At 62.4% G+C, this 57,671-nt stretch carries 49 protein-coding genes and 1 tRNA gene (1 of these 50 running past the window's edge); 30 read left to right on the forward strand and 20 right to left on the reverse strand.

All coding sequences use genetic code 11. The features are described from left to right. The coding region (locus IQ25_RS17930) for a transposase (RefSeq protein ID WP_144907653.1) at window positions 1-229 on the reverse strand (229 nt) is incomplete at its 3' end. 131 nt (window positions 230-360) lie between these two features. Continuing rightward, window positions 361-2,379: a lytic transglycosylase domain-containing protein gene (locus IQ25_RS17935; protein WP_144907654.1), complete on the reverse strand. Its 2,019-nt coding sequence runs from the start codon at window positions 2,377-2,379 to the stop codon at window positions 361-363. Between the two features lie 100 nt (window positions 2,380-2,479). Between IQ25_RS17935 and dapA the strand changes: the two genes are divergently transcribed. From dapA to IQ25_RS17955, 4 genes are all read left to right on the forward strand, one after another. Continuing rightward, the gene (gene dapA / locus IQ25_RS17940; protein WP_144907655.1) at window positions 2,480-3,361 is read left to right on the forward strand and encodes a 4-hydroxy-tetrahydrodipicolinate synthase; all 882 of its coding nucleotides are present in this window, start codon (window positions 2,480-2,482) and stop codon (window positions 3,359-3,361) included. A gap of 73 nt (window positions 3,362-3,434) precedes the next feature. After that, window positions 3,435-3,917 (forward strand): SsrA-binding protein SmpB, encoded by a 483-nt coding sequence (smpB, locus tag IQ25_RS17945; RefSeq protein ID WP_144907656.1) that lies wholly within the window; start codon window positions 3,435-3,437, stop codon window positions 3,915-3,917. A 107-nt stretch (window positions 3,918-4,024) separates the two neighbouring features. After that, on the forward strand, window positions 4,025-4,585 hold the full coding sequence (locus IQ25_RS17950) for a DUF2062 domain-containing protein (RefSeq protein ID WP_144907657.1): 561 nt from the start codon (window positions 4,025-4,027) through the stop codon (window positions 4,583-4,585). Then, on the forward strand, window positions 4,585-7,017 hold the full coding sequence (locus tag IQ25_RS17955; protein ID WP_144907658.1) for a hybrid sensor histidine kinase/response regulator: 2,433 nt from the start codon (window positions 4,585-4,587) through the stop codon (window positions 7,015-7,017). Before IQ25_RS17950 ends, IQ25_RS17955 begins: the two co-directional genes overlap by 1 nt. Before the next feature lie 235 nt (window positions 7,018-7,252). On the opposite strand, the gene IQ25_RS17960 is transcribed toward IQ25_RS17955, so the two are convergent. From IQ25_RS17960 to IQ25_RS17970, 3 genes are all read right to left on the reverse strand, one after another. Next, entirely contained in the window at window positions 7,253-8,287 is a 1,035-nt protein-coding gene (locus IQ25_RS17960; protein WP_144907659.1) for an oxidoreductase, read from the reverse strand. 153 nt (window positions 8,288-8,440) lie between these two features. Beyond that, window positions 8,441-8,761: a DUF1905 domain-containing protein gene (locus IQ25_RS17965; RefSeq protein ID WP_144907660.1), complete on the reverse strand. Its 321-nt coding sequence runs from the start codon at window positions 8,759-8,761 to the stop codon at window positions 8,441-8,443. Then, a complete protein-coding gene (locus tag IQ25_RS17970; protein ID WP_144907661.1) occupies window positions 8,758-9,747 on the reverse strand; it encodes a peptidylprolyl isomerase in 990 nt (329 codons plus the stop codon). The genes IQ25_RS17965 and IQ25_RS17970 overlap by 4 nt, the downstream gene beginning before the upstream one ends. 75 nt (window positions 9,748-9,822) lie before the next feature. On the opposite strand from IQ25_RS17970, the gene IQ25_RS17975 reads away from it, so the two are divergent. The 3 genes from IQ25_RS17975 to IQ25_RS17985 all read left to right on the forward strand — a co-directional run bounded on the left by IQ25_RS17975 (window position 9,823) and on the right by IQ25_RS17985 (window position 11,775). Then, window positions 9,823-9,913: transfer RNA gene (locus IQ25_RS17975), tRNA-Ser, on the forward strand. Window positions 9,914-10,072: 159 nt separating this feature from the next. Further along, entirely contained in the window at window positions 10,073-11,017 is a 945-nt protein-coding gene (locus IQ25_RS17980) for an ABC transporter ATP-binding protein (protein WP_144907662.1), read from the forward strand. Further along, on the forward strand, window positions 11,014-11,775 hold the full coding sequence (locus IQ25_RS17985) for an ABC transporter permease (RefSeq protein ID WP_144907663.1): 762 nt from the start codon (window positions 11,014-11,016) through the stop codon (window positions 11,773-11,775). Before IQ25_RS17980 ends, IQ25_RS17985 begins: the two co-directional genes overlap by 4 nt. Before the next feature lie 22 nt (window positions 11,776-11,797). Here IQ25_RS17985 and rtcA read toward each other — a convergent pair whose 3' ends face one another. Continuing rightward, window positions 11,798-12,811, reverse strand: a complete 1,014-nt coding sequence (gene rtcA, locus IQ25_RS17990) for an RNA 3'-terminal phosphate cyclase (RefSeq protein ID WP_144907664.1) — start codon at window positions 12,809-12,811, stop codon at window positions 11,798-11,800. Window positions 12,812-12,853: 42 nt separating this feature from the next. Continuing rightward, window positions 12,854-14,080, reverse strand: coding sequence for an RtcB family protein (locus IQ25_RS17995; protein ID WP_144907665.1), 1,227 nt, complete (start codon window positions 14,078-14,080; stop codon window positions 12,854-12,856). A 309-nt stretch (window positions 14,081-14,389) separates the two neighbouring features. Between IQ25_RS17995 and rtcR the strand changes: the two genes are divergently transcribed. After that, window positions 14,390-15,973, forward strand: a complete 1,584-nt coding sequence (gene rtcR, locus IQ25_RS18000) for an RNA repair transcriptional activator RtcR (RefSeq protein WP_144907666.1) — start codon at window positions 14,390-14,392, stop codon at window positions 15,971-15,973. 160 nt (window positions 15,974-16,133) lie between these two features. Here the strand turns inward: rtcR and IQ25_RS18005 are convergent, their stop codons facing one another. The 10 genes from IQ25_RS18005 to IQ25_RS18050 form a co-directional block, all read right to left on the reverse strand. Beyond that, entirely contained in the window at window positions 16,134-17,846 is a 1,713-nt protein-coding gene (locus IQ25_RS18005; protein ID WP_144907667.1) for a hypothetical protein, read from the reverse strand. A 3-nt stretch (window positions 17,847-17,849) separates the two neighbouring features. Next, window positions 17,850-18,935 (reverse strand): protein-glutamate methylesterase/protein-glutamine glutaminase, encoded by a 1,086-nt coding sequence (locus IQ25_RS18010; RefSeq protein WP_407070606.1) that lies wholly within the window; start codon window positions 18,933-18,935, stop codon window positions 17,850-17,852. Continuing rightward, complete coding sequence (locus IQ25_RS18015; protein ID WP_144907669.1) at window positions 18,935-19,798, reverse strand: CheR family methyltransferase; 864 nt, start codon at window positions 19,796-19,798, stop codon at window positions 18,935-18,937. Before IQ25_RS18015 ends, IQ25_RS18010 begins: the two co-directional genes overlap by 1 nt. Window positions 19,799-19,840: 42 nt before the next feature. Then, window positions 19,841-21,763: a methyl-accepting chemotaxis protein gene (locus IQ25_RS18020; RefSeq protein ID WP_246415530.1), complete on the reverse strand. Its 1,923-nt coding sequence runs from the start codon at window positions 21,761-21,763 to the stop codon at window positions 19,841-19,843. 76 nt (window positions 21,764-21,839) lie between these two features. Next, the gene (locus tag IQ25_RS18025) at window positions 21,840-22,328 is read right to left on the reverse strand and encodes a chemotaxis protein CheW (protein ID WP_144907670.1); all 489 of its coding nucleotides are present in this window, start codon (window positions 22,326-22,328) and stop codon (window positions 21,840-21,842) included. Beyond that, window positions 22,325-24,655 (reverse strand): methyl-accepting chemotaxis protein, encoded by a 2,331-nt coding sequence (locus IQ25_RS18030; protein WP_407070607.1) that lies wholly within the window; start codon window positions 24,653-24,655, stop codon window positions 22,325-22,327. The genes IQ25_RS18025 and IQ25_RS18030 overlap by 4 nt, the downstream gene beginning before the upstream one ends. Continuing rightward, complete coding sequence (locus IQ25_RS18035; RefSeq protein WP_258537070.1) at window positions 24,652-25,161, reverse strand: chemotaxis protein CheW; 510 nt, start codon at window positions 25,159-25,161, stop codon at window positions 24,652-24,654. Before IQ25_RS18035 ends, IQ25_RS18030 begins: the two co-directional genes overlap by 4 nt. Further along, window positions 25,148-27,181 (reverse strand): chemotaxis protein CheA, encoded by a 2,034-nt coding sequence (locus tag IQ25_RS18040; RefSeq protein WP_144907673.1) that lies wholly within the window; start codon window positions 27,179-27,181, stop codon window positions 25,148-25,150. The genes IQ25_RS18035 and IQ25_RS18040 overlap by 14 nt, the downstream gene beginning before the upstream one ends. Then, a complete protein-coding gene (locus tag IQ25_RS18045) occupies window positions 27,178-27,543 on the reverse strand; it encodes a response regulator (protein ID WP_144907674.1) in 366 nt (121 codons plus the stop codon). The genes IQ25_RS18040 and IQ25_RS18045 overlap by 4 nt, the downstream gene beginning before the upstream one ends. Continuing rightward, window positions 27,540-27,845, reverse strand: a complete 306-nt coding sequence (locus tag IQ25_RS18050) for an STAS domain-containing protein (protein WP_246415532.1) — start codon at window positions 27,843-27,845, stop codon at window positions 27,540-27,542. The genes IQ25_RS18045 and IQ25_RS18050 overlap by 4 nt, the downstream gene beginning before the upstream one ends. A gap of 203 nt (window positions 27,846-28,048) precedes the next feature. Between IQ25_RS18050 and IQ25_RS18055 the strand changes: the two genes are divergently transcribed. The 11 genes from IQ25_RS18055 (at window position 28,049) to IQ25_RS18105 (ending at window position 42,334) form a co-directional block, all read left to right on the forward strand. Next, entirely contained in the window at window positions 28,049-28,627 is a 579-nt protein-coding gene (locus IQ25_RS18055) for an ANTAR domain-containing response regulator (RefSeq protein ID WP_144907676.1), read from the forward strand. 14 nt (window positions 28,628-28,641) lie between these two features. Continuing rightward, window positions 28,642-29,847, forward strand: coding sequence for an ABC transporter substrate-binding protein (locus IQ25_RS18060; protein ID WP_144907740.1), 1,206 nt, complete (start codon window positions 28,642-28,644; stop codon window positions 29,845-29,847). 215 nt (window positions 29,848-30,062) lie between these two features. Beyond that, window positions 30,063-31,442, forward strand: a complete 1,380-nt coding sequence (locus tag IQ25_RS18065) for a CmpA/NrtA family ABC transporter substrate-binding protein (RefSeq protein ID WP_220094559.1) — start codon at window positions 30,063-30,065, stop codon at window positions 31,440-31,442. Between the two features lie 16 nt (window positions 31,443-31,458). After that, window positions 31,459-32,481 carry an ABC transporter permease gene (locus tag IQ25_RS18070; RefSeq protein WP_144907677.1) on the forward strand — a complete coding sequence of 341 codons (1,023 nt, stop codon included), beginning with the start codon at window positions 31,459-31,461 and terminating at the stop codon, window positions 32,479-32,481. Between the two features lie 14 nt (window positions 32,482-32,495). After that, window positions 32,496-34,175, forward strand: a complete 1,680-nt coding sequence (locus IQ25_RS18075) for an ABC transporter ATP-binding protein (protein ID WP_144907678.1) — start codon at window positions 32,496-32,498, stop codon at window positions 34,173-34,175. Window positions 34,176-34,236: 61 nt separating this feature from the next. Further along, window positions 34,237-35,496 (forward strand): alginate export family protein, encoded by a 1,260-nt coding sequence (locus tag IQ25_RS18080; protein ID WP_144907679.1) that lies wholly within the window; start codon window positions 34,237-34,239, stop codon window positions 35,494-35,496. Between the two features lie 233 nt (window positions 35,497-35,729). Then, a complete protein-coding gene (gene nirB / locus IQ25_RS18085) occupies window positions 35,730-38,204 on the forward strand; it encodes a nitrite reductase large subunit NirB (protein ID WP_144907742.1) in 2,475 nt (824 codons plus the stop codon). Continuing rightward, the gene (nirD, locus tag IQ25_RS18090; protein ID WP_144907743.1) at window positions 38,204-38,545 is read left to right on the forward strand and encodes a nitrite reductase small subunit NirD; all 342 of its coding nucleotides are present in this window, start codon (window positions 38,204-38,206) and stop codon (window positions 38,543-38,545) included. Before nirB ends, nirD begins: the two co-directional genes overlap by 1 nt. Beyond that, window positions 38,542-41,052 carry a nitrate reductase gene (locus tag IQ25_RS18095; RefSeq protein ID WP_144907680.1) on the forward strand — a complete coding sequence of 837 codons (2,511 nt, stop codon included), beginning with the start codon at window positions 38,542-38,544 and terminating at the stop codon, window positions 41,050-41,052. The genes nirD and IQ25_RS18095 overlap by 4 nt, the downstream gene beginning before the upstream one ends. After that, complete coding sequence (cobA, locus tag IQ25_RS18100; RefSeq protein WP_144907681.1) at window positions 41,049-41,828, forward strand: uroporphyrinogen-III C-methyltransferase; 780 nt, start codon at window positions 41,049-41,051, stop codon at window positions 41,826-41,828. The genes IQ25_RS18095 and cobA overlap by 4 nt, the downstream gene beginning before the upstream one ends. Before the next feature lie 185 nt (window positions 41,829-42,013). Continuing rightward, window positions 42,014-42,334 (forward strand): hypothetical protein, encoded by a 321-nt coding sequence (locus IQ25_RS18105; RefSeq protein ID WP_144907682.1) that lies wholly within the window; start codon window positions 42,014-42,016, stop codon window positions 42,332-42,334. Window positions 42,335-42,378: 44 nt separating this feature from the next. Here IQ25_RS18105 and IQ25_RS18110 read toward each other — a convergent pair whose 3' ends face one another. Then, window positions 42,379-43,209: a 23S rRNA (adenine(2030)-N(6))-methyltransferase RlmJ gene (locus IQ25_RS18110; protein WP_144907683.1), complete on the reverse strand. Its 831-nt coding sequence runs from the start codon at window positions 43,207-43,209 to the stop codon at window positions 42,379-42,381. Window positions 43,210-43,643: 434 nt separating this feature from the next. On the opposite strand from IQ25_RS18110, the gene IQ25_RS18115 reads away from it, so the two are divergent. Genes IQ25_RS18115 through IQ25_RS18130 form a run of 4 tightly spaced genes read left to right on the forward strand, consistent with a single transcriptional unit; the run spans window position 43,644 to window position 49,642 of the window. Continuing rightward, window positions 43,644-47,066 carry a response regulator gene (locus IQ25_RS18115; protein WP_144907684.1) on the forward strand — a complete coding sequence of 1,141 codons (3,423 nt, stop codon included), beginning with the start codon at window positions 43,644-43,646 and terminating at the stop codon, window positions 47,064-47,066. Between the two features lie 7 nt (window positions 47,067-47,073). Continuing rightward, on the forward strand, window positions 47,074-47,901 hold the full coding sequence (locus tag IQ25_RS18120) for a CheR family methyltransferase (protein WP_144907685.1): 828 nt from the start codon (window positions 47,074-47,076) through the stop codon (window positions 47,899-47,901). Next, entirely contained in the window at window positions 47,898-48,473 is a 576-nt protein-coding gene (locus IQ25_RS18125; RefSeq protein ID WP_144907686.1) for a chemotaxis protein CheB, read from the forward strand. Before IQ25_RS18120 ends, IQ25_RS18125 begins: the two co-directional genes overlap by 4 nt. After that, window positions 48,470-49,642, forward strand: a complete 1,173-nt coding sequence (locus IQ25_RS18130; RefSeq protein ID WP_144907687.1) for a hybrid sensor histidine kinase/response regulator — start codon at window positions 48,470-48,472, stop codon at window positions 49,640-49,642. The genes IQ25_RS18125 and IQ25_RS18130 overlap by 4 nt, the downstream gene beginning before the upstream one ends. Window positions 49,643-49,702: 60 nt before the next feature. On the opposite strand, the gene IQ25_RS18135 is transcribed toward IQ25_RS18130, so the two are convergent. Beyond that, on the reverse strand, window positions 49,703-50,317 hold the full coding sequence (locus IQ25_RS18135; RefSeq protein WP_144907688.1) for a TetR/AcrR family transcriptional regulator: 615 nt from the start codon (window positions 50,315-50,317) through the stop codon (window positions 49,703-49,705). A gap of 134 nt (window positions 50,318-50,451) precedes the next feature. Between IQ25_RS18135 and IQ25_RS18140 the strand changes: the two genes are divergently transcribed. Further along, complete coding sequence (locus IQ25_RS18140) at window positions 50,452-51,369, forward strand: sugar phosphate isomerase/epimerase family protein (RefSeq protein WP_144907689.1); 918 nt, start codon at window positions 50,452-50,454, stop codon at window positions 51,367-51,369. After that, the gene (locus IQ25_RS18145) at window positions 51,362-51,766 is read left to right on the forward strand and encodes a C-glycoside deglycosidase beta subunit domain-containing protein (protein ID WP_144907690.1); all 405 of its coding nucleotides are present in this window, start codon (window positions 51,362-51,364) and stop codon (window positions 51,764-51,766) included. The genes IQ25_RS18140 and IQ25_RS18145 overlap by 8 nt, the downstream gene beginning before the upstream one ends. A gap of 82 nt (window positions 51,767-51,848) precedes the next feature. Here IQ25_RS18145 and IQ25_RS18150 read toward each other — a convergent pair whose 3' ends face one another. Then, a complete protein-coding gene (locus IQ25_RS18150; RefSeq protein ID WP_144907691.1) occupies window positions 51,849-52,775 on the reverse strand; it encodes a hypothetical protein in 927 nt (308 codons plus the stop codon). 258 nt (window positions 52,776-53,033) lie between these two features. On the opposite strand from IQ25_RS18150, the gene IQ25_RS18155 reads away from it, so the two are divergent. The 5 genes from IQ25_RS18155 to IQ25_RS18175 all read left to right on the forward strand — a co-directional run. Further along, window positions 53,034-53,540 carry a spore coat protein U domain-containing protein gene (locus IQ25_RS18155; RefSeq protein WP_158637788.1) on the forward strand — a complete coding sequence of 169 codons (507 nt, stop codon included), beginning with the start codon at window positions 53,034-53,036 and terminating at the stop codon, window positions 53,538-53,540. Between the two features lie 82 nt (window positions 53,541-53,622). Beyond that, complete coding sequence (locus tag IQ25_RS18160; RefSeq protein WP_144907693.1) at window positions 53,623-54,120, forward strand: hypothetical protein; 498 nt, start codon at window positions 53,623-53,625, stop codon at window positions 54,118-54,120. Next, window positions 54,117-54,698, forward strand: a complete 582-nt coding sequence (locus tag IQ25_RS18165) for a hypothetical protein (protein WP_158637789.1) — start codon at window positions 54,117-54,119, stop codon at window positions 54,696-54,698. Before IQ25_RS18160 ends, IQ25_RS18165 begins: the two co-directional genes overlap by 4 nt. Continuing rightward, on the forward strand, window positions 54,695-55,444 hold the full coding sequence (locus IQ25_RS18170) for a fimbrial biogenesis chaperone (protein ID WP_144907695.1): 750 nt from the start codon (window positions 54,695-54,697) through the stop codon (window positions 55,442-55,444). Before IQ25_RS18165 ends, IQ25_RS18170 begins: the two co-directional genes overlap by 4 nt. A 297-nt stretch (window positions 55,445-55,741) precedes the next feature. After that, on the forward strand, window positions 55,742-57,671 hold the 5' portion of the coding sequence (locus tag IQ25_RS18175) for a fimbria/pilus outer membrane usher protein (RefSeq protein WP_144907696.1). 293 nt of this gene lie beyond the right edge of the window; 1,930 of the gene's 2,223 nt are visible here — the first part of the coding sequence; its start codon is at window positions 55,742-55,744; its stop codon lies off the right edge, out of view.

The raw sequence follows: 57,671 nt of genomic DNA on the forward strand, positions 1-57,671 counted from the left end.
CTGTCGAGACTGGCGGAAAGCACGGTGGTAGCATCCGCCATGGCAGACCGCCGCGCAACAGATACAGGATCGCCTCGACAATTCGCCTGAGCGGCCATTTGCGCGGACGGCCCACATGCGACGGCGGTGGCAAAAACGGCTCAAGCAGCGCCCATTCGGCGTCGGTCAAATCACTTGGCAAAGCCAAGTCCGCGCGGGCATACTGCGCCCGAGTGGTGTCGGTCCACATCCTTGATCTCCGGTAGTCTTCGCAAAACCACCTGAATCAACGACTTGGGCTCGCGTCAAGCTAACCCACTGATACCACTCAACTTAGTTTCGGATCAGGCTCTCACGGTGAAATCACAAACCACTATAGAATCACCCCGGCTCCCGCTTGCCAATAAAGTAGCTCATCGGGTTGCTCCCCCGATAGCTGGCGTACTGCGGGTTCATCGCCTCATAGACCACCGCGTTTTCCAGCACGCGCTGGACGTAGTTGCGGGTTTCGGAAAGCGGGATCTTCTCGATCCATTCCACCCAGTCGATCCCCCCATTGCGCGGGTCGCCGTTGGCGCGCAGGAACTTGTTCACGTTGCCGGGGCCAGCGTTATAGGCAGCCACGGCCAGCGGCCACGATCCGCGATAATAATCCAGCATCCGCGCGAAATAGCCCGAGCCGAGCTGGATATTGTACCCCGCATCCTGCGTCAGCGCCGAGGCGTTGTACGACAGCCCCAGCTTGCCCGCCTGCTCGTTGGCCGTCCCCGGCATCAGCTGCATCAGGCCCCGCGCGCCGGCATGGCTGACTGCGTTCTGCGCGAACTGGCTTTCCTGACGGCTGATCGCGTGAATGCCGGTCCACTTGGCCTCATAGCCCGGCGGCACCGGGATCAGCGGGAAGGCGATGTGCTGAAAATCGAGGTAGCCGCGCGCCGCCGCTGCCTGCCCCACGATCACACCCAGATCGCGCCGACCCAGCTCACGCGCAAGGTTCGCCACCATCATGTGCTGCGCCTCGGTCTGCTGCTGCTCGGCCACTTCCTTGAAGAACCGGATTGTCGTCTTCCAGTCGCCATTGCGGGCGACCTCCCGCACGGCCAGTGTCAGCGGCTGGCTGTAGAACCGGCTGCGCTCGTCAGGCGAGGGCTGGACCGAAGAGTCGGTGGCAAATTGCGGCACCGGGCGGCCAAGCCGCTCCAGAGCGAGCAGTCCGTAGAACTGGTCGCCATACTGCGCCGCCATCTCGAAATAGCGCCTAGCTTCGGCCTGCTGACCGGCGCGCGCCGCCGCCTTGCCAGCCCAGTAGAAGCCCTTCGATCGCGTCCCCGGCGTCCGTGCGGCCGCACCATAACGCCAGAACAGCGGCGCTGCGCCGGCATAATCGCCGGTGTTGAAATAGCCTTGCGTGCCACCGAGCCACATCAGCGAGGTGTAATCGTCACGCAAGTCATAGGCGCGGGCGCTGATATCCTCGCCGGGAGCGAAGGCATCGTCGATCCCGGCGGCAATCCGCATGGCCGTGCGCGCGTCACCCGATGTTGCCGCACCCCGCGCATTGACCAGCAGTTCCTCGACCCACTTGGCCTGATCGAGCGGCTTCCGCGCCAACAAGGGGCGGTTGGCCAGCAGATCGCGCGCGGCAGCACCCTGTCCGCCTTTGCGCAACTGCCGCACGCGCTGGAAGATGAAGCCCGGATCGGCGTTGAACTGCTGCGCAGGCACGCCCGCCAGCAGCACATAGGGATCGCCACCCTGCATCGCTGCCAGCCGCGCGCCGTCTATCGCCTTGCGAGCTGGGCTGATCCAAACGATCTGCCGCGCCGCCTGATCCACCGCGCCTGCCCACAGCAGCGCGTCCATCCGTGCATCGTGATCGTCAAGCGTAAAGCTCGTGCCCCAAGCAGAGAACAGCGCGGTTTCCGCCGCATCCGTCATCGCCCCGCCGCGCCACGCGGTCCGTGCCGCTTCACGCGCTTCGGGGCGGCCAAGCTGCGTCAACGCCAGCGCATATTGCGCGCGGCCAAGATTGGTCAGCGGCGGCTTCTGGCTGAAATAGGCAACAAGCCGCGAAGGATCGGCAAAGTCCCGCTCCAGCGAAAGCTCGGCATAGCGGCGCAGCTTCTCCTCGTCCGGGAAGCCCGGATAGGACAGCACGAAGCTCGAATAATCGGAAAAGCCGAAGCGGTTGGAACTCGACAGAAGCTTCCACCGATCCACCGCCGCCATCATCGGCCCGCCTTGACCGGCGACCAGATTGGCCCGCGCCCGGTCCCAGTCGGAACCGTCCGCACCATCTGTGCCGCTTGCGTGCACCGCGCTCGACGCGGCAACTGTCTGCAGCAGTACCCCCGCAAGACCCCATCGCAACATCAAGGCTTTCACGTCCATGCCGGACATACTATGGAGCGGCTCCTTATCAGGCGCTGAACAGACCCCCGCAGGGTTCGGCTCGTCGTAAGCCGAACACGACTATGGGATAAATTGAGGGATATTGTCCATGTTTTCCGGCTCCATTCCGGCTCTTGTGACTCCTTTTCGCGATGGAGCGTTTGACGAGAAAGCTTTTCGCCGCCTGGTCGACTGGCAGATCGAGAACGGCTCGTCCGCGCTCGTCCCCTGCGGCACCACCGGCGAGGCATCGACCCTGTCCAACGCCGAGCACCACCGCGTGATCGAAGTCTGCGTCGAGCAGGCCGCCGGCCGCGTGCCGGTCATCGCAGGCTGCGGCAGCAACGACACGATGAACGCGCTGCTGCACATGAACTTCTCCAAGAAGTGCGGTGCTTCGGCCGCGCTCTGCGTCGCGCCGTACTACAACCGGCCGAGCCAGGCGGGCATCATCGCCCACTTCAGCTACCTAGCCGAGCACAACGACCTGCCGATCGTGCTCTACAACGTGCCCGGCCGCACCGTCACCGACATCCTGCCCGAGACAGTGTGCGAACTCGCCAAGCGCTATCCTGACAGGATCGTCGCGATCAAGGACGCCAGCGGTGACCTCAGCCGCGTGACCGACCACCGCATGGGCATCGGCAAGCACTTCTGCCAGCTTTCGGGCGACGATGAACTGGCGCTCCCCGCCAACGCAGCGGGCGCGGTCGGCTGCATTTCGGTGACGGCAAACGTCGCGCCGAAGCTCTGCGCCGAGTTCCAGGCAGCCTGCGCCGCCAACGATCTCGAAAAGGCGCGCGAGCTGAACGACAAGCTTTACCCGCTGCACTACGCGATGTTCTCGGATGCCTCGCCCGCGCCGCTGAAGTACGCGCTGAGCCGTGTGTTCGAGGGCATCAACGACGAGCTGCGCCTGCCGCTCGTGCCCGCCAGCCCCGAAGCCCGCGCCAAGGTCGATGCCGCGCTGGAGCATGCCGGGCTGATCTGAAAACAGGTCTGCCCCGACAAAGTGAGAAGTCCCACTTTCGCTTTGCCGGGGCAGCGCCTACATGAGCGGGACCATGGCACGTCCCGTACATCCTGAATTCGACAAGACCAAAGTCGTCGCCGAGAATCGCAAGGCGCGGTTCGAGTACTTCATCGAGGAGAAGTACGAGGCGGGCATCTGCTTGACCGGCACCGAGGTGAAATCGCTGCGCTTCGGTGAAGGCTCGATTGCCGAGAGTTACGCCGAGGTGAAGAACGGCGAGGTCTGGCTGGTCAATTCCAACGTGCCGGAATTCAGCCACGGCAACCGCTTCAACCACGTACCCAAGCGCCCGCGCAAGCTGCTGTTGAAAGAACGCCAGATCGCAAAGTTTACCGGCGCCGTTGAGCGCAAGGGCATGACGCTCGTGCCGCTGTCGATCTATTTCAACAGCCGTGGCCGCGCCAAGGTCGAACTCGCGCTGGCCAAGGGCAAGAACGTGGCCGACAAGCGTGCCACCATCAAGGACCGCGACTGGAAACGGGACAAGGCCCGGATCATGAAAGATCACGGGTAAGTCACCTCAGCGGTGATGCACTTCACCGACCGGCAAGGAAATCCGGTCTAGTTGCGATCTGATGTCCCGTGGCGGGGCGGACGGGAAACGGGTAGAACTAGCAGGCGATGTTCGACAGGATCGTCAACTGGGCGCGGGCAAACATGCCGACGCGTGAGCAGATGGAGCAGAACCGCTTCGCCCGTCCGCTCGCCGCGCGCCATGAACTTTGGCGTTTTACCCGCCGCTCGGTGCCGCGCGGCGTGGCGGCCGGCCTGTTCATCGGAATCTTCGCGCTGATCCCGGGCGTACAGATCGTCGGCGCGGCCTTGATGTGCGTGCCGTGCCGGGGCAACATCCCGCTCGCCGTGCTGATGACCTTCATCTCGATCCCGCCGACCACGCTGTTCGTGTTTCTCCCCGGCGCGATCGCGGTCGGTAACAGCTTCGGTTTTCACGCCGATTTCTCCACTGTCCACGCCTTGATGACCAAGGGTGCGGGGCTGGGCGAATGGCTGGCCTGGCTGGGCTCCGACGCCGCACCCTCGCTGATCATCGGGCTGTTCCTGATCTCCGTGATTGCAGCAGCCCTCGGTTATGTCATCTCCGCGCTCGGCTGGCGCTGGTGGACGGCACATAAGCGCAAGGTGCGCAAGGCGCGCGCCGCAGCACGCGATTTCCCTGACTGATGGTCGGTTCCGGCAGCGAGGCGGCGACCGCGACTGACGCGCCCGCGCCGCTGCGTGACTGGCTGATGCTTGGCGGGGCCGTGCTGGCGAGCGCAGGCGTGCTGTGGACGGTTTCGGGCCAGCCTTTGCTGGTCGCAGGTTTCGTCGGCGGCGTTGGCGTGATCGGAGCGGCGCTGCGGCTCGCCTTCCGGTCGCCGCAAGTCGCGGCGGAAGCCGAGTTCGCTGTTCCGGACTGGTCGGTCACCAATGCCGCGATCGAACGCAGCGATGTGGGCATCGCGATCACCGACCGCGCCGGACGGCTGGTCTGCGCCAATGCGTTGATGGGTGAGTGGTTCGGCCCTGCCGCCGCTCCGCCGCGCCTGCCGCTGGAGCGTGCCTCCACCGAACTGCTCGAAGCCGCCACCCGGGCCGCATGGCGCGATGGCACGGCATCGGCGGAAGGACTGGCATCCACGCAGGGCACGTGGCGCGCCGAACTGTCGCGGGCAGGGCGGGGCGAGGACTTTCTCGTCTGGCGGTTCCTGCCCGTCGTCACCCACGATCTCGTGGCCGACATGGCCGGACATATCGGTGGAAAGCTCGGGCGGGCCTTGTCGCGCGAGGGGCTGCAGTCGGCAGTCGTCGCGCCCGACGGTGCGATCGTTGCGGCCAACACCGCCTTCGCCCAGCGCGCTACCGGCTCGCCCACGCAGGACCTGACCGGCGCGGACTTCGTGTCCTACCTTGTCAGCGACGAGAGCGACCGCATCTTCTATGCCCGCGAGGGTCGCAAGGGCACGCCGGTCAAGCTGGTCCACCTGCCCGTGGCCGACCCCGACGGCATCGCCAACATCGACCCGGCGCGCACCGCCTCGCTGTTTCTGCTGATTGATAGCCAGGGCGGCGTTGGCGAGGTGAGCGCAGGGCTGCCCCAGATCGAGGCGCTGCTCGCGCGCCTGCCGCTCGGCCTTGCCATGACCGACCGCGACGGCCGCTTCCTCTTTGCCAACGCCGCGTTCTTGCGCGCCGCCGGGCACGAGGACAGGATTCCGCCGCCTTATCCATCCGACCTCGTGATCAAGGAGGACAAGGGCGCGCTGCTCGATGCGGTGCGCCGCTATGCGCAAGGGCAGGCGACGGCGGGCGACGTGGCCGTGCGGCTTCGCGCAGCGCCGGACGAGCCGGTCTCGCTCAGCCTCGCCGGCGTGCGCGGACTGGGCGAGGGGGCGGTGCTGCTCAGCCTCAAGGACTCGTCCGAGGAGACTCGGCTCAAGCGCGAGATTGCGCAGGCCACCAAGATGCAGGCGGTCGGCCAGCTCGCTGGCGGCGTCGCGCACGATTTCAACAATGTGCTGACCGCGATCATCGGCTATTGCGACCTCATGCTGATGCGCCACACGCCGGGCGACAGCGACTATGACGACATCCAGCAGGTCAAGGCGAACTCGAACCGTGCAGCTTCTCTGACGCGGCAGTTGCTTGCCTTCTCGCGCCAGCAGACCCTGCGCCCGCAAGTGCTGCAGCTGCCAGACGTTGTCGCCGAAGTATCCGCGCTGCTGAAGCGGCTGATCGGCGAGAAGATCACGCTTGAGGTCACGCACGACCGCGATCTCGGCTTCGTCCGGGCCGACCCGACCCAGCTCGAACAGGTCCTCCTTAACCTTGCCGTCAACGCGCGCGATGCGATCAACGACAAGCTGGCGGCGGTTGGGGCCAAGGGCGGCGGCGTGGTCAAGCTGATGACCCGGCGGATAACCGCAGCCGACGTGCGCGCAATGAAGAGCGAGATCCTGCCGGTGGGTGATTACACCGCGCTGGTGGTGGAGGACAACGGCCACGGCATCAAGCCCACGCAGATCGGCAAGATCTTCGAGCCGTTCTTCACCACGAAGGAAAAGGGCAAGGGCACCGGCCTCGGCCTGTCGACGGTCTATGGCATCGTCAAGCAATCGGGCGGGTTCATCTTTGCCGAGAGCGAGGTCGGCAAGTTCACCCGCTTCAGCATCTACCTGCCGGTCCACGTCCCCGACGCCGCCGAGCCCGCGCCGACAGTGCGGGCCACGGCTGAGCCCAAGCGCGAATGGTCGGGCGGTGGGCGCATCCTGTTGGTCGAGGACGAGGACACCGTCCGTGCGGTGGCCGAACGCGCGCTGGTGCGGCAGGGTTATGAGGTGACGACAGCGGCTGATGGAGAGGAGGGGCTTGAAGCGATCGGCAAGGGCAGCTTCGATCTCGTCGTGTCCGACGTGGTCATGCCGACGATGGATGGCCCGGCCATGGCTCGCGAAATCCGAAACCTGCGCCCCGAACTGCCATTCCTGTTCATGTCGGGCTATGCCGAGGAGCAGTTGCGGCGCGAGATCGACATTCCCAACATGCACTTCCTGGCTAAGCCGTTCTCGGTTCAGCAGATCTGCGACGCGGTAGAAATGGTGCTGCGCGGGCGGTAATTCGTTCACATATGTGAACAAGGGTTTACGGGGTTTACACTGTCCTGAGAGAAAACTTCGGGGTGGTTTTCGGGCGCTCTAACCGCAGGTTTCACATTCGGGTGAATGGCTGACCCAAGCCTGCGCGCCGGATGCACGAAGGGCGAAGGCTTGGTGCCCGGTAAAGCACGAGCGATTGACGGTTCAAGGAGCGTTGCGGAGCCTGCCTTGCAACCTGGGGTGTAGGACAGGTGATTTACAACCGGAATGGTGGAACCGGTTGAGCCGTCCCGGTGCGCGCGGATTCGGTGGCGGCTTCGACCACGGCCATCACCGCCAGCGCCTGCTCCGCAGTGACGGCGAGTGGCGCTCCATCAAGTGCCATCGCGATACCGGCGTAAAAGGCGGGATAGTCGCCCGGATGGACGGTGAGTGGATGGGTTTGCCCCTCGGCCTCGTAGCGGGTGAGGGGAGTATCCTCTTGGCCCCAATCCGGCGCGCCGGGGCGCAGGCCTTCGAGCAATTGCGCCTCCTGCGGATCGAGGCCGTGCTTGATCAGGCTGCCTTCACTCCCGTGGACGATGAAGCGGGGGGAGCCGCCAGCCACGAGCATTCCTGCGTGAAGGACACAGCGCATGTCGGGAAATTCGAGCACGACATGCGCCCAGTCGTCAGTCCGCGCCCCATCGCGCAAGGCGCCAAGGCTGGCGATCACGCGGGTTGGCTGGCCGAACAGGCAGAGCACCTGGTCGACCAGGTGCGGCCCGAGATCGGCCCAGACGCCGCTGCCGGGGCCGGGGTTCTCGCGCCAGCGATCGCGCACCACGGGTCGGAAGCGGTCGAAGTGGCTTTCGAAGTGGGCGACCTTGCCGATCACGCCTTGTTCGATCGCGTTGGCGATGGTGAGGAAATCGCCGTCCCAGCGGCGATTGTGGAAGACGCTGAGCAGGGTGCCCTTTTCTGCGGCGTGCGCGGCGATGAGGCGGGCATCTTGAAGGGTGAGGGCAAGGGGCTTGTCCACGACCACCGCCTTGTCTGCCGCGACTGCGGCGTGGGCGAGGGGAGCGTGGCTGTCGTTCGGCGTGGCGATGACGACGAGATCAATCGCCGGGTCGGCAAGCACGGTGGCGATATCGGCTTCGACGCGCATTTTGGGCAGGTCGGCATGGACTTTGGCCGGATCGCTGGAGACGACGGCGGTAAGGCGCAGGCCGGGTTCGGCCAGGATCAACGGGGCGTGGAAGGTCTTTCCGGCATAGCCATAGCCGATGAGGGCGACGTTGTGGGGCACGAGAGAATCCTTGAGCGTGGCTGTTCTGTCGTATGGCACCGCAATCGTTGATCACCCACCCCCAACCCCTCCCTCAAGGGAGGGGAGCGAGACTTGCGAGTAGCCGCAGCGGGGAGGGTTCCGGCGCCATCGAATTTGCGACCAACTTAACCTTCAGAATTTCAGTTGGAGTGCAAAGGCTTCACCTTCGATCAACCCCTCTGCCTTGCGCACGGAGGCCTTGATCGGAACCATCCAGCCGCGCTCCTTGCTGGGGAATGCCGAGGTGCGCCATTCGGTTTCGCCAACCTGCACCGTCACCTTGACCGATCCCCAGCCCGCGCGGCGGCCGGTTTCGAGGCGGTGCATCAGCGCCGTTGCGCTGAGCGCTTCGCCCACTTCGCCATCCACCGTGACGAAGAACCAGTCGCCCCCGTTGGCCCCGCCGGACCAGCGCCAGAGCGTTGTCGTCGTCGCATAAGCATCGTCGCTCATTCGCGTCGGCGCACCGGGACCTTGAGATTGCAGATGTCGATTCCGCCGGCAGGCTGGACGTAGAACGGCTCGCGATGGTTGGCGCTCGCATCGGCATAGCGGCGGAAGGAGGGGCTTTCGGTCGAGAGATATTCGTACGCAGGTAGGTCTGGCACTTCGGCAGCGGAGTGGACCGAAAGGATCGGCGTACGCGCGGCCGGATCGCTATAGACACCCATCGGCGCGGCCCCGCGTGGCAGGGACGAGAGGTACGAGATCCCTTCGATCACGCGCCCGATCACCGCAAGATTGCGGTCAAGCTGTCGGGGGGCATGGCCGATCACGGCATAGAGTTCGGCCCCGGTTCCGGTGTCAGGCGGTTCGTCGCGAGCCACGCCAATGCTGGCATAGCAGTGCACCGGCCATGCACTTGGTCCCTTGCGCGAGGCAGCGAGAGGCCAGCCACGATAGAAGAAGGTTTCGTCGGCGTAAGGATCGGTATCCTTGATCGCGGCACCTTTGTCGGTCAGCGCGTGCCACGCGCCATGTGTGCCTTCGATCGTGGCAAGCCAGGTGTCGAGCTCCTCATGGGTGGCGCTGCGTTCAGGCCCTTCGGGGCGCAGCACGTAGCGCTCCTGCGGCACGCGGGCGAGGCCCGCGGGCAGGGGCTTTGCCTTCAGCCTGTCCTCACCTTCGCCATCGCCCCACTGCGCCACCCAGTTGTCCTGCACGCGATAGACCGAAAGCCCGTCCCACCAGTGTGTGGCCGCAAGCGTGCGGACATTGCCGACCCAGCCTTGCGAGAAGGGATCGGGCAACAACTGGATCACCACGCGGCGCGCCTTGCCAGCAGCATCGGGCGCGAGGTCCATCACCAGCAGATCTTCGGCCGAGATGGGCGTCCAGTCGGACACGGGCGCTGCCGCGACGATCTCGCCGGGCGAAAGTGCCGGCGTTGCGGGAGCGGGCGAAGCCGCGGCGGCGGCGAGAAAGGCGAAGATCGACATTACTTGATCATTGCAGGAACCGACGCCTTGCGAAAGCCATGACATGCCGCTAGGGGGCCCCTTCCAGAGCAATGCGGAGCGGTGGCCGAGTGGTCGAAGGCGCTCGCCTGGAAAGTGAGTATACGTCAAAAGCGTATCGAGGGTTCGAATCCCTCCCGCTCCGCCACTGCCGCTCCACGCGGCGATTGACCGCCTCGCTTCGCTGTTCTTGAGGGACCGATCGTTCCTTAAGATTCAGGCAGTCTGGGCTGGCAGGCCGGGCGGCGATTCATGTTCAGAGAGTTATGGGGTGGCATAAAGTCTTTATCCGCACCACTTAGCTTCCATGGCATCCCAAACTCCCGAACCGATCGTCTCCATCGTTGGTCTCGACAAGATCTATCAAGGTGGCTTCCACGCGCTCAAGTCCGTCGATCTCGAGATCTTTCGTGGTGAGATTTTTGCGCTGCTCGGCCCAAATGGCGCGGGCAAGACGACACTGATCGGCATCGTTTGCGGGCTTGTCCGCGCAACGGGCGGTACGGTGATCGCTGATGGCCATGATATCGCGCGGGATTATCGCGCGGCGCGGGCCAAGATCGGGCTGGTTCCCCAAGAGCTTTCGACCGACATGTTCGAGACCGTTTGGCATACGGTCAATTTCAGCCGGGGCCTGTTTGGCAAGCCGCGCGATCATGCACTCGTCGAGCAAATCCTGCGCGACCTTTCGCTGTGGGACAAGCGTCACAGCAAGATTGCCGGGCTTTCCGGCGGCATGAAGCGGCGCGTCCTGATCGCCAAGGCGCTGTCGCATGAGCCGACGATCCTGTTTCTCGACGAGCCTACTGCCGGGGTCGATGTCGAGTTGCGCCGCGACATGTGGGACATGGTGCGCCGACTGCGCGAAAGGGGCGTCACCATTATCCTGACGACACATTATATCGAGGAAGCCGAAGAGATGGCCGATCGCATTGGCGTGATCGACGGAGGAAAGATTATCCTGATCGACGAGAAGCACGCGCTTATGGAACGGCTCGGCCGGACGCGCGTGACAGTTGGTCTTGCCGCGCCACTCGACACGTTGCCCCCCGAGTTGGCCGATGAAGGGCTGGCGCTGACGGAGGATGGTGCATCGCTGGTGCTTACCCTGACCGGCGAGGGCGATGGGGCAGCCGGAGCGGCGGACCTGATCAAACGGCTTTTCGCCGCAGGCATCGATTTCCGGTCGGTGGACACCGCGCGATCATCGCTCGAAGAGATATTTGTCGGTCTCGTGGAGAAGCAGGCATGAACTTCCATGCGGTGCGCGCGATCTACGCGTTCGAACTGGGGCGGACACTCCGGACATTGTTCCAGAGCCTTGCCGCGCCGGTGATATCCACGTCGCTCTACTTCATCGTGTTCGGATCGGCGATCGGATCACGGATGGAGACGATCGACAATGTCAGCTACGGGGCGTTCATCGTGCCTGGCCTGATCATGCTGGCGCTGCTCACCGAGAGCGTTTCGAACGCGTCTTTCGGTATCTATCTCCCGCGATTTACTGGCACGATCTATGAATTGCTCTCGGCACCGGTTTCCGCGTTCGAAGCGCTTATGGGCTATGTCGGTGCGGCAGCGACAAAGTCGGTGATACTCGGCCTGATCATTCTGGCGACGGCACGGCTGTTCGTGCCCATTGAGATTGTCCACCCGTTCTGGGCTGCTGCGTTCCTGATTCTCATTTCGATAAGTTTCAGCCTCTTCGGGTTCATCCTCGGACTATGGGCCGACGGTTTCGAGAAGCTTCAGGTCGTTCCGATCATGATCATCACGCCGCTGACGTTCCTGGGTGGTACATTCTACTCCATCAAGATGCTTCCGCCGACGTGGCAGACGGTGACCATGTTCAACCCGATCGTCTATCTGGTGAATGGCTTCCGCTGGTCGTTCTATGGGCAGTCGGACGTCGGTGTCGGCCTCAGTCTCTCGATGATCGTGGCGTTCATGGCGCTGTGGGTGGCGATCATCGCGTGGATCTTCAAGACGGGCTGGCGTCTGCGCACCTGAAGCGGGCGCCAGGTTGCGTTGATCAGCCGACCGAGATCAGATGATCGCCACTCTCCCTGCTGATTTCGATGCGGCGACCCGTGAAGGTCCTGGCAATGTCGATCGCCGTGAGCAGATGCTGGCTTGGCTTTACCGTGGTGAACGCGCCGCCTGAAGCAAGTACGAACGGCAGCACAAGCTGATCGGCAAGGTACGGGCCTGCGAACGCTGACGCGTCAGCATAGCCTTGGATGCGCGCTGCGGAAGTCTTCGCGAGACGTTCTGCCGTGACGCCAAGCTGGCCGAATGCGCTCACGATCTCGGTAATGTTGGCATAGCGCGCTTCGAGCAGAAGAATGATGCCGGGCCCTTGGTCCGCTGGAACCTGATGAAGGCGAAACGCGTCCTCCGGCCAATCGGCAAGATCGCGCCGCGTCCGAGCGAGCATTCGCTCTGCGATCTCGCCCGGAAGTGCCGAGAAGAGAGCCGTGGCGGAGACGCCAAGGGCCTGCCCCCGCGTGGTGCAATCCAGCGGTGCCAGCGGCGCTGGCGTTATATCCACTTCGATCCTGCCGCCACCGCGTGGGAAGAAGCCGTGACGGACCAGACGCGCAGAGACTTGCGGCCCCATCCGGTTGATGATCGGCAGGAACGTGCGCTCGATGAACTCGAACGGCGGCGCCAGCATGTTGTGCGTGCCGCCTTCGAGCACGAGGCGCGAAGGGCCGTTTGCCAGCGCAAGCGGCAACAGCACGGTCTGCAATACGAGGCCCGTCGAGCCCGCTGTTCCCACCGCAAAGTGATATTCGCCGGGGACGGTTCGGCCCGGACGAAACGTCAGCTCTGGACTGCCTACCGCCAGGCCTGTGCATTCTGACCCCGAGATCGCCGCGGCGGCCTCGACCGCCGTGACATGCTGACGCATCAGCCCCGGCTTCGACCGCTTGGCGCGGATGCTGGTGATGCGGAAAGGCTCGCCAGTAACAAGCGACAGCGCGCAGGAATTGCGCACCATCTGCCCTCCGCCTTCGCCTTCCGAACCGTCGATAGTGATCATTTTTCTGCCAATCAGTGGGACATCGAGTCTGGGTGAGGGGAATCACCCCTTCACGCAGACCACCTGCTTCAGTGTATGCACGATCTCGACGAGATCGGCCTGTGCGGCCATCACGTCTTCGATCGGCTTGTAGGCGCGGGGCGTCTCGTCGATCACGCCAGCGTCCTTGCGGCATTCCACGCCCGCGGTATCGGCGATATGCTCGTCGAGCGAGACCAGCTTCTTGGCCTGGGTGCGGCTCATCACGCGGCCCGCGCCATGGCTGCAGCTGTCGAAGCTTTCCGGGTTGCCCAGCCCGCGCACGATGAAGCTCTTTGCCCCCATCGAACCCGGGATGATCCCCAGCACGCCCTTGGCCGCGCGCACCGCCCCCTTGCGGGTGACAAGCACGTTCTCGCCGAAGTGGTGCTCACGCGTCACGTAGTTGTGATGGCAGTTCACCGCTTCCATCTCTGCCTCGAACGGCTTGGCGATCTTTGCCCGCAATGCGGCGATGACGTTGATCATCATCATGCGCCGGTTGAGCGCAGCAAAATCCTGCGCCCAGCCAACAGCTTCGACATAGTCGTCGAAGTGGTCGGTACCTTCCGGGAAGTAGGCGAGGTCCTGATCTGGCAGGTTGATATGCCACTTGCGCATGTCCTGCTTGGCAAGTTCGATGAAGAACGTGCCAATGGCATTGCCGACCCCGCGCGAACCGGAATGCAGCATGACCCAGACGCGCGCTTGCTGATCAAGGCACAACTCAATGAAGTGGTTGCCCGTGCCGAGCGTGCCGAGGTGCGTGAGGTTGTTTGTGTTCTTCAGTCGCGGGAACTTTGCGCATATCACATCGAAGCGGGCCACGAGCGTGGCCCAGGCTTCGACGATCGCGGGTGGGGGCGAGCCCCAAGAGCCGTGATCACGCTGCCCGCGCCCGACACTACGCCCATGCGGCACGGCCTGCTCGATCGCCGAGCGGATGCCATCAAGACTGTCGGGGAGGTCATGCGCCATCAGCGAAGTGCGGGCTGCCATCATGCCGCAGCCGATGTCCACTCCGACTGCAGCCGGAATGACGGCGCCTCTGGTCGGGATCACCGAGCCTACGGTTGCGCCAATGCCGACGTGAACGTCAGGCATGGCCGCGACATGCTTGAAGATGAACGGCATCTGTGCAGCCCGCATGAGTTGCGCTCGCGCCTCGTCCTCGACAGGCACACCGCGCGTCCACATCTTGATTGGCACGCCCCCGGGCACATGCTGGAATTCGAAAGTCGTATCGGCCACTCTGGACCTCCTGTGTTGTGTCATTGTGCCGGCGCTCTGGTGCATCTGAGCTACGCCATGTCTTGGTCCTTGAGGGCGATCGGCCCATTCCGACCGCCCTTCGGTTCCGCTTTGCCGGGCTGTTCGACCCACCCGACGCAAATGTAACTGCAGGCAGCGTGCCAGTTTTGATGACATCAACCTTAGGAATTCGTAATGCATTGATTTTGTGATATATATCTAGCGGATGTGGATATCCCGGTCGGATCTTCTCTCATCCTAAGCCAGAAAAATTGTATCCTGTGAGATAAGGTGATAGAAATCTGGCGAATGAAGCCAGTCACCGTCATCAGCTTTCTCGGATCGACGCTGGATGCTTCCAAGTTCGGCCCTTCGCGCTGGATGAAGTGGCGGCCGTCCGTGGGTCTGTGCATGCAAGAAGACCTGCGTGTGGACCGCTTCCTGATGATTCACGGCAGCGCTCACAGCCGTCTCGCCCAGTATGTGACAGAGGATATCGCGTCTGTCTCACCCGAGACCGAAGTCGAGCATCACCTGATCGACTTTGCCGACGCTTGGGATTTCGAGGAGGTTTACGGCAAGCTGCTCGACTTCGCGCGTGCTCAGCCGTTTGATCCCGATGCAGAGGACCTGCTTGTCCACATCACAACCGGAACTCACGTTGCGCAGATTTGCCTCTTTCTCCTGACGGAAGCGCACTACCTTCCTGGACGACTGCTGCAGACCCAGCCGAAGCGAGGTGCTCCGGATGCTGTGGGAACCTGGAGTGTCATCGACCTCGATCTGTCACGCTACGACAGTATCGCCACGCGCTTTGCGAGCGAGGCCGAGGCGAGCACGTCGTTCCTCAAATCAGGCATAGAAACGCGCAATCCCGCGTTCAACGCGATGATCGAGGAGATCGAGCAGGTCGCGAGCCGAACGCGCGCGCCGATCCTGTTGATGGGCCCGACCGGAGCAGGGAAGAGTCAGCTTGCCCGTCGCATCTTCGAACTGAAGAAGCTCAAGCGTCAGGTCAGCGGCCAGTTCGTCGAAGTCAATTGCGCAACCTTGCGTGGTGACAGCGCAATGTCTGCGCTCTTCGGCCACAAGAAGGGGGCATTCACGGGCGCCGCTGCCGATCGCCCGGGCCTCTTGCGCACAGCGGATGGCGGCCTGCTCTTCCTCGACGAGATCGGCGAGCTCGGGCTCGACGAGCAGGCGATGATCCTGCGCGCCATCGAGGACAAGCGCTTCCTGCCCGTTGGGGCTGACCGCGAGGCGGGAAGCGATTTCCAACTTATCGCCGGGACAAACCGTGACCTTGCCCGCTGCGTTGCAGAAGGCACCTTCCGCGAGGATCTCTACGCCCGGCTCAATCTTTGGACTTTTACGCTGCCCGGACTTTCCCAGCGCCGTGAGGACATTGCTCCGAACCTTGATTACGAGCTTGACCGGCATGCCGAGCGCGAGGGCGAACGCGTGACCTTCAACAAGGAAGCGCGCGACCGGTATCTATCGTTCGCGATGTCGGGCGAGGCACAATGGAAGGGCAACTTTCGCGACCTAGCGGCAAGTGTTACCCGAATGGCGACGTTTTCACTCAAGGGCCGGATCGACAGCCACGTGGTTGCCACCGAGATTGCTAGACTGCAGCGGCTTTGGGGCGGAAACGAGAGCGTGGCAGACGATCTCGACACCCTGCTGGATGATCAGCAACTTGCGGATCTCGATCCTTTTGATCGGGTCCAATTGGCGTATGTCGTGACAACCTGCCGAGGCAGCCGCTCGCTGTCCGAAGCGGGACGTGTGCTCTTCGCCGCGTCGCGTGCAAAACGCGCCAGCACCAACGATGCCGATCGACTGCGCAAGTATCTTGGCCGCTTTGGTCTATCCTGGGAGCGGTTGAATTAGGTTCGCAGCACGAGGGCCGTGTCCCGAAGGCAGGTGCGTAGGATCGGTGAACAGTACGCGGGCCGTGGCTCTTGCACGAGGCGGTTGCACGGGCTGTTCCCTACGGGAGCGATTCTTTCCATTCAGCAGGTCTAACCGCGGTTTGCCGGGCTAACCCGCTTCAGAACAGGCCATCGTCCTCGTCGTCATCGAAACCTTCAGTCGGACTTGGCGGCACGGTGACGATGGGGGTGTAGGCAGGTGCGATCGACCGGTTGTGCACCTCTCGCTCGTCAGCCATCGTGTATGTCCGGGCAAGCTGGTCAAGAATGCCCTGATTGATGTTGACGGTTGCGTGATCGGTGCCTGCTTCGCGAGCATGGTCATGACCCAGGGTCTCCCCGACCCGGAGCATGGATCGTTCGAGGGAACTCGCCTCCTCAAGCAGCGACATTGCCGAGGTGAGATTGGTGCGGAGTTCCTGCGCCTCTGTCTCGACCAAAGCCATCGCCACCTGGCCCTTCTGGTTGCAATCGCTGATCGTGGCCAGAAACGTTCCGAGCAGATCCCCCGATGCAGCAGCGTTGTCGACAGAGCGTTCCTGCAGGCGGTGGCAGGGCTCGGACAGTTGTCTTTGGGTCCCGAGGATGGTGTCGGCGATCGAATCGAGCCGATCGGAATAGGTCCTGATCTCGTTGGCAATGACCATGACGGGGCGCCCGACGCCTTGCGCAGTGCGGCAACTGAGGCCGATGTTGATCGCCATGTGCTGCACGTCGAGCCGCAGCATGGAAATCGATCTTGCCCGCTTGTTCACCTCGTCAACGGTCCTGAGGATGAAGTCCTGCGTCGCCATCCCTTCGCTGTTGGCGCGGTCAAGCTGGCGGAGCAAGACATGGGCTTCGCCGACGCTGGTCTCGATCCGGACAAGCATGTCGCGATCACCATCGCCCGACCCGCCATGGTTGAGTTCGCCGAGCTTGTCGCATTGTGCACGCAAGCGGACCAGCGAGCCGGAAAGCTCGGCGGTATCGCGCGAGTATTCGGTTGCAGCAGCCACCGAAAGCGCTGCGAGGACGGCGAGTGCCGGGCCAGCTTCGTGGCTCGGGAGAGCCGCGTCAGCCAAGGCCCGTTCGATGAGGTCGAGACCCTTGACGATGTGTTCGAACCGTTGGCGAACCCGGTCACCAATCTGGATTGCAGCAATGGCAGCGTGCAACTCCGTCTGGATCGCCATGGCAGTCGCGGAAATCACGCGCGCCATCTGGCCGAGGCTGGCCTGATGCGCCTGCAGGTTCCCCGCCTCGCGCATGAGGGTGTCAGGAACTTGAGGGAAGACCTTCGAGCATTCGAGATCGAGCAGACGATCGTTCTGGCTCATCTCGTGGAGGCTCTTGGTCAGCGCCACCAGCATGTGCTCAAGGCCTTCAAGTTCCCTGGATCCCTGGCCGAGCTTTGCACGCATCGCGTCGGCAAATTCCATGAACTGCGGGAGACCCGAAGCGGTGATCTTGACGTTCATGCCATAGATGTCGAGGACCTGCAGGCACCTCAGGACCTCGGCTGTGCTTGTCCGGACCTCGCGGGCGGCGTCATGCAGGATCGTGATCTCACCCGACCGCTGCTTGACGACCTCGCGCACGTTGAGCAGGGAACTAGCTGCCTTGCGCAGGCCGTCGATGGCATCGCTACCAACACCGCCATCGAAGATGCGCGCAACTTCCGTCAGGGCTGTGACGATCGAATCGATGCGACCGACAGCGTGGCACAGTTGCGTGCTCGCGCTGTTGAAGCACTCGTTCATCGGGTCGAGGATCGCCTGGATGTCGTCCTTCAGCGAGGCCGGGTCAGGTGCGTCTGGTGGCGTGGGCGCAACGAGTTTGAGTACGGCCATCGGTCAGCGCGCCGTTGCGCGGAGGACTTCACCCGCGATCGAACCCAGTGGGAGCACACGATCTGCCGCGCCCCGCGCAATCGCTTCCTTGGGCATTCCGAACACCACTGACGTAGCTTCATCCTGCGCAAAGGTGCGTGCGCCAGCTTCCTTCATCTCCAGCAATCCCCGGGCGCCATCGTCGCCCATGCCAGTCATGATCACGCCGACCGCATTCGACCCGGCGCAGCGAGCCGCAGAGCGGAACAGCACATCCACCGAGGGACGGTGGCGTGATACCAACGGCCCGTCGCGCACGGAGACGAGGTAGCGTGCGCCTTGCCTTTCGAGCAGCGTGTGCTTGCCGCCGGGTGCGATCAGCACATGGCCGCGCATGACGGTGTCGCCTTCCTCGGCTTCCTTTACGCTCACCTCGCAGATCGAGTTCAGGCGATTGGCAAAGGCGCGCGTGAAGCGCTCGGGCATGTGCTGGACGACGACGATGCCCGGGGAGTTGGCGGGCAGCGCCTCCAGCACCTCGCGCAGGGCTTCGGTTCCGCCGGTCGACGCGCCGATGCAGACGACCATCTCTGTCGTCCGGCTCATGGCCTTCCCACTGGGGGGCGGCAGGACCGCATCAGCAGTGAGTTTCTGTTCCGGACGGATACGCGGCGGGGCAGGGCGGCGCGCGGAAACGCGGGCCCGGGCGGCGCCCTTGACGACTTCGCGGATGGCATCGCGGGCCTCGGCAAGGTGATCGGCAACGCCGATGCGCGGCTTCAGGATCACGTCCACGGCGCCGGCCTCGAGCGCCTGCAGCAGGGTTTCCGAACCTTGCTCGGTGAGCGACGAGCACATCACCACGGGCACCGGACACTGGCTCATCAGCTTGCGCAAAAAGGTGATGCCGTCCATCCGCGGCATCTCGACATCCAGCGTGATCACGTCGGGAACTTGCGATTGGATGATCCGAGCCGCGGCGAAGGGGTCCGCCGCCGTGCCGATCACTTCGAGTTCCGGATCTTCCTCGAGGATTGCCTTCAGCGTCTGGCGCACGCTGGCGCTGTCATCGACGATCAGCACGCGGGTCCTGGACCTGCCACTGGGCATCATGATCTCCGGAACACTGTGCCGGCGACCTGGGTCAGGTCGTGGCGGAAGCCGGTGATCGATTCCGAATGGCCGAGGAACAGATAGCCGCCGGGCAGGAGCTTTTCGCAAAGACGCAGGACCACTTCCTCCTGCGTCTTCTTGTCGAAATAGATCAGGACGTTGCGGCAGAATATCAAATGGAAGGCATCATCGATGGGGTAGCTCTCGTCGATGAGGTTGAGCCTGCCGAACGCCACGCGACGCCGCAGTTCGGGTGCGATGCGGATTTCCTGGCGGCGCGGGTCCTTCGATTCCATCACGTAACGGCGGCGAAGGTGTGCCGGGACCGGATCGACCTGCTCTCGCGGATAGATGCCTTTGACTGCAGTCGAAAGTACATCGGTATCGATGTCCGTTGCGAGAACACGGTAGTCCATGCCCCGGCTTCGCGATGCGAAATCGTCCAGCAGCATGGCGAGGGTGTAGGGCTCTGCACCCGTTGAGCAGGCGGCGCTCCAGCAGCGGATCTGGCGACAGCTTTCTTCCGCGTAAAGCGGAAGGACCGTCCCGGTCAGGTAGTCGAAGTGCCCGGGTTCGCGGAAGAAGTCGGTCTTGTTCGTGGTGACCGCGTTGATCAGGTGTTCGAGCTCGTCCGCCCCGAATTGGCCGCTGAGCACCTGATCGCAGTAGTCGCTGATGCTTGACACATCGAGTACCCTGGCGCGCCGTCGCAGGCGCCCCTCGAGCATGGTCTGCTTGCTGGACTTGATGTTGATCCCGGTTTCAAGCTGGATAAGTTCGGCGAGCAACTTGAATTGTCGCGCCGAAATCCGGTCATCTTCAGATACAAGACCAAATGCATTGGGGCTTAGAGCGTTCAAGTCTGTACCTTTCTGATTGACCGGGGTCGGCTGAGGCGGAGTTCAGGCCGCCCGGCCGAAATCGTTGTCTTCCTTGTCGGCGCCGCCCGCCGTCAGATCGAGCGCGAAACCACTCAGCCTTTCCTTCTGGTGAGCGACAGAGTTCTGCTTGACCGGGCTTGCCTTGGGCCGTGCAGATGGCGTCGGCTTTGCACGGACCGTGCGCTGTTGCGGGCGCGGGGCTGCCTGCGTGAAGCCGCGCTCCTCCCCGAGCTGGAAGAAGGCGGTGGTGTGCTGCAGTTCCTCGGCGCGCGCAGCGAGGCCGTCCGATGTGGACGAGATCTGTTCCGAAGCGCTTGCGTTCTGTTGCGTGACCTTGTCGAGCTGCTGGATCGCTTCGTTGATCTGGGCGGCGCCGATGTCCTGTTCGCGGCAGGCTGCGCTGATCTCGGTCACGAGTTCGGCAGTCCTGCGGATATCGGGCACCAGGCGTCCCAGCATCTCTCCGGCCTCGCTGGCGGCCTTCACCGTCTCTGCCGAAACCGAGACGATCTCGGCGGCAGCGCTCTGGCTGCGTTCAGCCAGCTTGCGAACCTCGGATGCGACGACGGCGAAGCCCTTGCCGTGTTCGCCCGCACGAGCGGCTTCTACCGCAGCGTTGAGAGCAAGCAGATCGGTCTGGCGGGCGATTTCCTGGACGATGCTGATCTTCTCGGCGATCGTGCGCATTGCGGTTACAGCCTTGTCGACCGTGGCGCCCGACAGTTCGGCATCCTTCGACGACTGACGCGCGATCTTCTCGGTCTGTGCGGCGTTGTCGGCGTTCTGCTTTATGTTCGCAGCCATCTGTTCCATCGACGCCGAGGCTTCCTCGGCAGACGCTGCCTGTTCGGTCGCACCTTGCGAAAGCTGTTGCGAACTGCTGGCCATCTGCGAACTGCCATCAGCCACTTCGTTAGCGGCAATGCTGACGTTGCGGGCGAAGGTGCGCAGGTTTTCGACCAGTGTGTTGATCGAATCCCGCATCTTCTGGTGATCGCCGTGGCACTCAAGCTCCACGCGTTCGCCAAGATCGCCGACCGACAGCTTGCTGAGCACGCGGTTGCCTTCCTCGATCGGCAGAATCGTCGCATCGAGCATGCCGTTGATGCCACTGATCAGCGTGGCGAAGTCACCCACGAAGCGACGCTCGTTACCTCGTTCGCCAAGCCGACCTGCCGTTGCAGCCCCGATCAGCATCTGGATTTCCGACGTGATGGCGCGCAGGTTTTCGCGAAGGGTCTCGATGGTCTCGTTGATGAACACCTTCTTGCCGGGCAGGCGCTCCATCGGCGCGTTGAAGTCGCCCTCGCCAAATGCCTTGATGCAGGCCATGGCCTTCTTCTTAACGGCGATGTGACCGGCCACCATTTCATTGATGCCGCGGGCGACGACGCCGAAGTCTCCTTCGAATTTGCGATCATCAATCATTACGTCAATGTCGCCGCGATCGTGCTCGGCAGCCATATGACTCATGTCGCTGATCAGCCCGACGAGATTGCGGCGCAGCGTCTCTATAGTGTCATTGATGAAAGCCTTCTTGCCGGGCAACTGTTCCAGCGGCGCTTCAAAATTGCCCACGCTGAATTCGCGAACGACGCTCATCGCCATCTTCTTTACGGCGATGTGTGCATCCACCAGATGGTTGATGTCAGCCGCAATTGTCGCGATCTCGCCGCGGAAGTTCTCGGGAGGAATGATCACGTCGATGTCGCCACGCGCGTGTTCATCGATCACGCGGCGAAGACTTGTACCGAGGGCGCTGACCGGAGAAAGGGATTTGTCGAGCAGGCCGTTGATTGCGTCCATCATGCTGGCGGTGCTGGCGTTGCAGTCTGTCGGCTGCAGTCGCGCGCTCAGGTCGCCCTGGGCGATGGCATTCTCGACCCGTGCGATCTCCTGCTGCAAGTGGGCCGCCGAAACGGCCTTGAATGGGTTGATCATCATGTCCTGTTCCCGTCCTTCGTCGTGATCATCGTTTCGCGGTACCGCGTTCCGTTCAGTGCCGCGTCGATGCAGATGCTTATGCGCTGACCAATTGACCGTGATTGCCGACCCCGATGGCATCTTCGGTCGTGAATATGCGGGCTGCGTCGACAATGACGACGAAGCCAGATTCCCGGCGAACGACGCCGGTTATGTATTCGGAATTCCAGCGGATTCCGATGTCCGGGGCAGGTTCGATCTCTGCCTTCTCGAAGCTCGTAACGCTCAGCACCCGGTCTATCACCACGCCCAAAGTGAGAAGGCGGTCAGAGAGGGGCACGTCGAGGATGAGGATGCGTGTCGCGAGTGTCGGTTCAGCTGCCGGCAAACCCAGTCGCCTGCGCAAATCGACTGTCGGCACGCCTTGCCCGCGCAGGTCGGTCAGGCCGACGAAGTGCGGGGGGCCGTTGGGCAGGTGCGATGGCGCTGCATAATCGAGGATCTCGCGTACCAGCGTCACCGGGACGGCGAACACCTCGTTGCCAAGGCCGAACTCAACGACCTGAAGTTCGCTCGCGCCGCTCATGCTGCCCTGCCGAAGTCTGCATCGTCGGCATCGGCACCGCCGTCGGTCAGGTTGAGGGCAAAGCCGTCCAGACGTTCCCTTTGTTCGGCAATCGAGTTGCGTGCTGTACCTGATCTGGTTTGCACGGCTTTTGCCGACCGGGCTTTCGCAACGGGCTTGCGAGCCAAGGGTGCCGAACGCCTGATCGGTGCGCTTTGCCGGATTTCGCCGCCATGGCTGTCGCCGGTGCGGAAGAAGGCGATCGCGCTTTGAAGTTCCTCGGCCTGCGATGCCAGTTCTTCGGACGTGGACGAGATCTGATCGGACGCGCTGGCATTGATCTGCGTGACCTTGTCGAGCTGCTGGATCGCCTCGTTGATCTGCGATGCGCCAATATCCTGTTCGCGGCAGGCCGCGCTGATTTCGGTCACCAGTTCGGCAGTGCGGCGGATGTCTGGTACCAGTCGCGCCAGCATTTCCCCGGCGTCGGTTGCAACTTTCACGGTGTCTGAGGAAACCGAAACGATTTCCGCAGCAGCGCTCTGGCTGCGTTCGGCCAGCTTTCGCACTTCGGAGGCGACGACGGCGAAACCCTTGCCGTGTTCACCGGCGCGCGCGGCTTCGACCGCCGCGTTGAGGGCGAGCAGATCGGTCTGGCGGGCGATTTCCTGCACAATGCTGATCTTCTCCGCGATCGTGCGCATTGCGGTGACGGCCTTCTCGACAGCCTGACCCGAGATTTCCGCATCCTTGGAGGACTGGCGCGCGATCTTTTCGGTCTGCGCCGCGTTGTCTGCGTTCTGTTTTATGTTTGCGGCCATCTGCTCCATCGCAGCGGATGCTTCCTCGGCAGAGGCGGCCTGTTCGGTCGCGCCTTGCGATACCTGTTCCGAGCTCGCCGCAAGCTGGCGGCTGCCTGCCGAGACGTTGTCCACCGCCGAGGCCGTGCTTCCCACGACGCTGCGCAAGCCAGCGATCATAGTGACGAGCGCATTACCTAGCTGGTCTTCGTCGGAAAGCGCCCGATGCTCGATGGTCAGATCGCCTTCGGCAATGCGGTCGGCAACGTCTGCCACCTTCTGGAGACTGACGACAAGCGCGTTGATGGCGTCGCGCATCCGCTGGTGATCGCCGTGGCATTGAATATCGACAGTTTCCTGCAGATTGCCGATGCTGACGAGGCGCAGCACGCGGTTTCCTTCTTCGATCGGCAGGATGATGGCATCCAGCATCCCATTGATGCCTGAGACAAGCTTGGCAAAATCGCCCACGAAGCGCGACGCCACGCCACGTTCCGAAAGCTTGCCGTCTGTTGCAGCCAGAATCAGTCGCTGAATTTCTGCCGTGATCTCGACAAGGTTGGTGCGCAAGGTCTCGATGGTGTCGTTGATGAAGGCCTTCTTGCCGGGGAACTGCTCGAGCGGTGCATCGAAGTTGCCTTCGCCAAACGCCTTGACGCAGGCCATGGCCTTCTTTTTCACTGCGATGTGGCCAGCCACCATCTCGTTGATACCGCGAGCGACCACCTGAAAATCGCCCTGGAACTTCATATCATCGATCTGGACGTCGATGTCGCCGCGGTCGTGCTCGGCCGACATGTGGTTCATCTCGGCGATAAGGCCAGTCAGGTTTGCCCGGAGAGTTTCGATGGTATCGTTGATGAAGGCCTTCTTGCCGGGGAACTGCTCGAGTGGTGCATCGAAGTTGCCTTCGCCGAACGCTTTCACACAGGCCATGGCCTTCTTCTTGACCGCAATGTGGCCAGCGACCATGTCGTTGATTCCGCGCGCGACAACACCGAAATCGCCCGGGAACTTGGCATGGTTGATGACCACGTCGATGTCGCCGCGGTCGTGCTCGGCCGACATGTGGCTCATTTCGCCAAGCAAGCCGGTGAGATTGCCGCGCAGGGTTTCGATGGTGTCGTTGATGAAGGCCTTCTTCCCAGGCAGTTGCTCCATCGGAGCCGTGAAATTGCCGTGGCTGAACTGGCGGACGCACTCCATCGCCTGCTTCTTCACGTTGATATGGGCAGCGACGAGATCATTGACCTGCATGGCCATGACGCCGACCTTTCCAGGCAGGGTGCTGGCTTCGATGATCGCGTCGATGTCGCCGCGCGCGTGCTCGTCTGCCATTCTCGCGATCTGCGTCGAAAGCGCATCTACTGGCGATGCCGCGCGCTCAAGCAGGCGATTGAAGGCGGCAAGAACCGACCTTGTGGGACCGTTGCCAGTGCCTTCGTCCAACCGGATGGAAAAGTCGCCAGCAGCCAGAGCCTGTTCAACCCGGCTGACTTCGTCGAGAACCTGTTTTTCGGAAACTCTCGAAAAAACGCTGCTCATCATGCGGCCTCCGCGAGGGACGTGAAGATTGTGGGAAGATTGGGAATGACGATCACGGAGCCGGGCTGACGCACCAGTTCGCGCACGAATTCGCGGCGCCAGCGCATGCCCAGGACAGGCGGTTCGCTGCTGTCGGCGCGATCGAGGATGGTAACTTCGTGGACCTTGTCGGATCGGAGGCCGATCTGGAGCGGCTCGCCATCGATCTCGGTTTCGATCACGACGATGCGGTGATCCGGGTGGGCTTCCTCGGCGGGGTTGCGCGGCATGCCGAAGGCGACTCTCAAGTCGGCAATCGGAATGATCTTGCCGCGAAAGTTGACGACGCTTGCCACGAGATCGGGCGCACCCGGAACGGGCGTTTCGGGCAGGAGGTCAAGTATCTCGCGAATGCTCACAGCCTCCACCGCCAGCCTTTCATCGCCGACATCGAACGTCAGCACCTCAAGCTGGCCGTTGTCGTCCCAAGGCGTGGCACTGCCAGCCGCCAAGTTTTCATCCTGCTGCACGAAGACGCTCCTCATGGCTCTGGCCCAGTGCGACGAGCTGGACGACATCGAGAATGAGCGCGACCCCGCCATCGCCAAGGATGGTTGCGCCCGAAAAGCTCGGGATCGATCGGTGCAGGCTCGACATCGACTTGATCACGGTCTGGTGGCTGCCGATGATCTGGTCGACGACAAGGCCGACGCGCTCACCGCCGGTCGCGATCACCACGATCTTCTGGTACGGATCGGGGCGCGTGCCGGTCGCAAAGAGTTCGCGCAGCCGCAAGAACGGCACAAGCCTTTCGCGCAGCTGGATCATGCTTCGTCCGCGTGAACGGATGTCCTCCTCAAGGCTCAGTTCGAGGCATTCCTCAACCGCGGCCAGCGGGATCACGTACTTTCCATTGCCCACCCGCACGAGCAGCCCGTCGATGATTGCGAGCGTCAGCGGAATGCGCAGCGTGATAACCGATCCCTTTCCGGGCTCGCTGGTCATGTCGATGTTCCCGCGCAGGCCCTCGATGGTGCGCTTGACCACGTCCATGCCGACGCCTCGGCCGGACAGGTTCGTGATCTGCGAAGCGGTGGAGAATCCTGGCTGGAAGATTAGCTGCAGCAGTTCGCTGTCGCTGAGGACCTGACCGGGTTGAATCAGCCCGTTGGCCTCGGCCTTGGCGCGCACGCGTTCGCGGCTGATGCCCCGACCATCGTCCTCGATGGTGATAAGAACTTCGCCGCCAGCCTGCTGGGCCGAGAGGCGAAGGCGTCCGCTGGGGGATTTTCCGGCTGCGATGCGGTCTTCCTCGGTCTCCAGTCCGTGATCGCAGGAGTTGCGGATCAGGTGGACAATGGGGTCTGCGAGGCGTTCGGAGACGGTCTTGTCGATCTCGGTGCTTTCGCCATCGGTTTCCAATTCGATGGACTTTCCAGTCTCGCGTGCGAGATCGTGCACGAGACGGCGGAACCGGCCGAACAGCGATGCGATGGGCACCATGCGCAGCACCATCATCGTGTCACGCAGTTCGTTGGCGAGGCGTTCGACTTCTTCGGAGATGGAGCGCAGGGCGAGTTCGCCGGCAGGGCCCGAAACGCCATTGCTGGTGAGCTGGGCAAGGCGGCTCTGGACGATCACAAGTTCACCGACGCGATCCATAAGCAGGTCCAGGCGGTCGGCCGGAACGCGCACGCTTTCGCTGGCAGGGCGAGAAAGAGGGCTGCCCCTTGCCTCGGCAACGGGAACGACTTGAGAAGAATTCTTGATCGGCAGATCTTCGGAGGCCGGTAGTGCGTCGCCGCTGGTCCCCACGGCTTCGGCCTGATTGCCGATTGCCTCGATCGACAGTTCCATGTCGTCGATCACGAAGATGAAGACATCCTCGATTTCTTCGCGAGTTACAGATGCTGGCAGGTCGAGGGCCCATCCCAGATGGCACTGGGTGGGGTCAAGTTCGTCGAGCGGCGGCACGGCAGAGAGATCGACGGCAAGGTTCGTTCCGCCAAGATCGCGCAGTTCGTCGAGCAGGATCAGGGGGTTGGTCCCGTTGGTCAGCGCATCTGAAGGCAGCCGGAATGTTACATGCCAGGACTGATGCCCGAGACACGAAGCTGCAGGGCCAACGCGGCTCGCTTCTTCGCCGTCAGACAGTGTGGCAGCGCTTGCGTGAGCATTTCCGAGCAAGGCGTGAAGGCGGGCCAGAAGATCTTCGCCGACTGCACTTGCGCTTGATCCGTCACGGTCATCGACCAACGTGCGCATGTGATCCATCGCCGCCAGAGTGAGCGCGACAAGCTCGGCTGTGGCGGGAATCAGGCCCTTGCGAACACTGTCAAACGTTGTTTCGCAATGATGGGTGAACGCCGCGAGCGCATCGAACCCGAACATCGCCCCCGATCCCTTGAGCGTGTGCATCCCGCGAAACACCGTGTCGATCAGGGCACGGCTTTCGAGATCGTGACTGAGATCAAGCAGCGCCTGTTCGGTAGCGTCTAGCAGTTCGCCTGCTTCGACGCGGAAGGCTGCAATGGGATCTTGCCCGCTCACTGGCCCAACACCTTGCGGGTAACCTTGAGAAGCGATTCGGCGACGAAGGGCTTGACCAGCCAGCCGGTGGCTCCGGCGGCCTTGGCCTGCTGCTTCATTCCCTCATCCGACTCTGTCGTCAGGAAAATGATTGGCGTGCCGGCCTGAATGGGCAGCTTTCGGATCTCGCGGATCATCTCCAGCCCGTTCATGTTGGGCATGTTGAGGTCGGTGATAATCATGTCGAACTTCGTCGATGATGCGCGATCAAGCCCTTCCTTGCCGTCGGCTGCCTCGGATACGGCATGTCCCGCGCCCGAAAGCGCAAGGCGGATCGCCATGCGCACGCTCATCGAATCGTCGACGGTGAGGATATTGCTCATTGCCCGGTGGCTCCGGCTATGGAGGGACTGTTCCAGGGAAACCCATCGAGACCGTCAAATCCGGCGCGATCAATCAATGCTGCCATCGCGGGCTCCGCGGGCTGCAGCAGCGAGACAGATTTGCCATCGCGCTCGGCAAATTTGGCCGTGGCGGCAAGGACCTGGAGAAAGGTAAGGTCCACGTCAGTCAGCGATGAGCAATCGAGCGTGCTGGCGTCGTCGGTTGCCAGGTTTTCGAGGATTGCGGCACAGACTTGGCTGATGTTTCCAAGATTGGCCGTTGGACCGACCGACATCGCCATATCCCATCTCCGTCCTTACGTGGTGACGGGAACTGTTTTTTGCGCAAAGGTCATGCTTTTTGGTTCTTGGGCTAATAGATAGAATTACTATGGCTTACGGACCGGCGTTGGAGATGATTGTTCTGGACGCCGGGTAGCCGCAGCCAAGGCTTCCGGAATATTTGCCTTGAAACTCGCAATCTCACCGCGCACTAGGCAGCGCCATGCGCATAGCCATCGTCGATGAGAGTGCCAGTCGCGCGGCGGTGATCCGCGAGGGTCTGGCCATGCTCGAGGACTGCGAGATTTTCGTGGTCACCGAGCGGCGCGGGCTGGTGGCGCGGATCGGAGAGATTGCGCCGGACATCGTGCTGATGGATCTCGGAAATCCCTCACGCGACGTGTTGGAAGAATATTTCGCGGTCAGCCGCGTGCTCGGCCGCCCGATCGCAATGTTCGTGGACGAGAGCGACGAGGAATCAATCGCGGCCTCGGTGGATGCCGGGGTTTCGTCTTATGTCGTCGATGGCCTTGCGCCACACCGCATCCGTCCGATCCTCGATCTCGCGGTGCGCAGGTTCAATGCTTTTGCTCGACTGGAGGCCGATCTGGCCGAGGCCAAGGGCAAGCTGGCCGAGCGCGAGGTGGTGGACAAGGCCAAGCGCATCCTGATGGACAGCCGGGGCTTTTCCGAACCGCAGGCCTATTCGGAACTGCGCAAGACCGCGATGAACCAGGGCAAGCGCATTGCCGACATTGCCGAGGCGGTCGTCACCGCGCACCAGTTGATGGGAGGGAAATGATGGCGTCCGAGGCCGTGTCCGGCGAACTGACCGTCGGCTTCCTGCCGCTGGTCGATGCCTGCCTGCCAATACTTGCGCGCGAACATGGCTTTGCCGAGGCCGAGGGCATCTCGCTGCGGCTGGTGCGCGACATGAGCTGGGCGACGGTGCTCGACCGGCTGCTCTATGGCCACAGCGACGCTGCGCACATGGTCGCCCCTCTGGCTATTGCCACAACGCTGGGGCGTGGGCGGCCAGCGCAGCCACTGTCGGTGCCGTTCGTGCTGGGGCTCAACGGCAATGCGGTGACAATGCGTCCCGATCTGGCGCGCGCGGTCAATCCTGCGGGTGGGCTGGGCGATCCTGCCGCGGTTGGAGCAGCGCTGAAGGCCCATCTCGCGCAGACGGGCAAGCCGCTGCGGTTCGGCGTGGTGCATCGCTATTCCAGCCACAACTATATGCTGCGCTACTGGTTGGCCGCGTGTGGCGTGCGCCCCGAAGTTGACGTGGAGATCACCACGATCGCCCCGCCATTTTGCGCCGATGCGCTGGAGTTTGGCGAGGTCGATGCGATCTGCGTGGGAGAGCCGTGGAACAGTGTGGCGGTGGAGCGCGGGGCGGGCGAGATCGTGCTGGCCACCGCGCAGATCTGGCGGCGGGGGGTGGAGAAGGTTCTCGCCCTGCGTGAACCGGTGATGGAAGAGCGGCGCGCCGATGTGGAAGCGCTGGTGCGCGCGCTGCGCAAGGCGGGCGAGCATTTCGTCGATCCTGTGAACCTCGATGCCAATGCCGCAATTCTGGCGCGGGCGGAATACCTGGACGGCAATGCGGGGCTGATCCGTAGGGCGATATCGGATCGGCTTCTGCTGGCACAAGGCGGTCAAGTGCTGCACTATCCCGATTTCATGTTCCAGCATCGCGAGGCGGCGAACTTCCCGTGGGTTAGTCAGGCCGAGTGGCTCTACAGCCAGATGGTGCGCTGGGATGGATTGAGATTCGATTCCGGCGATGCGCGCAAGGCGGCGCGAGTGTTCAGGCCCGACGTTTATCGCAGCGCACTATTGGGGACTGGAGAACCACTGCCCGGAGCCTCGTCCAAGGTCGAAGGAAGCCTTGGTGGTCCGACTTCGGTGAGCATGCAGCAGGGGGTGATCACATTGGAAAATAACAGATTCTTCGATCGTCGGCCGTTCGACCCGGCGCTGTTGCAAAGTTACATCGAAAGTCAGTCTCAGACATAAAATTCTGTTGCGGTGCAAAAAGCGCTTGCCCAAACACAGCCGAATCACATAGCTTGTGCTCAAGCCAAACGGTGCCGCCCAAGGATGGGCGGGCAACAGCACCGGGCGGACAAGCATTTTCATCGCGTGGCAACGTCGCCGCCCAGACCTCCCTTCAGGGATGCGTTCGGGCGGCTTTTTCGTGTTTGCCACGCCGCATTCGAGGGGTGGCACATATGAGCGGACGGAACGGGTTCAACCGGCGGGGAATGATCGCAGCGCTGCTGGCAGGCATCGCCGTGGCCAGCTGCGGCAAGGGCGGAGACTCGCCGGAAAAGCCGGCCGCTTCGGCCAACGGCGTCGAAAAGCCGGTGCTCAAGCTTGGCTTCATCAAGTTGACCGATATGGCGCCGCTCGCCATCGCGCAGGAGAAGGGCTTCTTCCGCGAAGAGGGGCTGACCGTTACGCTCGAGCCTCAGGCAAACTGGAAGGTGCTACTTGATGGTGTCGTCGGTGGGCAGCTTGATGGCGCGCACATGCTTGCAGGGCAGCCGATTGCAGCCGCTGCCGGCATCGGTGCGAAGGCGAAGCTGATCGCGCCGATCAGCCTCGATCTCAACGGCAATGCCATCACCGTATCGAACAAGGTCTGGGGCGAGATTGCGCCGGGCCTGCCCAAGGCTCCCGACGGCAAGGTACAGCATCCGATTTCCGCTGCGGTCCTGAAGGGCAAGAACCTGAAGTTCGGCATGGTCTTCCCGTTCAGCCCGCACAACTACGAGCTGCGCTATTGGCTGGCGGCAGGCGGCATCCAGCCGGGCTATTACCTGCCCGGTGACACGGCAGGCACCACCGGCGCGCAGATGCAGATTTCGGTGACGCCGCCTCCGCAGATGCCTTCGACGCTCGAAGCCGGGACCATTGATGGCTATTCCGTGGGCGAGCCCTGGAACCAGGCAGCGGTCAAGAAGAAGATCGGCGTGCCGGTCATCACTGACGAGGAAATCTTCAAGGGAAATCCCGAAAAAGTGTTCGGTCTGACCGAGGCGTTTGCGGCGAAGAATCCGAACACGGTCAAGGCCTTGCTGCGTGCAATCATCAAGGCGCAGCAGTGGCTCGACGCCGATGGCGGCAAGAACCGCGCCGAAGCAGTCAAGATCCTGTCGATGCCGCAATACGTGGGTGCCGATGCCGAGGTGATCGGGGCAAGCATGACCGGCAAGTTCACATTCGCGCCTGGCGACACGCGTGACGCACCGGACTTCAACGTGTTCTTCAACCAGTTCGCCGGGTATCCCTACTACTCCGACGCGATCTGGACGCTGACCCAGATGCGCCGCTGGGGCCAGATCCCCACCGACAAGCCCGACCAGTGGTACTTCGACACCGCCAAGGCTGTCTATCGACCGGACCTCTATCTCGCGGCGGCAAACGAACTGGCCGAAAAGGGTGTAATCCCCAAGGCCGCCATTCCCGAAACGGACGGTTACAAGGGCGAGCAATCGGGCTTCATTGATGGCCTGACGTTCAACGGGAAGCAGCCAAACGCCTACCTTGCCAAGTTCACGATCGGCTTGAAGGCTGGACAAACCGTGACCCCGGCAGGCGTCAAGTAAACCAGGAGCATTTACGATGAACGCGGTCGCATTGCGCAAGGACGAATTCGTCGGCACCGAAGCGGAAGTCATGGAGGGGGGCGCGGCCCTCCTCCCCGAAACAGCAGCGGAGACACCTGTGGAAAGTGCCACGAAACCGGAAAGGGCCCTGCCGTTCGGTCTCAAATTGCCCTCGGGCAGCGCCGCGTTCGAAGCGCTCTGGCCGCCGCTCGCCGGGATCGGCGGGTTCCTGGCGCTGTGGGCAGTGCTGGCGCCGCTGGTGCAGACATCGCTCGGCACGCTGCCGGGGCCGGGCGATGTGTGGGAAGCCTTCCTTGGACTGCTCGACGAGGCGGCGGCAGCGCGCATTGCGGCGGTTGAAGCGGTGGCGGCAGGCTATGCCTATACCGGCCCGCCGACCTTCATCGACCAGATCTTCACCAGCCTCGAAACGGTGGCGGCAGGGTTTGTGCTGGCGACGTTGTTCGCTGTCCCACTCGGCCTTGTTGCGGGCATGTCGAAGCGGGTGAACGCAGCGATCAATCCGCTGGTGCAGGTGATGCGCCCGGTCAGCCCGCTAGCGTGGCTGCCGATCGTGACGATGGTCGTTTCTGCCTCGGTCACCAGCGACGATCCGACGCTGGCCAAGAGCTTCATCATCTCGGCGGTGGTCGTGATGCTTTGCTCGCTCTGGCCAACGCTGATCAACACCGCCATCGGCACGGCGAGCATCGACAAGGATCTGATCGCGGTGGGCCGCGTGTTGCGGCTTGGCTGGTTCGCCAAGCTGACCCGCCTCGTCCTGCCATCGTCGCTCCCCTATATCTTCACCGGCATGCGCCTGTCGCTGGGCACCGGCTGGATGGTGCTGATCGCGGCGGAAATGCTCGCGCAAAACCCCGGCCTCGGTAAGTTCGTGTGGGACGAATTCCAGAACGGTTCGGAAAAGTCGCTGGCGCGGATCATGGTGGCCGTGGTGGTGATCGGCCTGATCGGCTTCGCTCTCGACCGCGTGATGATGGCCCTGCAGGCCTTCGTCAGCCGCAATCGCACCGTCTGAGAAAGGCACCGACCATGGCCACGATCCTTTCCCTGAAAGACGTCCGCAAGAGCTACACCGGCAAGGCTGGGGGCGTTAGCGAAGTTCTCGGCGGCATCGACCTTGATGTGGAGGAAGGCGAGTTCATCGCGATCCTCGGCTTCTCGGGCGCTGGCAAGACCACGCTGATCTCGGCCATTGCCGGGCTGGTGGAGCCGGATGCTGGCGAGATCCTGCTGCACGGCAAGGCGATTGACGGGCCAGACAAGGATCGCGGCCTCGTGTTCCAGTCCTACTCGCTGTTCCCCTGGCTGACGGTGGGGCAGAACGTGGCGCTGGCGGTGGATGCGGTGCACAAGGACCGCAGCAAGGCCGAGCGCGCAGCGCTGGTAAAGCAGAAGGTCGAGCTGGTCGGTCTCGGTCACGCCATGGACCGCAAGCCTGCGCAGCTTTCGGGCGGGATGCGGCAGCGAGTTTCAGTGGCTCGCGCGCTGGCGATGGAGCCGGAAATCCTGCTGCTTGACGAGCCGCTCTCGGCTCTCGACGCTCTCACTCGCGCCAAGCTGCAGGACGAGATCGACCGTATCCGCGAGGAAGAGAAACGCACGATCATCCTCGTCACCAACGACGTCGACGAAGCACTGCTGCTGGCAGACAGGGTGGCGGTGCTGACACCTGCGCCTGCCGCAAGGATCGGCCGCATCTTCCCGGTTACCCTGCCACGCCCGCGTGATCGCGAGGCGGTGAACGATAGCGTGGAATTCCAGAATCTGCGTACCGAGATCGTCAATTACCTTGGCGGTCTGGCGGGCGAGAAGGCGGCGCAGGGGAGCGATTTCGGGCATTTGCCGAATGTCACCCCGCTCGATCTCGCACCCCCGCCCAAGGCCTATCAGGACGCAGCGAAGAAAGGTGCGACGCGCCGCTACATGGAGTTCTGGAAACTCAACAAGATCTACCCGACGCCCAAGGGTCCGCTGACGGTGGTCGAGGACTTCAACTTGATGATGGACAAGGGCGAATTCATTTCGCTGATCGGCCATTCGGGTTGCGGCAAGTCCACCGTGCTGACGATGGCGGCGGGGCTGAACGAAATCAGCAAGGGCGGCATCATCCTCGACAATCGCGAGATTGACGTGGCCGGGCCAGACAAGGCTGTGGTGTTCCAGGCGCCCAGCCTCATGCCGTGGCTTACCGCGCGGCAGAACGTGGCGCTGGGGGTGGAGCGGGTCTATCCGCACGCGACGCGCTCCGAACGGCGCGAGATCATCGACTACTATCTTGATCGCGTCGGCCTTGCCGATGCGAAGGACAAGATGGCGGCGGAGATGTCGAACGGCATGCGCCAGCGTGTGGGCATCGCCCGCGCCTTTGCGCTGTCACCGCGCCTGCTGCTGCTGGACGAACCCTTCGGCATGCTCGACAGCCTCACGCGCTGGGACCTCCAGGACGTGTTGGTGGAAGTGTGGAACCGCACCAAGGTGACCGCAATAATGGTCACGCACGACGTGGACGAGGCGATCCTGCTGGCCGATCGCGTGGTAATGATGACCAACGGTCCCAACGCCACTATCGGCAAGGTGCTCAAGGTCGATCTGCCGCGCCCGCGTGACCGCAAGGCGCTGCTCAAGCACCCGGATTTCTATGCCTACCGTCAGGAAGTTTTGCGCTTCCTGGCCGAATACGACCACGGGCCAAAGGCCCACGCCGCCTGAAAGGTGGCTTGAATTGAGGGGATGCCTGAACGGCCTTCTTTGAGGGGTTCAGGAGGAAAACATGGAAAAGACTGCCATCACGGCGGCGCTGCTCGCGTCGTCGATCGCCTTCGCACAGCCGGCGTTCGCGGCGGGAAAGCCCGCTTTCGGCGATCCTGTGCCTGTGGGGGACGGGCTGACGCTCGACCCGATCATCGATGCGCGCATTCGCTATGAAGGTGTGGACCAGCCAACGGTCGATGCCGATGCGCTGACGGTGCGCCTGCGCACCGGCGTGGAACTGAAGCATGCGCCGTCGCACCTTTCGGTACTGGTCGAGGCGGAGGGTACACTTGGCCTGAACAACGAATACAATGCCTTCCCGTTCGCGCTTCCAGGCAGTGCGCAACGCCGTCCGCAATATGCGGTCGTGGCCGATGGCGAGAGCATCGACCTCAACCGCGCGCAGATCATGTACAAGGTGAAGAACTTCGCGCTGACCGTTGGGCGGCAGCGGATCAATCTCGATGACCAGCGCTTCGTCGGTTCGGTCGGCTGGCGGCAGAACGAGCAGACGTTCGACGCTGTGCGGGCCGAAGCGACTCTCGGCCCGGTCAGCCTTGATGCCACCTACGCGATCCAGCAGGATTCGATCTTCGGGTCCGAGGCCGGACCGCGCCGGTCGATGGACGGAGACTTTGCCTTCCTGCAAGCCGCAATCAAGGCGGGCCCGCTTGCGGTAAAGGGCTTTTCCTACATCATCGACTATGATGAAGCCTTCGCCTTCGCCAATTCTTCACAGACCTATGGCGGGCGTATTTCGGGGAGCTTCCCGCTTTCGAAGGCAGTAAAGCTCAACGTGCTGGCAAGCTACGCGCGGCAGATGGACATGGGCCGCAACCCGGTGAACTACGAGGCGGATTATGTGCTGGGAGAGGTGGGGCTGGGCTATCAGGGTTTCACCCTGACCGGCGGCTACGAGAAGTTGGGCGCAGACAAGTCAGCGGGCAAGGCATTCCAGACACCGCTTGCCACGCTGCACAAGTTCAACGGCTGGGCCGACCTGTTCCTCACGACGCCGGGCAACGGTCTTGAGGACTATTACGTCACCCTGGCCAAGGTCTTCCCCAAGGTGAAAGTCGTGCAGGGCCTCAACGCCAACGTCACTTATCACGAATTCCGCAGCGACGTGGGTAACGTGAAGTTCGGCACCGAATGGGATGCCAGCCTCGGCCTCAAGACGAAGAAGGTCGGCTGGCTGGTCAAGTATGCCAACTACAATGCCGACAAGTTCGGCGTCAATCGCCAGATCCTGTGGTTGCAAGCTGAAGTGGCGTTCTGATTGGATGTGCTGCACCGCAAAATAACCCTTGCAGTGCAGCCCCCGAATCGGTTAGCCATATATCCGAAGGCCAAAGCGCCGCCCAATGTCGGGCGGAAAATCGCAAGGCCGCCAAGATCAACATCGCGTGGCAACGTCGCCGCCCAGACCTCCCAATCGGGATGTGTTCGGGCGGCTTTTTCGTGTTTGCGCGTCTGACAAGGAAGACCCGAGTGAACGCCCCTGCAAGCCTGATGGAGAAGGATCGCACGACGCCCGTCAAGGAACGGCTCGTCGTGATCGGCAACGGCATGGCCGGATGCCGCGCGGTCGAAGAAGTGCTTGCCCGCGACCCCGCCCGGTTCGACGTGACGATATTCGGCGCGGAGCCGCGGGTGAACTACAACCGCATCATGCTTTCGCCGGTACTGGCCGGAGAGAAGGCGTTTGATGACATCGTCATCAACGGCGAGGACTGGTACGCCGACAATGGCATCACGCTGGTTTCGGGCGATCCGGTGGTGGCGATCGACCGCGCGACGCAAACCGTGGTCGCGAAGTCAGGTCGGGTCGAACCCTATGATCGCCTGCTGATCGCTACGGGGTCCGATCCGTTCATCATCCCGGTGCCGGGCAAGGACCTGGCGGGCGTGGTGACGTTCCGCGATCTCGATGACGTAGACAAGATGCTGGCTGCCGCCGAAACTGGAGGTTCAGCCGTAGTGATCGGCGGTGGCCTGCTCGGGCTGGAGGCAGCGCATGGCCTCTCGCTTCGCGGGATGAAGGTCACCGTCGTTCATCTCATGCCAACGCTGATGGAGCGCCAACTCGACGAGGCAGCGGGTTACCTGCTCAAGAGCGAACTTGAACGTCGCGGCCAGACCATCGTGACCGGGGGCGATACTGCGGAGATCATCGGCAAGGACGGCCACGTTGCAGGCGTCAAGCTGAAGGACGGGCGCGAGTTCGCGGCCGACATCGTGGTCATGGCCGTGGGCATCCGTCCGGCAACCGGGCTTGCCAAGGCGGCAGGGCTGGAGGTCGAACGCGGCATCGTGGTGGACGACCACATGGTGACGAGCGATCCGGCGATCATGGCGGTGGGCGAATGCGTGCAGCATCGCGGGGCCTGCTATGGCCTTGTCGCGCCGTTGTGGGAGATGTGCCGCGCGCTGGCTGATGCAGCCTGCGAGCAGCCTTCGGGCTATGAGGGCTCGGTCACATCGACCAAGCTCAAGGTTTCGGGGATAGACCTGTTCTCGGCCGGCGACTTTTCGGGCGGTGACGGCGCCGAAGACATCGTCATGCGCGATGCGGCGCGCGGCGTGTACAAGCGCGTCGTCGTCAAGGACAACAAGCTGGTCGGCGCGGTACTCTACGGCGATACTGCAGACGGCAACTGGTACTTCGACCTGCTAAAGAAGGGCGAGGATATCTCGGACATCCGCGAGGCGCTGATCTTCGGTCAGGCCTTTGCCAGTGGGGGCGCCCTGCTGGACCCTAATGCCGCCGTTGCAGCTCTCTCGAACGACGCAGAAATCTGCGGCTGCAACGGCGTTTCCAAGGGCAAGGTGATCGAGACGATCAACGCCGGCGCATGCAGCCTCGATGCCGTACGCAGCACCTGCAAGGCCTCGGCTTCGTGTGGATCCTGCACCGGTCTTGTCGAGAGCCTGCTGGCGCTGACCCTGGGCGGAGAAGTGCAGTCCGGCCCGAAGACGCTGTGCAAATGCACCAGCTTCAGCCACGATGATGTGCGCCGCCTGATCCTCGAAAAGAACCTGCGCGCCATTCCGCAAGTGATGCAGGAGTTGCATTGGACCACGCCTGATGGCTGCTCCTCGTGCCGCCCGGCGCTCAACTACTACCTGCTCTGCGCCTGGCCGGGCGAATACGAGGACGACCAGAAGAGCCGCTTCGTCAACGAACGGCTTCACGCGAATATCCAGAAGGACGGCACCTATTCGGTGGTACCGCGCATGTGGGGTGGCCTCACCAATCCGCGCGAGCTGCGCGCGATTGCCGACGTGGTGGAGAAGTACAACGCGCCGATGGTCAAGGTCACTGGCGGGCAGCGGTTGGACATCTTTGGCATCAAGAAGGAAGATCTGCCTGCGGTCTGGGCCGATCTCAATGCCGCGGGTATGGTTTCGGGCCACGCCTATGGCAAGTCACTGCGCACGGTGAAGACCTGCGTCGGCTCCGAATGGTGCCGCTTCGGTACGCAGGATTCGACGGGGCTCGGCGTGAAACTGGAGCGCATGACCTGGGGATCGTGGATGCCCCACAAGTTCAAGATCGCCGTCAGCGGCTGCCCGCGCAATTGCGCCGAAGCCACGATCAAGGACTTTGGCGTGGTCTGCGTCGACAGCGGTTATGAACTGCACGTTGGCGGCAATGGCGGCATCAAGGTCCGCGCCACCGACGTGCTGTGCAAGGTATCGACCGAGCAGGAGGCGATGGATGTCTGCGCGGCGTTCATCCAGCTCTACCGCGAGCAGGCGCATTATCTGGAGCGCACCGCGCCATGGATCGAGCGCGTGGGCCTAGATCATGTGAAGGCGGGACTGTTCGACGACCCTGATAGCGTGAATCGCCTCGCTGCGCGGTTCCGCTATTCGCAGACGTTCTGTCAGGACGATCCCTGGGCCGAGCGCGCAGCGGGCAAGCATGCCGAGCTGCACCAGCACCTTGCTGAGGTGCGTCCCCTTCAAGTGGAGATTGCATGATGATCGGCGATTGGCTCGACATCGGTTCGGTGGACCAGATCACCCCGGGCACTGCGCGCACGCTGCCGGTTGTCGGCGCGGACGAAATCGCGGTGTTCCGCACGCAGAAGAACGAATTCTATGCGCTGGTGAACAAGTGCCCGCACAAGCAGGGGCCATTGTCGCAAGGGATCGTGCACGACAATGTGGTGACCTGCCCGCTCCACAACTGGAACATCTCACTGAAGACTGGCGAAGCGCTGGGTGAGGACAAGGGCTGCGTTCCCACAGTGCCGATGAGGGTGGACGCGGGCCGCATGTATCTGCTGCGCTCCGCTGTGGTCGGAAGCCGCGCCGCTTGAGGGAAGTCCGCACCACTTGCGCCTATTGCGGCGTCGGCTGCGGCATCCGCGCCGAGGTGACGGGCGAGCGGTCTGTCACCATCAGGGGCGATGCCGAACATCCCGCCAACTTCGGCAAGCTCTGCTCCAAAGGCACGCATTTGGGCGAGACGGTGGGGCTCGACGGCCGTCTGCTCCACCCGATGATCGGAGAACGTCGCGCCGGGTGGGATGAGGCGATTGGCCTTGTTGCAGGCAAGATGCGCGACTGCATCGAGCAGCACGGGCCTGATAGCGTCGCGCTATATGTCTCGGGCCAATTGCTGACCGAGGACTACTACGCCGCCAACAAGCTGATGAAGGGCTTTGTCGGCAGCGCCAACATCGACACAAACTCCCGCCTCTGCATGGCCAGCGCCGTCGCCGCGCACAACCGGGCCTTCGGTGAAGACGTGGTGCCGGTCACATATCAGGATCTCGACGAGGCTGACCTGATCCTGCTGGTCGGATCGAACACCGCGTGGTGTCATCCGGTGATCTGGCAGCGGATAGAGGCCGCGCGCGAGGCTCGTGGAACGAAGATCGTCGTGATCGATCCGCGCCGTACCGAAACGGCTGAACAGGCAGACCTCCATGTGCCGGTAAAGCCGGATGGTGATGTCGGCCTGTTCAATGCGCTGTTGTCTGACATGGTCCGGCGTGGCCTTGCCGATCCGATCCCCGCCATGGGCGAACACGGCCTTTCGCCTGATGTCTTCGCCGCGCTCGCAGATCTCGTCGCAGCGCACCCGCGCATGGTCACGGTGTTCTCGATGGGCGCCAACCAGTCCGTCGCCGGGTCCGACAAGGGCAACGCGATCATCAACCTGCACCTTGCCATGGGCCGCATCAACGCACCCGGAATGGGGCCATTCTCCATGACCGGGCAGCCCAACGCCATGGGCGGGCGCGAGGTCGGCGGACTTGCCAACATGCTTGCGTGCCATCTTGGCTTTTCGGAAGCCGAAATCTCGGACGTTTCCGATTTCTGGCAGGCGCCGCGCATGTGCAGCGGCCCAGGCCTCAAGGCAGTGGACCTGTTCCGCGCGGTACATGATGGCCGCGTGAAGTTCCTGTGGGTCATGGCCACCAACCCTGCCGTCTCCATGCCCGATGCCGGTTTCGTGCGCGAGGCACTGGCACGCTGCGAGACGGTGGTCGTGTCCGACGTGATTGCCGATACCGATACTGCGAAGTTCGCCCAAGTTCGCTTGCCTGCGCTGGCATGGGGCGAAAAGGATGGGACGGTAACCAATTCCGAACGCCGCATAAGCCGCCAGCGCGCTTTGTTCGATGCTCCGGGCGAGGCGCGCTCGGATTGGGCGATCATTGGCGAGGTAGCCAAAGCACTGGGCTTTGCCGGGTTCGACTGGACGAGTGCGGCCGATGTGTTCCGCGAATATGCCGCGATGACGGCAGTTTCAGTGAAGCATGGCAAGGTGCTGGACCTTACCGACAGGGCCGGGCTTTCCGACGCAGACTACGACGCAATGGAGCCGTTCCTGTGGGGCGGGCGGCATCCGATGGCGGGACGCGCCATGGCGCTGGTGCCGGTCGAGCCGCGCACCCGTGCCGTCGATCCCGCCTTTCCGTTGCGGCTCAACACCGGGCGTTACCGCGATCAGTGGCATACGATGACCCGCACCGGTCTTTCGCCCACGCTGGCGCAGCATCGGCGCGAGCCTCTGCTCGAAGTGCATCCTGACGATGCGGCTTCGGCGAGGATTATCGATGGCACCTTGGCGCGAGTTGTGACGGCATCGGGCGCGTCGGCCTTCCGGGTGCTGGTGACCGAGGCGCAAGGGAGGGGCCAGGTCTTTGTGCCGATGCACTGGAGCGATGCAATGGCCAGCGGCGGGCGTGGCAACCTGCTGCCCGATCAGTCGGTCGATCCGGTCTCCGGCCAACCCGGCTTCAAGAACAATGCCTGCCGGATCGAGCCGGTGGCGAGCGACTGGCGTGCGTTCCTGCTTCGCAAGGATGTCATCGTGCCTGATGGTCTGGTGTGGTGGAGCCGCTCGGCGGTTGCGGGCGGCTGGCTTTACGAACTGGCGGGCGATGGCGCGGTGGATGCTGATGTGCTGTTGCCCGCTGGCGAGAGGATCGAGGCGGTCGACATGGCGCGGGGCATGCGGCGACTGGCCGTGATCGACGGCGCGGGCGCGCTGAGCGCGGCGCTTTTCGTCACGCGCACGGGGCAGTTGCCATCGCGCGACTGGATTGCGGGACAGTTGGGCACGAGCGGCGCAGCCTTGCCCGAACTTCTTGCCGCGCGCCCGAGCACGCCCGCGCCCGATCGCGGGCCGGTGGTATGCGTGTGCCATGGCATCGGCGCTAACCAGATCCTCGCCGCTGCCGAAGCGGGTGCGGGCAGCGTTGCCGAAGTGGGCAGGGCGTGCGGGGCGGGGACCAACTGCGGCTCGTGCCGCCCGGCAATCGCCCGGCTGCTGCGCGAGTGGAATGCTGACATGACGGAGGCGGCGCAATGAACGAATTTCCGGACGGCAAGGTATGGCTCGTCGGAGCAGGGCCTGGCGATCCCGAACTGCTGACGCGCAAGGCGGAACGGCTGATCGGCATGGCCAGCGTTGTTTTCCACGATGCACTGGTAGGGCCGGGCGTATTGGACCTTGCGGCACCAAGCGCGAGGCTCGTCCACGTCGGCAAGCGGTCGGGCAGACACTCGAAGGATCAGGGCACGATTGACCGGCTTATCGTCGAAGCGGCGCTGGCAGGGGAGCGCGTGGTACGGCTGAAGGGTGGCGACCCGGCGATCTTTGGCCGCGCGGCCGAGGAAATCGAAGCGTGTCGGGCTGCGGGCGTTGCGGTTTCGATCTGTCCCGGCGTGACCGCGGCGAGCGCTGCGGCTGCGAACCTGAGCACATCCCTTACTCTGCGCGGGTTGGCTCGCAAGCTGATTTTCGTGACCGCCCACGCCCGCGCTGGCGAAGCGCTCGATCTGGATTGGACGACACTCGCCGATCAGGACGCAACGCTGGTTTTCTACATGGGCAAGGCGGCGGCGACCGATGTCTCCCGCCAGTTGATCGCGGCAGGGCTGCCTAGATCCACGCCCGTCGCGTTGGTCGAATCTGCCAGCTTGCCGGAAGAGCGCCAGTTCCGCACACGGCTGGATCTCCTGCCGATTGCGGCACGTACCGCGCTGGGCCATGGCCCCGCACTCCTGCTGATCGGTGCGGCGCTGGCAGAGAGTGCGCCAAATGTCGATGAATCCATGGCGCCAGACCACCAGGTCTTTGCATGAGCTGACTCATGAGCGTCTATGGCACGCACGCCAGGTTTGGTTGGATCAGTCGTCAGAGAATTGGCCTGCTCTGGCAAAGTGCTGCGTACTGGATTGGGCCCATAGAAGGCACCTGCTGCCTTCAAGCCTGTAGTTCAAAGCTGGAACCGGTGCTTTGTGGCCGCAGACCTGCTAGGCGCTGCAGCATGAGCAACATCCACAAGCTTTCCGGGATCGTCGACGTCGACGGGTTTCAATATGAGTGGGAACTGCGGAACGAGCCGCAGTGGAGCGAGTTCGATGGCTGGCGAGGCATGACAGTTGCTTTGCTGCGGCAGCGCACCCAACGCGGAGCGCTGCTGGAATTCCCCCCGCCGAAGCGCTTGCTGAAAGGCATGCAACGAGGCCGTCTGCAGATCAGCGACGCGCTTGTAATCCGCGGCATTCAGGCAGCCTTAAATGCAGGCTGGGAGCCTGCATCCCGAGGAAAGCCGATGGTTTTCGTGGTAGATGCTGATGGCAATTAGCCTCAGGCTTACCCTGCCGGAAAAAGAGGACGTGAGAGTCTAGCTCAATCGCCCAACCAAACGCTCGTTATCTCGCCATTGTGCCCCTCCGGCGCGAGTGCAGCGCGCAGGACTTCCAGCAAAGGCGGCAAGGCCAGTGTAAACGCATAGGGCGGGTTGACGATGAAGAGACCTGCGCCGTTATAGATGCCAGGCTGGTCGCTATCGTACAGCCAATGCTCCACGCACAGCAGTTTCGGGATACCGAGCTTGCGCAGCTGATCCTTCCACCGCAGGTGCATGGCGCGGTCTTTCAGCGGATACCAGACCACCATCACGCCATGCGCCCATTTGCGATAGGCTGCGGCGAGGGTCGTAGTGATGCGAGCGCGCTCGTCCGTCTGCTCGTACGGAGGGTCGACCAGAACCACGCCGCGCGGCGTTCGGGGCGGCAGCATCGCCAGCCAAAACTCGTAGGCATCGCGTTCGTGCACGGCAGCGGATGTGCCGCGCATAGCTGCGCGCAGGCTACGGACGTCTTCGGGGTGTTTTTCGTTGAGGATCAGGAGATCCTGAGGACGCAAAAGCTGCGCCAGGATTTTCGGAGACCCGGGGTAGAGCCTCGGTTCAACCCCTTCATTCACGGCCTGTACGGCAGCGCGATAGTCGTCAAGCAAGGGGTTCTCGTCGACGAATGCTCGGAGCACGCCTTCGGTGGACTCTCCGGTGCGTTGGGCCTGATCGCCATAAAGGTCGTAGAGCCCGCAGCCGGCATGAGTATCGATCAGGGTCAGCGCGCTCTGCTTGTGCTGCAGTGCGCGCACAAGGGCGATCAGCAGACTGTGCTTCACGACATCCGCGCTGTTGCCCGCATGGAAGGAATGGCGATAGTTCATCGTGCTCCGAAACCCTGACGATCTGCATTCATGCATGAATTGCTGCTTGCAGAGACCGAGAGCGATTCGATTAAGCTAGCAGAGTCGGTGCTCGTACAAAGTCGGGCGAGAACCTTCAAAGCTCTTCTGCGCAGGGACCCGCGGCGGCCTTGGCGATCGCTACCTGACGCCGACAGCGCGACCAAAACATTGGGCGATCTGTTGGCAGCGGGGTACCTCATGCGGCGGGGGCGGGGCATTCGTCACATTGCGACAAAGGACCGGGAACCTGTTGGTAAGCTGAGCGTAGTGACGCCATTGCAATTAGCCCCGCAGTTGAGGGCCATCGTTGTGCGCACGCGGTTCGCGACAGATTTTGAGGGGGCAACAATCACTAAATCTGTTTGCAGTTCTGAGCATGTCTCCAGAAATGCTGCCGCTGAAAGGACGTGTTGATGCGTACGGTCGACGCAATTTCCGCGCGCTTCTGGACTGTTGTCGGGCTAGTCGCAGGCTTGGCATTCTTTGCCGTAAGCAGCTACGTTTCCTATTCGAACATTCAGGCCGTGCGCACCGCCGACGCGTCAGTTCGCGATACGCATATGATGTTGGTGGCGCTCAACCGCTTGATGTCTGCGGTTCAGGATGCCGAAACAGGACAGCGCGGTTACGTACTGACCGGCAAGGAAAGCTACCTGCAGCCTTACCGTCAGGCCTTGAGCGACGTGCGCGACCGTCTGGAAGTAGTGCAGCGACTGACCGCCAACGACCCGGTTCAATCCGATAGCCTGGCGGAATTGCGCCCACACGTCGATGCGAAGCTGGCCGAGCTTATGCGAACCATCGAGTTGCGCCGCACGCAGGGATTCGCTCCTGCTGCTGCCGCTGTTTCGACTGACGTGGGTCAGCAAGAGATGCAAGCGATCCGCCGCCAGATCGAAATGATGAACGCAGAGGAAGTCCGACAAAGGTCGCTACGGCTCGAGGAGATGGCCGTCGCATCGCGCGGGGCCGTGACCAGTAGCGCGATTGCTGGGCTGATCGGCGCAGCCCTGACTGTCGCCATCTTCCTGCTCGTTCAGCGCAATGCAGCCATCAAGGAACGTCAGGAATGGTTGCGGGCAGGGCAGTTGGGGCTGGCCGAGGTAATTCGCGGCGAGAAGACCGTGGAGCAAATCTCGCAGGACGCACTGACGTTTCTTTCCGGTTATCTCGACTACCAGGCCGCCGCGCTTTTCAAGGGAGAAGGAGGTCATTTCCGTCGGGTAGCGACGCTTGGCGTGCCGGCTGACGGGGCAATGCCTGTCGGATTTGCCATGGGAGACGGGTTGCTGGGCCGCGTGGCCAAGTTGGGCGAGCCCATGATTGTCGAAGACCTGCCCGACGAATATCTCACCATAGGCTCTGCCTTCGGACGCGCACGACCACGGCATCTGGTGATCGCGCCTACGACGGCGGACGGTCTGGTCAACGGGGTGATCGAGCTGGGCTTCTTCGATGAGGTTCCGGAACGTGCGCTCGAACTGCTCACCGAAGTGGCGGACAGCCTGGGCATAGCGCTGCGATCTGCGCGATTCCGCACGCGGTTGCAGGATGCGCTGGAGGAGACGCAGCGGCAGAAGGCCGAGCTTCAGGCGCAGAGCGAGGAACTGCGCGTTTCGAACGAGGAGCTTGAAGAGCAGGGCCGCGCGCTCAAGGAATCGCAGGTGCGGCTTGAGCAGCAGCAGGTCGAGCTCGAGCAGACCAATAGCGAACTGGAAGAGCAGGCCCAGACGCTTGAAGTGCAGCGTGGCAAGCTCGAGCAGTCAGCCGCGTCGCTGGAGCGCAAGGCTCAGGAACTGGCGCAGGCGAGCCAGTACAAGTCCGACTTCCTGGCCAACATGAGCCACGAACTGCGCACGCCGCTCAATTCCCTGCTGATCCTGTCCAAGCTTCTGGGCGACAATCCTGACGGCAACCTCTCGCCGGATCAGGTCAAGTTTGCGCGGACGATTGAATCGTCGGGCAACGACTTGCTGACTCTGATCAACGATATTCTGGACCTGTCGAAGATCGAGGCCGGGCACGTCAAGATTCAGGCTGAGCCTTCGACTATCCAGCGACTGGTAGGCGATTTACGGCAGATCTTCGCGCCGGTGGCCGACCAGCGCGGCGTTGAGCTGGAACTGGTGATCCGGCCAGGCGCGCCGGACCAGATCGAGACGGATCGCCTGCGCCTTGAACAGGTTCTGCGCAACCTGCTGTCAAACGCTTTCAAGTTCACCGAACGCGGCTCTGTGCGACTGGAGATTTCCTCTGCCTCCGAAGGTCGGGTGGCATTTGCTGTGACCGATACGGGGATCGGCATTTCCCCCGAACAGCAGGAAGCGATCTTCGGGGCCTTCCAGCAGGCCGACAGCGCCATCAGCCGCAAGTACGGCGGGACCGGGCTTGGTTTGTCCATCTCGCGCGAACTGGCGCGGTTGCTCGGAGGAAAGATCGATCTGGTCAGCACCTTGGGCAAGGGCAGCACCTTCACGCTTACGCTGCCTGAGGTTTACGATCCCGTCACAGTGGCGCCTGCCGCGCCTGCCGCCTCCGCCGCACCACCGGTTCCGGATGCTGAACCTCTACGGTTGGAGGCTCCCCGTCTTGCTCTGCGGCGAAACCCGGTGGCGATTTCGGACGACCGCGACAAGCTCGACAGGACCCGGCGCTTGCTGCTGGTGGTCGAGGATGATGCGCCTTTCGCCCAGATCATCTGCGACCTGTCGCATGAGATGGATTTCCAGTGCGTCGTCGCAAACAGCGCAGAAGAGGCGATCCATCTGGCGAACAAGCATCGCCCGAGCGCGATCGTGCTGGATCTGGGCCTGCCCGATCAGTCCGGGCTGACCGTTCTCGATCGGCTCAAGCACGATGACCAGACGCGGCACATCCCGATCCATGTCGTCTCGGCAAGCGACCATGTGCAGACCGCGATGGCGCTTGGCGCGGTGGGATACCACATCAAGCCGATCCGGCGTGAAGATCTGGCCGAGGTTCTGGGCGGTCTTCAGGCGCAGTTGACAACACGCATGCGGCGGGTGCTGATAGTCGAGGATGACCCGGTCCAGCGCAACGCCGTGAGCCGCCTGTTATTGACCGGCGATGTCGAGACGGTGGGTGTGGGGACCGCCGCGGAATGCCTTGAAAAGCTGGACCAGCAGACGTTCGACTGCATGGTGCTTGACCTGACCCTGCCGGACAGGTCTGGCATGGATCTTCTCGAGACACTGAGCCGGAACGAAGAGAAGAGCTTTCCGCCGGTCATCGTCTACACCGGGCACGACTTGTCGCCGGAAGAGGAACAGCGGCTGCGCAAGTTCTCTAGCTCGATCATCATCAAGGGTGCCAAGTCTCCCGAGCGCTTGTTGGACGAAGTGACCCTGTTTCTGCATCAGGTGGTGTCGGAACTGCCTGCCGAGCAGCAGCGCATGCTGCAAAAGGCCAGATTCCGCGATGCCGCGCTGGAAGGGCGGCGGATTCTGATCGTGGAGGACGACGTGCGAAACGTCTACTCGCTGAGCAGCGTGCTCGAGCCGCGTGGTGCGAAGATTGCGATAGCGCGCAATGGACGCGAAGCGATCGATGCACTCGACGCAAGTGACGGCGAACCTGACAGCGCGATCGACCTGGTGCTGATGGATGTGATGATGCCGGTCATGGACGGGCTTTCAGCAGCGCGGGAAATCCGTGGCGATCCGCGCTGGAAGGACCTGCCGATCGTGATGCTGACGGCCAAGGCAATGCCGGACGACCAGGAAAAGTGCCTCGCCGCAGGAGCGAACGACTACATGGCCAAGCCGATCGATGTGGACAAGCTGCTCAGCCTGGTCCGCGTCTGGATGCCGCGGTGATGGCATGATGGCAGACGATGATATCGAGGATATCGAGATCCAGCTGTTTCTCGAGGCGCTGCATAGGCGTTATCACTACGACTTCCGCAACTACGCACAGGCCTCGATCAAGCGACGGCTGACCCAGGCCCGCACCCAGCTTGGCTATGCCAGTCTGTCGGCTATGCAGGAAGGCGTGCTCCATGACGAAAGCGTGTTGCCGCGTCTGCTGAACTACCTGACCGTGCAGGTCAGCGAGATGTTCCGCGATCCATCCTATTTCCGCGCCTTGCGGGAAAAGGTCCTGCCCCACCTTGCGACATATCCATCGCTCAAGGTGTGGGTTGCGGGGTGCAGCCGGGGCGAGGAGCTCTATTCGCTGGCAATCCTGTTCCGCGAGGAGGGCCTTTACGACCGCACGCTTTTCTATGCGACCGACATCAATCCCGATGCTCTCGACGCCGCCGAACGCGCGGTCTATCCGCTCGACGTAATCAAGACCTATACCGCGAACCATCAGAAGTCGGGCGCGCGGACTTCGCTTTCCGACTACTACAGCGCAGCGCATGGCGGCGCGATCATCGACAAGAGCCTGCGCGAGAGGGTCGTCTTCTCGGACCACAGCCTGGTCACGGATTCGTCGTTCGGCGAAATGCAGCTCATTTCGTGCCGCAACGTGCTGATTTACTTCGATCGCGAATTGCAGGACCGGGTCGTGGGACTGTTCCGCGATTCCCTTGCGCGCAAGGGCTTCCTTGGCCTTGGGTCCAAGGAAAGCCTGCGCTTCACTCGCCACGCCGCTTCGTTTGCGCCCTTCGTGTCGGCGGAGAAGATTTACCAGAGGGCTGAGGAATGAACCACGACACGGTTAGGGCAGTGGCAATCGGCGCCTCGGCCGGAGCGGTTCAGGCGCTGCTGCATATCCTGCCATCGCTCCCGGCTGCGCTACCGGTGCCGGTCATGATCGTTGTCCATGTTCCGGCGGATCGGGACAACACCCTGGTGCCGCTGCTGGATACGCGCTGTCAGCTTGCCGTCAAGGAAGCCGAGGACAAGGAACCTGCCATGCCGGGTACGGTGTACTTCGCGCCATCCGATTACCATCTCCTCGTTGAAAAGGATGGATCGCTTGCGCTTTCGGGAGACGAGCCGGTCAATTACAGCAGACCGGCAATAGATGTTCTCCTTGAGAGCGCGGCCGAAGCCTTTGGCAGTGGACTTGTCGGCATCGTGCTCACCGGAGCCAACCACGATGGCGCTGCAGGCTTGCGCGCGGTGGCAGCCGGTGGCGGCATCGCCATCGTGCAGGATCCGGCAAGCGCAATGTCGGCGACCATGCCCGCAGCTGCGCTGGCGCTGTGCCCTGATGCCCGTGTCGAAACGCTCGACGGCATTACAGCCTTCCTTTCCGGTCTGGTGCACGCATGATCGGTGCAGAACAAGGTGATGCGCAAGAGCCGATCCACTGCCTCCTCGTGGATGATCTTCCGGAAAACCTGCTCGCGCTAGAAGCCCTGCTGCGACGCGACGGGCTTGTCTGTCACAAGGCGGCAAGTGGCGAGGAAGCGCTCGAATTGCTGCTGGTACAGGACATGGCGCTGGCCCTGCTCGATGTGCAGATGCCGGGAATGGACGGTTTCCAGCTGGCTGAGTTCATGCGTGGCAGCGAGCGCACCCGGCATATCCCGATCGTTTTCCTGACAGCAGGCAGCGCCGATCACCAGCGCCGCTTTCGCGGCTATGAAGCCGGTGCTGTCGACTTCATACAAAAGCCGATCGAGGCTGACATCCTGCGTTCAAAGGCATCGGTGTTCTTCGATCTCCATGCCCAGCGTCAGCGCATTATCCGTCAACGCGACAGGCTGGATGTTTTGACTTCCGCGCTGCAAACGGCCGACCAGCACAAGAATCGCTTTCTCGCAATCCTCGGCCACGAATTGCGCAATCCGGTCGCCGCGTTGAACGCTGGGCTAAATCTGCTGGCGAGGCGCGAGGACCACGGACCGAACCAGATTGTCCGTGATCAGATGCAGCGGAGCCTCAACCACCTGACGCGGCTGGTGGAAGACCTGCTGAACATCGCCCGCATCAATGAGGGCAAGATTTCGCTGACGTCAAAGCCGTTCGTGCTGCAGGACGCGCTGCGTTACGTCATGGAGGCATGTCAGGTGACGCTCGACGCGGACGGTCACACGCTGGTTGCCGAGATTGAGTCTGAGCCGATCTGGCTTGAGGGCGACGAGGTGCGGATTGCTCAGGCGGTCATCAACCTTGTTACCAACGCTGCCAAGTACACGCCCGAACCAGGTACCATCCGCTTGGTGGCAAGCCGGGCCGATAACGTCGCGCACATAGAGATCAGCGATACGGGCATCGGCATCCCGCCTGAGGCTCAGGAGCACATCTTCGAGCTCTTCGCGCAAATCGATGGGACATCGCGCGCCGCTCGCGATGGCCTCGGAATAGGTCTGGCTCTTGTGCGGCAGCTTGTCGAGCTTCACTCAGGCGAAGTGACCCTGGTCCGAAGCGCGCCGGGTGAGGGAAGCACTTTTCGCATTCAACTCCCAATTGCGCTCACTCCGCCGCATGAAACTTAACGTGTCCGCTGCCTGACAGTGATGACCGGATGCGACCTGCGTCATAAATGTGAACCTTGATCAGGCCATCAGCCTGAGCGCCTGCCGGACGATTTCAGGTGCGAGTTCGTCTGGCATCGGTTCAAGCGGGTGCGCACGGAGCATGGCACGGTTGGTTTGCAGTGCAAATCCGAAGATTGCACTCCAGATGGTTGCGATGCGCAGACTGCGTTCGTGCTCGGACAAGTGCTGGGTTGCGCGGGCGACTTCCCGCCTTAGCATCTGGAAGCCGACATCCTGCGCTTCGGCCAGTTCAGGCGCGATCTGCGGGCGGACCAGTTCGCTTTCGTACATTAGCGTGAACATGTTCGGATTGGCTGCGGCAAAGCGGATGAAATGCAGCAGATTGCTGAAGAGCACTCCCTGCGGTGACTGTGCCACGGCTTTCTCTGTCTCGGCAAACAGCAGTCGATATCCTTCAAGCGCCACCGCGATGAGGAGCGCACGCCGATCCGGGAAGTGGTGATAAGGTGCCCCCGGCGATACGCCCACGTCCTCCGCCAGCTTGCGAATGGACAAGCCTTCGTGACCTTCACGCACGACAAAGTCGCACGCTGCATCGAGCAATTCACTGCGCAGGTCATTCCGGTGAGATGGCTTGCCCCGACGCTCTCGTGTTACCGTTGTCACCCTCATTCTTTCAGCTTTGCTTGGTTTGCGCTGGATGCGCAAGGGCGTGCATCCGCCTATTGCAATCGTATTGAACGGCGATTAATAAAGCCCGAAATAAGCGGTGATTAATCATTCATCGTAATGCAGGAGAGGAAAGCGTGAGCAGCTTCAGATACGGCGTTTCGCTGTATAGCTACACTGACGACTTCGGCACCGTGATGACGCTTGCTGACGCGTTCGATCACGTGGCCGACACGGGGTCCACGGGAATTGAGATTCTCGGCGAAACCAGCGTGCCGCTTTATCCTGAACCGCCGTCAGCATGGATCGACGATTGGTTCGCAAAACTTGAGCGCTACAAGCTCGAGCCCACGAACTTTGCCTGCTGGGTCGATACCCGCATCCAGATTGATCGCAACATGAGCGTTGAGGAAGGTGCTGCGCAGATCGCGCAGGACCTGTGTCTTGCGCACAAGCTTGGCTTCAGGTTCATCCGCCCCAAATTCGGCGTAATTGATCATGACCTAACGCCTGACCCGATTTGGGAAGGCTCGGTCGAACGCAATCTCGATCTTGCGAACCAGCTTGATCTGGTGATCCTGCCTGAAATTCACTCACCCACGCCGATCCGTCATCCGGTTACCGACGCCTATGTGAAGTTCATCGAGCGCACCGGCACCAAGAACTTCGGCCTGATGATCGACACCGGCATCTTCCAGGATCGCCCGATCGACCACTGGGGAGGGGGCATCACCGACGAGATCAAGAAGGGAGCGATGAGCTTTCTGAACGGCATCAACACGCCGGTCGAGCATCTCGAGGACGTGATCCAGTACGTACCGTTCATCCAGGCCAAGTTTCACTGCATCGACGAGAACCTCCACGATCACCAGATCCCGTGGGAGCGGATCGTGCCGATGCTCAAGAAGCTGGGATACACCGGTTACCTGTCGAGCGAGTACGAGGGCAAGCGCGATCCTTGGGTTGCGATCGAACAGGTCCGCCGCCAGCACGCCCTGATCCGCAAGCTTGAAGAAGAATATGACGCCGCCAACACGGAGACGGCCAATGCTTGAGCGCAGCCATATCCAGAGCACCGGATTTCGCAACGTCGGGCCAGAGGGTGCCCGCACCGGGTTCGAAGTGCGCATTCGCCAGGCCAATTACCGCTCCTCGCGGCTTAGTCTGATCGAGGGCGTGGACATCATGGTCGATGGCGTTCTTTATCCCGCGGAGGACAATCTGTTCCGTCTGGGCGACAAGGGATACACACGCGACGAATTGAATGAGGCCACGCAAACTCGGCTCTACGTGGGAGACTACTTTACGGTGGTTGTTCCGAAAGAGGGTGGCCTCGAGCGCGGCGTGCATCTGGTCGGCAGTGCGATCCACTACCGGCACCCCTATTTTCCGCCCGAGTTCCAACCCGCCATCGTCCGTAGCGAACGCCACGCGACGATCATCCTGCCCTGATTGGAGTTTGGTCGCGCCCTTGTGCGATCCGGCGACGCAATCCTTGGCAGGATTGCACGCCAGAACAGGCTCGGGGCAATGGTCATAGGCGATCTGCGAGAGTTACAGCGGCGAAAGGAAGATCATCCTGCTCGGCTTGTGCCAGGAGCTTCAATCCCTGCAGGCGAGCCGCACCTTCGCGCTGGTGCGATACGGCGAGATTGGCCAGCATTTCTCTCAGAGCCTCTGGCGTGACCTTGGGGCATGCCGCGATTGCAAGGGCCAGAGCAACCGCGCCTGGGACTTCGGACGGCAATAATGCGGATGGAACAGCAAACGGGATTGGCAGGGCAGGGGAGTCGAACATGAACGTGCTGCGCCGCGTTGCTTCTGCATCCTGCGCCGGTCCTTGCTGATTGCGCGATGATCCGGGATCACCGTCAGCCAGGTAACGCATCCGTCGCATGATGAGCCAGTGCGGGGACATCGGAAAGTACTGCATCAGGCCCGTCGTTTCGACGCTATAGTCTGCCAGCACGGGCATCGACAGATCGATGCTCGTCTCCGGGAGGTGACTGCCAATCTCGATCTCGATACGCGCAGCGGATGAAATCCGCCCTCTCGAGCGCAGGTCCAACACGGCGTCACCTGCGATTGTAAGGCCACTCACGTCGACGGTTGTCCGACCGATGGACAGCAGTCCAAGATCCGCGTGGAGATGCAAGTCTTCTGGCGGCATGAACGTGACAAGATCCGCGTGCAGTTGTTCCGGAGCTATCACGCAGATCGGACGCGGAATGTGGTTCAGGACAGTATCGTCCGGCAACACGGTCCTGCGTTCACAGACCATGTAACCTGACCATTCCTTGACGACGGCATCGGCAAGCAGGTCCATGCCTTCTTTGCTGACGGAATCGGTGAAGAAAGGCTGCACCGGCCCGCCGCCGAAGCGATGGCGTTCTTCTATCAGCACGATGCGCCTCTGCCCGGCCAGCCTCTGATTGGCCAGGCCGACAAGTGCAGCTGCCAAGCCGCCACCTACTACGATGAGTGTTTCCACAAACGTCCTTTGATCGACAGCAGAATTTCAGCATTAACTTTAGTTAAGTTACTGTTAAACGGAAGGAATATCATGGAACGTATCAAAGGATTATAAAAAATATTTAAATGTCCACGAAGATACCGGATTTTTTTAATAATATTTCACGTTACGTTACAAGTGGGAATTTATTTATTTACATTCCCGTAAGTCTAAATACTTAGTCCAAGTTCGGGGAGAGGTGGAGTCTTGTTTAGCAAGCCTTGGATCATTGCGTGGGGAAGAGTGGGGCTCTCTTCCGTCCCATTGTGCATGGTCCCGGCCTTCGCCCACGCTGCGAGCGCCCAACTGACGCTTGGTGGAACTGTATCTTCGGCCTGCACGATTGGCGGAACCTCTTCGACGCTCAGTCTTGGCGACGTCACTGGTGGCAAATCAGGCTCGGTTGGCTCTGTCACCGTCACCTGCAATCTCGCCGATACGGGCCCAACGATTTCTCTGTCGAGCGGCAACAGCGGGCTCAAGCGCGACGGAGGTACCGACCTTATCGGTTACACCATCAGTTGGCCGATCGCCGGAACTTCATCATTCAACAGCGTGAGCGCCGGCACCGGAAGTGTCTCTGCGCAATTGGCCGCTGTAGCGCCGGGAACGGCGCGGTCCGCCAATCTTACACTCGCGGTCAGTGCCGGAGCGACCAATGGCAAGGTGGCCGGGACGTACCGCGACGTGATCACGATCAGCATTTCCCCGTGAAGGGGTCAACCGAATTCAGGCCGCGCCTGGATACCGCGTCGCCCGGGCAACCCGGTCGGCACAACGAACAGAGGGAATGGAAATGAAGAAGATTCTGTCGCTTTCGATCCTGGCGCTTGTGGCTGCGGCCGCTCCGGCCCAGGCGGCTACCGATCAGCAAGTCACCGTCAATGTCGATGCATCGCTGGCGCAGCGCTGCTTTTTCGGCACTGCAGTTTCGAACCTGACGCTGAGCAACACGGCCCCGAACACCACGGGCACCATCAACTACGAATGCAACTTCATCGGCTCGCCGACCGTGACTGTCGCCAGCACGAATGGCGGACTGAAGCCTGACGCAACCGCCGCATTCAACGGTGCGACGACGGTCGACTACAAGATCGCTTTTGGCAACGGCGTCACCTCCGCCACCAGCGGTACTAACGCCAGCACCCTCTCTACGGCTGCGAGCGTTGTCGGAACGAATGCCGTGACGGCTTCGAACACTCAGACGGCAGCGACGCTGGCTTTGAACCTTCCCAGCAACCTGCTCTACGCCGGTGCCTATGCCGACGTTCTGACCTTCACGATCGCTCCGTGATCGAGCATGACGAGGCAACGCGTGGTGTCGCAAGGCATGGCACGTTGCCTCGTCGCGTCCAGATGAAGCGCGCTTCCTTCAATCTCCTGCCACTGGCCTTGGTCCTGGCCATGCTCACGGTCGGGACCCATCCTGCGTCAGCGCAAGCGGTGCCGCAGGAGGGACAGACCGCGCTCGTCATCCAGATCCGCGCCGACGCGCCGCGCGATTGCCGCGTTACGTCCGCTCAGGTCTCGACTCTGGACCCGCTTTCCCGTGGGTGGCAGCGTCTTTCGCTACCCGACATTGCCTGTAATTACTCGGGGCGTCCTGCCGTTCGCTTCTGGAGTCAGAACAGCGGCACGCTCGTTCCCGAGGGTGCGGTGGCCTTGGCTCTTCCGGCTGGGCTCGCCTACGAACTGCGTGTTGGCGGTACGGTTGTCGGCCGCCCTGGCTCGGCAGGCGATCCGCTCGTCTCCGTTCTGCCGCAATCGAGCCCACTGCAGCCCCGCTCGACCGAAGTGGCCATCCGTTTTCTTGGCCCCACTCCACCCCCCGGCACCTTTGCCGACACAATATTTATGGAGGTTACCCCATGACGATCGCCCGCGCGCTCGCCAGGTGCTCGCAAAAGGTTCGCCCTTTGCTTCGTAGCAGCCTTGCGGCGGCCATCTGTCTTGGGCTCTTAATCCCGGTGGCGGCAGTGCAGGCCTATCAGGTTTCACCGATGATCTACGACCTCAAGCCTGCCGGTGCAGGAGCGGCCACGATCATCCGCGTGCGCAACGACGGTGAAAAACCTCTGACCATCGAGCTCGAGGTGGAGAAGCGCTCGTTCGATGAAAATGCCGTAGAAAGCCGCACGCCTGCGGACGACGATTTCGTCGTCTTCCCGCTGCAGGCGGTGGTGCAGCCTGGCAAGGTCCAGGCCGTGCGCGTGCAATACGTCGGGAAGGCCGATCTCAAGCAATCGGAGACCTACCTCGTCACGGTAAAGCAGGTGCCGGTTGCGTTGCCGGACCAGAAGGAATCCGGTGTTCAGATGGTCTTCAATTTTTCGACCATGGCCAGCATCGTGCCTGAAGGTGCCAAGCCCGAAGTCGAACTGGTTTCTTCGGTGCGCGACGCCAAGGGGCTTGAGCTGCGGCTGCGTAACAGCGGTTCCCGCTACGCCAATCTCGTTTCTTCAAAAGTGATGATCGGCGGCAAGCCGCTATCTGACGAAGCCTGGCGAGGGGCGCTGCGTACTGTCTGGCTTTTCCCTGGCAAGGACCGGGTCATTCGCATTGCGGATGTGCCAGCCAGCGGCGAGATCGCGTTCGAATACGCAGATCCGACCGCTTGATAGCACACTGAAAGCTGGTCTGGACATCTGGTGATCACCACGTCTCCCTCCAAGAAATGTGACCTTCGCGCGCTCTTGCTTCTGAGCGCGGCGTCGGCTGCGTTTTTCGGGGCGACAGCGGCGCACGCCCAGCCAGAGGATGCCCTTTCTGCGCAATCGCCCGCTTCTCGGCTCACCATCCCGCTCATCTACGAGGGGGTGTATCGTGGCGATGTTCCTGTTGCGATAGAGGGCGACCGCGTCGCGGTCTGGACCAGTCAGTTCATCAGCCTCTTGGGGCCGCAGATATCGCCGGAGATGCGTGATCTGCTGATAAGTTCGGCAACGTCACCGGTCTCGATCGACATTGCCGTGCTCAATCGGCTAGGCATTGACGTGCGCTTTGACAGCGAAACGCTGGAACTGCACGTCTCTGTTCCGCTCGATGCGCAAGGCCGGATGGCACTATCCGCCGACGCAGGCCAAGGCTGGGACGAGCGTGACTTCCTGCCCTCGGCCGGTTTCTCCGCCAGTGCTACGCTGTTGCTTTCGCAGCGGCATGTCTGGCAGTCGCCCTCAGAGCCCGATGGGTTCAAGCCGGTTCAGGCCAGCGCCGACCTAGCCGCCAACATCGGCGGCGCGTCGGGTGTGTTCCTGTTCAGCCAGCACACCTATGATGGCGCCACCCGCAAGCTCCGGCGCGGCAACAGCCAGCTGGTCTTCGATCTGGCTGACAAGGCCGTGCGAACCACCATCGGCGATGTCGCCCCGCAGCCGGTAGGGTTTCAGACGGCACCGCTGATCGGCGGCATCAGCGTTCAGCGTGCCTGGAACGAACTGCAGCCGCTGCGCAACATCCGTCCTTCGGGCCAGACCAGCTTCGTGCTCGATCGCCCTTCGACCATCGATGTCGTGGTCAATGGAGCGGTGGTCCGCTCGCTTCAGTTGCAGCCGGGCAAGTATGATCTCAACGACCTGCCGTTCCTGAATGGGCTCAACCAGGTCGAGCTTTACGTGCAAGACGAACAGGGCCGCCGACTGCTGACCTCGTTCTCGCAGTTCTACACCGCCCAATTGCTTGCCAAGGGCCTTCTCGACTTCAACTTCACCGCGGGGTTGCTGGAAAACCTGTCGGGCCTTGGCGCACGGTACCGGTCGTCATCACCCGGCGTTAGCGGCTGGGTGCGCTACGGGCTGAGCAATCAGTTGACGCTGGGCGGCAACTTCCAGGTCGGCAAGGACATGGCGATGGGCGGTGTCGAAGGCGTCTTCGCCACCGGCCTCGGCTCCTTCTCGGGTCTCGCCAGCTTCAGCCGGGCCAAGGGCCGCACCGGTCGGGCCTTCCTCCTTGGTTACGAAAGCCAGTTCGGCGATCTCGGCCCATTCCATCAAGTGCGCCTCAATGTCGACTGGCGCGCTACCAGCCGCGATTTTGCGCAATTGGACCAGCTCTTCACCAACCCCGTGAAGTCGCTCTTACAGGCCCGCGCAACGGCAAATCTGGCGGGCGGTTTCAGCGGTGGGATAAGCTACATTCGTTCCGTCGGCCGAGGCAACGAACCAGACCGCCGACAGGCCTCGGTGCAACTGCGCAAATCCTGGGGCCGCTTCGACCTTACCGGCAGCTATGATCGCATAGACACCAGCAACGCAAAGCGCGACGATCGTCTGCTCGTCACCGCGACGATGCGGCTCGGGCGCTCTCAGGACCTGCGAACCAGCTTCGACAGCCGCGGTAACACGGCCCGCGTGGAATACGCCCGCTTCGCACGCGATGAAATAGGAACCATTGGCATCCGTGCGGGGGTGGAGCGCACCGATGGCAGCGCCAACGCGACAGGCCAGGCCATCTTCAACGGCCATGACGTTCGTCTGGGCCTGGACCACCGCATCTTCCACTCCAGTGGTCTTGGCGGTGGCACCAGTCAGGAAACGCAGTATACCGTTGCCACGCAGATCGCGACCGCAGGTGGCAAAGTGGCCTTTGGGCGGCCGGTTGGCCCGCGCTTTGCCATCGTCTCTCCGCATCCGACGCTGCGTGGCTCCAAGCTCAGCGTAAGCGACGGTGCCTTGCGCGATCACCCGCAGGCGCAAGCCAAGGCGGGACGTCCCGCTCTTGTCGGTCTTGGCTCACCCTACGTGCCCAGCCGGATCAAGGTCGATGTGGACCGTCTGCCTGCCGGGTACGACATCGGTCCGGGCGAGTACCAGATGAAGCCTGCGCCGGTTTCAGGCTTTGCGGTGACCG

The organism is Novosphingobium taihuense (assembly GCF_007830315.1).
GTDB classification, from domain to species: Bacteria; Pseudomonadota; Alphaproteobacteria; order Sphingomonadales; family Sphingomonadaceae; genus Novosphingobium; species Novosphingobium taihuense.

Bases quoted from the DNA above. Each gene is read 5' to 3' on its own strand.
- IQ25_RS17950 (WP_144907657.1), top strand. From the start codon at position 4,025: ATGTTCGACAGGATCGTCAACTGGGCGCGGGCAAACATGCCGACGCGT.
- IQ25_RS18145 (WP_144907690.1), top strand. From the start codon at position 51,362: ATGCTTGAGCGCAGCCATATCCAGAGCACCGGATTTCGCAACGTCGGG.
- IQ25_RS18080 (WP_144907679.1), top strand. From the start codon at position 34,237: ATGGAAAAGACTGCCATCACGGCGGCGCTGCTCGCGTCGTCGATCGCC.
- IQ25_RS18010 (WP_407070606.1), bottom strand. From the start codon at position 18,935: ATGCCCAGTGGCAGGTCCAGGACCCGCGTGCTGATCGTCGATGACAGC.
- IQ25_RS17955 (WP_144907658.1), top strand. From the start codon at position 4,585: ATGGTCGGTTCCGGCAGCGAGGCGGCGACCGCGACTGACGCGCCCGCG.
- IQ25_RS18130 (WP_144907687.1), top strand. From the start codon at position 48,470: ATGATCGGTGCAGAACAAGGTGATGCGCAAGAGCCGATCCACTGCCTC.
- IQ25_RS18075 (WP_144907678.1), top strand. From the start codon at position 32,496: ATGGCCACGATCCTTTCCCTGAAAGACGTCCGCAAGAGCTACACCGGC.
- IQ25_RS17935 (WP_144907654.1), bottom strand. From the start codon at position 2,379: ATGTCCGGCATGGACGTGAAAGCCTTGATGTTGCGATGGGGTCTTGCG.
- IQ25_RS17965 (WP_144907660.1), bottom strand. From the start codon at position 8,761: ATGAGCGACGATGCTTATGCGACGACGACAACGCTCTGGCGCTGGTCC.
- IQ25_RS18120 (WP_144907685.1), top strand. From the start codon at position 47,074: ATGGCAGACGATGATATCGAGGATATCGAGATCCAGCTGTTTCTCGAG.
- IQ25_RS18105 (WP_144907682.1), top strand. From the start codon at position 42,014: ATGAGCAACATCCACAAGCTTTCCGGGATCGTCGACGTCGACGGGTTT.
- IQ25_RS18050 (WP_246415532.1), bottom strand. From the start codon at position 27,845: ATGGCGATGTCGGTCGGTCCAACGGCCAATCTTGGAAACATCAGCCAA.
- IQ25_RS18115 (WP_144907684.1), top strand. From the start codon at position 43,644: ATGCGTACGGTCGACGCAATTTCCGCGCGCTTCTGGACTGTTGTCGGG.
- IQ25_RS18110 (WP_144907683.1), bottom strand. From the start codon at position 43,209: ATGAACTATCGCCATTCCTTCCATGCGGGCAACAGCGCGGATGTCGTG.
- IQ25_RS18135 (WP_144907688.1), bottom strand. From the start codon at position 50,317: ATGAGGGTGACAACGGTAACACGAGAGCGTCGGGGCAAGCCATCTCAC.
- IQ25_RS18005 (WP_144907667.1), bottom strand. From the start codon at position 17,846: ATGGCCGTACTCAAACTCGTTGCGCCCACGCCACCAGACGCACCTGAC.
- IQ25_RS18070 (WP_144907677.1), top strand. From the start codon at position 31,459: ATGAACGCGGTCGCATTGCGCAAGGACGAATTCGTCGGCACCGAAGCG.
- IQ25_RS18030 (WP_407070607.1), bottom strand. From the start codon at position 24,655: ATGATGAGCAGCGTTTTTTCGAGAGTTTCCGAAAAACAGGTTCTCGAC.
- cobA (WP_144907681.1), top strand. From the start codon at position 41,049: ATGAACGAATTTCCGGACGGCAAGGTATGGCTCGTCGGAGCAGGGCCT.
- IQ25_RS17980 (WP_144907662.1), top strand. From the start codon at position 10,073: ATGGCATCCCAAACTCCCGAACCGATCGTCTCCATCGTTGGTCTCGAC.
- smpB (WP_144907656.1), top strand. From the start codon at position 3,435: ATGGCACGTCCCGTACATCCTGAATTCGACAAGACCAAAGTCGTCGCC.
- IQ25_RS17985 (WP_144907663.1), top strand. From the start codon at position 11,014: ATGAACTTCCATGCGGTGCGCGCGATCTACGCGTTCGAACTGGGGCGG.
- nirB (WP_144907742.1), top strand. From the start codon at position 35,730: ATGGAGAAGGATCGCACGACGCCCGTCAAGGAACGGCTCGTCGTGATC.
- IQ25_RS18125 (WP_144907686.1), top strand. From the start codon at position 47,898: ATGAACCACGACACGGTTAGGGCAGTGGCAATCGGCGCCTCGGCCGGA.
- IQ25_RS18055 (WP_144907676.1), top strand. From the start codon at position 28,049: ATGCGCATAGCCATCGTCGATGAGAGTGCCAGTCGCGCGGCGGTGATC.
- dapA (WP_144907655.1), top strand. From the start codon at position 2,480: ATGTTTTCCGGCTCCATTCCGGCTCTTGTGACTCCTTTTCGCGATGGA.
- IQ25_RS17970 (WP_144907661.1), bottom strand. From the start codon at position 9,747: ATGTCGATCTTCGCCTTTCTCGCCGCCGCCGCGGCTTCGCCCGCTCCC.
- IQ25_RS18025 (WP_144907670.1), bottom strand. From the start codon at position 22,328: ATGAGCGGCGCGAGCGAACTTCAGGTCGTTGAGTTCGGCCTTGGCAAC.
- IQ25_RS18170 (WP_144907695.1), top strand. From the start codon at position 54,695: ATGACGATCGCCCGCGCGCTCGCCAGGTGCTCGCAAAAGGTTCGCCCT.
- IQ25_RS18045 (WP_144907674.1), bottom strand. From the start codon at position 27,543: ATGAGCAATATCCTCACCGTCGACGATTCGATGAGCGTGCGCATGGCG.
- nirD (WP_144907743.1), top strand. From the start codon at position 38,204: ATGATCGGCGATTGGCTCGACATCGGTTCGGTGGACCAGATCACCCCG.
- IQ25_RS18160 (WP_144907693.1), top strand. From the start codon at position 53,623: ATGAAGAAGATTCTGTCGCTTTCGATCCTGGCGCTTGTGGCTGCGGCC.
- IQ25_RS18020 (WP_246415530.1), bottom strand. From the start codon at position 21,763: ATGATGATCAACCCATTCAAGGCCGTTTCGGCGGCCCACTTGCAGCAG.
- rtcA (WP_144907664.1), bottom strand. From the start codon at position 12,811: ATGATCACTATCGACGGTTCGGAAGGCGAAGGCGGAGGGCAGATGGTG.
- rtcR (WP_144907666.1), top strand. From the start codon at position 14,390: ATGAAGCCAGTCACCGTCATCAGCTTTCTCGGATCGACGCTGGATGCT.
- IQ25_RS18065 (WP_220094559.1), top strand. From the start codon at position 30,063: ATGAGCGGACGGAACGGGTTCAACCGGCGGGGAATGATCGCAGCGCTG.